The 57,671-nt window shown below is 34.2% G+C and carries 53 protein-coding genes and 2 pseudogenes (1 of these 55 running past the window's edge); 17 read left to right on the top strand and 38 right to left on the bottom strand.

What is annotated here, in order from left to right:
* Window positions 1-216: the start of an undecaprenyl-diphosphatase gene (locus tag ACIQ7T_RS21715; RefSeq protein WP_370083332.1), read on the bottom strand. Its footprint begins 399 nt before the window's first position; only the first 216 of its 615 coding nucleotides appear in the window; its start codon is at window positions 214-216; its stop codon lies off the left edge, out of view.
* 273 nt (window positions 217-489) lie between these two features.
* On the opposite strand from ACIQ7T_RS21715, the gene ACIQ7T_RS21710 reads away from it, so the two are divergent.
* A complete protein-coding gene (locus ACIQ7T_RS21710; protein ID WP_402873437.1) occupies window positions 490-888 on the top strand; it encodes a glucosamine 6-phosphate synthetase in 399 nt (132 codons plus the stop codon).
* A gap of 131 nt (window positions 889-1,019) precedes the next feature.
* Here the strand turns inward: ACIQ7T_RS21710 and ACIQ7T_RS21705 are convergent, their stop codons facing one another.
* From ACIQ7T_RS21705 to ACIQ7T_RS21695, 3 genes are all read right to left on the bottom strand, one after another.
* Complete coding sequence (locus ACIQ7T_RS21705; protein ID WP_402873434.1) at window positions 1,020-1,796, bottom strand: class I SAM-dependent methyltransferase; 777 nt, start codon at window positions 1,794-1,796, stop codon at window positions 1,020-1,022.
* A 265-nt stretch (window positions 1,797-2,061) separates the two neighbouring features.
* The gene (locus ACIQ7T_RS21700) at window positions 2,062-2,685 is read right to left on the bottom strand and encodes a DJ-1/PfpI family protein (protein WP_370083338.1); all 624 of its coding nucleotides are present in this window, start codon (window positions 2,683-2,685) and stop codon (window positions 2,062-2,064) included.
* Between the two features lie 189 nt (window positions 2,686-2,874).
* Window positions 2,875-3,495: a TetR/AcrR family transcriptional regulator gene (locus ACIQ7T_RS21695; RefSeq protein ID WP_402873431.1), complete on the bottom strand. Its 621-nt coding sequence runs from the start codon at window positions 3,493-3,495 to the stop codon at window positions 2,875-2,877.
* 154 nt (window positions 3,496-3,649) lie between these two features.
* Between ACIQ7T_RS21695 and ACIQ7T_RS21690 the strand changes: the two genes are divergently transcribed.
* Window positions 3,650-4,822 carry a YhgE/Pip domain-containing protein gene (locus tag ACIQ7T_RS21690; RefSeq protein ID WP_402873428.1) on the top strand — a complete coding sequence of 391 codons (1,173 nt, stop codon included), beginning with the start codon at window positions 3,650-3,652 and terminating at the stop codon, window positions 4,820-4,822.
* 62 nt (window positions 4,823-4,884) lie between these two features.
* Here the strand turns inward: ACIQ7T_RS21690 and ACIQ7T_RS21685 are convergent, their stop codons facing one another.
* The 3 genes from ACIQ7T_RS21685 to ACIQ7T_RS21675 form a co-directional block, all read right to left on the bottom strand.
* Window positions 4,885-5,100: a hypothetical protein gene (locus ACIQ7T_RS21685; RefSeq protein ID WP_402873425.1), complete on the bottom strand. Its 216-nt coding sequence runs from the start codon at window positions 5,098-5,100 to the stop codon at window positions 4,885-4,887.
* A gap of 170 nt (window positions 5,101-5,270) precedes the next feature.
* Window positions 5,271-5,801, bottom strand: coding sequence for a GNAT family N-acetyltransferase (locus tag ACIQ7T_RS21680; RefSeq protein WP_370083346.1), 531 nt, complete (start codon window positions 5,799-5,801; stop codon window positions 5,271-5,273).
* 106 nt (window positions 5,802-5,907) lie between these two features.
* Window positions 5,908-6,771, bottom strand: coding sequence for a GNAT family N-acetyltransferase (locus tag ACIQ7T_RS21675; RefSeq protein WP_370083348.1), 864 nt, complete (start codon window positions 6,769-6,771; stop codon window positions 5,908-5,910).
* A gap of 554 nt (window positions 6,772-7,325) precedes the next feature.
* Between ACIQ7T_RS21675 and ACIQ7T_RS21670 the strand changes: the two genes are divergently transcribed.
* Window positions 7,326-8,498 carry a multidrug effflux MFS transporter gene (locus ACIQ7T_RS21670; RefSeq protein WP_402873421.1) on the top strand — a complete coding sequence of 391 codons (1,173 nt, stop codon included), beginning with the start codon at window positions 7,326-7,328 and terminating at the stop codon, window positions 8,496-8,498.
* Between the two features lie 80 nt (window positions 8,499-8,578).
* On the opposite strand, the gene ACIQ7T_RS21665 is transcribed toward ACIQ7T_RS21670, so the two are convergent.
* From ACIQ7T_RS21665 to ACIQ7T_RS21640, 6 genes are all read right to left on the bottom strand, one after another.
* Window positions 8,579-9,085, bottom strand: a complete 507-nt coding sequence (locus ACIQ7T_RS21665; RefSeq protein ID WP_370083351.1) for a hypothetical protein — start codon at window positions 9,083-9,085, stop codon at window positions 8,579-8,581.
* Between the two features lie 206 nt (window positions 9,086-9,291).
* Entirely contained in the window at window positions 9,292-9,501 is a 210-nt protein-coding gene (locus tag ACIQ7T_RS21660) for a DUF6440 family protein (RefSeq protein WP_402873417.1), read from the bottom strand.
* Between the two features lie 228 nt (window positions 9,502-9,729).
* Window positions 9,730-10,212, bottom strand: coding sequence for a CcdC family protein (locus tag ACIQ7T_RS21655; RefSeq protein ID WP_402873414.1), 483 nt, complete (start codon window positions 10,210-10,212; stop codon window positions 9,730-9,732).
* Between the two features lie 189 nt (window positions 10,213-10,401).
* Complete coding sequence (locus ACIQ7T_RS21650; RefSeq protein ID WP_370083356.1) at window positions 10,402-10,671, bottom strand: CPCC family cysteine-rich protein; 270 nt, start codon at window positions 10,669-10,671, stop codon at window positions 10,402-10,404.
* 171 nt (window positions 10,672-10,842) lie between these two features.
* Window positions 10,843-11,286 carry a GNAT family N-acetyltransferase gene (locus tag ACIQ7T_RS21645; RefSeq protein ID WP_370083357.1) on the bottom strand — a complete coding sequence of 148 codons (444 nt, stop codon included), beginning with the start codon at window positions 11,284-11,286 and terminating at the stop codon, window positions 10,843-10,845.
* A gap of 25 nt (window positions 11,287-11,311) precedes the next feature.
* Window positions 11,312-11,629: a MazG nucleotide pyrophosphohydrolase domain-containing protein gene (locus ACIQ7T_RS21640; protein WP_370082693.1), complete on the bottom strand. Its 318-nt coding sequence runs from the start codon at window positions 11,627-11,629 to the stop codon at window positions 11,312-11,314.
* 144 nt (window positions 11,630-11,773) lie between these two features.
* Between ACIQ7T_RS21640 and ACIQ7T_RS21635 the strand changes: the two genes are divergently transcribed.
* Window positions 11,774-12,349, top strand: a complete 576-nt coding sequence (locus ACIQ7T_RS21635) for an LOG family protein (RefSeq protein WP_402873408.1) — start codon at window positions 11,774-11,776, stop codon at window positions 12,347-12,349.
* A 455-nt stretch (window positions 12,350-12,804) separates the two neighbouring features.
* Here ACIQ7T_RS21635 and ACIQ7T_RS21630 read toward each other — a convergent pair whose 3' ends face one another.
* From ACIQ7T_RS21630 to ACIQ7T_RS21615, 4 genes are all read right to left on the bottom strand, one after another.
* Complete coding sequence (locus ACIQ7T_RS21630) at window positions 12,805-13,455, bottom strand: DUF4085 family protein (protein WP_402873405.1); 651 nt, start codon at window positions 13,453-13,455, stop codon at window positions 12,805-12,807.
* Between the two features lie 113 nt (window positions 13,456-13,568).
* Entirely contained in the window at window positions 13,569-14,069 is a 501-nt protein-coding gene (locus ACIQ7T_RS21625; protein WP_370082629.1) for a hypothetical protein, read from the bottom strand.
* A gap of 72 nt (window positions 14,070-14,141) precedes the next feature.
* Complete coding sequence (locus ACIQ7T_RS21620) at window positions 14,142-14,807, bottom strand: HAD family hydrolase (protein ID WP_370082631.1); 666 nt, start codon at window positions 14,805-14,807, stop codon at window positions 14,142-14,144.
* Window positions 14,808-14,826: 19 nt separating this feature from the next.
* Window positions 14,827-15,027, bottom strand: a complete 201-nt coding sequence (locus tag ACIQ7T_RS21615) for a transmembrane Fragile-X-F protein (protein ID WP_370082633.1) — start codon at window positions 15,025-15,027, stop codon at window positions 14,827-14,829.
* Between the two features lie 221 nt (window positions 15,028-15,248).
* On the opposite strand from ACIQ7T_RS21615, the gene ACIQ7T_RS21610 reads away from it, so the two are divergent.
* From ACIQ7T_RS21610 to ACIQ7T_RS21585, 6 genes are all read left to right on the top strand, one after another.
* A complete protein-coding gene (locus ACIQ7T_RS21610) occupies window positions 15,249-16,394 on the top strand; it encodes a hypothetical protein (RefSeq protein ID WP_370082635.1) in 1,146 nt (381 codons plus the stop codon).
* Between the two features lie 511 nt (window positions 16,395-16,905).
* A complete protein-coding gene (locus ACIQ7T_RS21605) occupies window positions 16,906-18,060 on the top strand; it encodes a hypothetical protein (RefSeq protein ID WP_402873400.1) in 1,155 nt (384 codons plus the stop codon).
* Between the two features lie 513 nt (window positions 18,061-18,573).
* Complete coding sequence (locus ACIQ7T_RS21600) at window positions 18,574-19,719, top strand: hypothetical protein (RefSeq protein ID WP_402873397.1); 1,146 nt, start codon at window positions 18,574-18,576, stop codon at window positions 19,717-19,719.
* 489 nt (window positions 19,720-20,208) lie between these two features.
* Window positions 20,209-21,363: a hypothetical protein gene (locus ACIQ7T_RS21595; RefSeq protein WP_402873394.1), complete on the top strand. Its 1,155-nt coding sequence runs from the start codon at window positions 20,209-20,211 to the stop codon at window positions 21,361-21,363.
* 211 nt (window positions 21,364-21,574) lie between these two features.
* Complete coding sequence (locus tag ACIQ7T_RS21590; protein WP_402873391.1) at window positions 21,575-21,763, top strand: hypothetical protein; 189 nt, start codon at window positions 21,575-21,577, stop codon at window positions 21,761-21,763.
* Between the two features lie 79 nt (window positions 21,764-21,842).
* The gene (locus ACIQ7T_RS21585; protein WP_370082645.1) at window positions 21,843-22,154 is read left to right on the top strand and encodes an RNHCP domain-containing protein; all 312 of its coding nucleotides are present in this window, start codon (window positions 21,843-21,845) and stop codon (window positions 22,152-22,154) included.
* A 76-nt stretch (window positions 22,155-22,230) separates the two neighbouring features.
* On the opposite strand, the gene ACIQ7T_RS21580 is transcribed toward ACIQ7T_RS21585, so the two are convergent.
* On the bottom strand, window positions 22,231-22,674 hold the full coding sequence (locus ACIQ7T_RS21580; protein ID WP_402873388.1) for a hypothetical protein: 444 nt from the start codon (window positions 22,672-22,674) through the stop codon (window positions 22,231-22,233).
* A gap of 167 nt (window positions 22,675-22,841) precedes the next feature.
* On the opposite strand from ACIQ7T_RS21580, the gene ACIQ7T_RS21575 reads away from it, so the two are divergent.
* Both ACIQ7T_RS21575 and ACIQ7T_RS21570 read left to right on the top strand, forming a co-directional pair.
* Window positions 22,842-23,087: a YkuS family protein gene (locus ACIQ7T_RS21575; protein WP_132358618.1), complete on the top strand. Its 246-nt coding sequence runs from the start codon at window positions 22,842-22,844 to the stop codon at window positions 23,085-23,087.
* 231 nt (window positions 23,088-23,318) lie between these two features.
* Window positions 23,319-23,537 (top strand): annotated as a pseudogene (locus ACIQ7T_RS21570) (IS110 family transposase); the annotation flags it as partial.
* 179 nt (window positions 23,538-23,716) lie between these two features.
* Here ACIQ7T_RS21570 and ACIQ7T_RS21565 read toward each other — a convergent pair.
* Window positions 23,717-24,112 carry an NUDIX hydrolase gene (locus tag ACIQ7T_RS21565; protein WP_402873385.1) on the bottom strand — a complete coding sequence of 132 codons (396 nt, stop codon included), beginning with the start codon at window positions 24,110-24,112 and terminating at the stop codon, window positions 23,717-23,719.
* A gap of 254 nt (window positions 24,113-24,366) precedes the next feature.
* Here ACIQ7T_RS21565 and ACIQ7T_RS21560 point away from each other — a divergent pair, with 254 nt between their 5' ends.
* A complete protein-coding gene (locus ACIQ7T_RS21560) occupies window positions 24,367-24,612 on the top strand; it encodes a YhjD family protein (protein ID WP_402873382.1) in 246 nt (81 codons plus the stop codon).
* A 96-nt stretch (window positions 24,613-24,708) separates the two neighbouring features.
* Here ACIQ7T_RS21560 and ACIQ7T_RS21555 read toward each other — a convergent pair whose 3' ends face one another.
* The 6 genes from ACIQ7T_RS21555 to ACIQ7T_RS21530 are packed head-to-tail and all read right to left on the bottom strand — an operon-like array spanning window position 24,709 to window position 34,787.
* The gene (locus ACIQ7T_RS21555) at window positions 24,709-25,476 is read right to left on the bottom strand and encodes a thioesterase II family protein (protein ID WP_370082655.1); all 768 of its coding nucleotides are present in this window, start codon (window positions 25,474-25,476) and stop codon (window positions 24,709-24,711) included.
* A complete protein-coding gene (locus ACIQ7T_RS21550) occupies window positions 25,470-26,555 on the bottom strand; it encodes a Gfo/Idh/MocA family oxidoreductase (protein ID WP_370082657.1) in 1,086 nt (361 codons plus the stop codon). Before ACIQ7T_RS21550 ends, ACIQ7T_RS21555 begins: the two co-directional genes overlap by 7 nt.
* Entirely contained in the window at window positions 26,552-27,673 is a 1,122-nt protein-coding gene (locus ACIQ7T_RS21545; protein ID WP_402873378.1) for a saccharopine dehydrogenase NADP-binding domain-containing protein, read from the bottom strand. Before ACIQ7T_RS21545 ends, ACIQ7T_RS21550 begins: the two co-directional genes overlap by 4 nt.
* The gene (locus ACIQ7T_RS21540; RefSeq protein WP_402873375.1) at window positions 27,657-33,170 is read right to left on the bottom strand and encodes an amino acid adenylation domain-containing protein; all 5,514 of its coding nucleotides are present in this window, start codon (window positions 33,168-33,170) and stop codon (window positions 27,657-27,659) included. Before ACIQ7T_RS21540 ends, ACIQ7T_RS21545 begins: the two co-directional genes overlap by 17 nt.
* 1 nt (window position 33,171) lies before the next feature.
* Window positions 33,172-34,209, bottom strand: coding sequence for a methyltransferase (locus tag ACIQ7T_RS21535; RefSeq protein ID WP_402873372.1), 1,038 nt, complete (start codon window positions 34,207-34,209; stop codon window positions 33,172-33,174).
* Between the two features lie 14 nt (window positions 34,210-34,223).
* Window positions 34,224-34,787 (bottom strand): ABC transporter permease, encoded by a 564-nt coding sequence (locus ACIQ7T_RS21530; protein ID WP_402873464.1) that lies wholly within the window; start codon window positions 34,785-34,787, stop codon window positions 34,224-34,226.
* A gap of 16 nt (window positions 34,788-34,803) precedes the next feature.
* Between ACIQ7T_RS21530 and ACIQ7T_RS21525 the strand changes: the two genes are divergently transcribed.
* Window positions 34,804-34,968, top strand: a complete 165-nt coding sequence (locus ACIQ7T_RS21525) for a hypothetical protein (RefSeq protein ID WP_402873369.1) — start codon at window positions 34,804-34,806, stop codon at window positions 34,966-34,968.
* On the opposite strand, the gene ACIQ7T_RS21520 is transcribed toward ACIQ7T_RS21525, so the two are convergent.
* The 9 genes from ACIQ7T_RS21520 to ACIQ7T_RS21480 form a co-directional block, all read right to left on the bottom strand.
* Window positions 34,936-35,262, bottom strand: coding sequence for an ATP-binding cassette domain-containing protein (locus ACIQ7T_RS21520; protein WP_402873366.1), 327 nt, complete (start codon window positions 35,260-35,262; stop codon window positions 34,936-34,938). The two genes, ACIQ7T_RS21525 and ACIQ7T_RS21520, sit on opposite strands and share 33 nt — an antisense overlap.
* A 15-nt stretch (window positions 35,263-35,277) precedes the next feature.
* Window positions 35,278-36,246 (bottom strand): ABC transporter substrate-binding protein, encoded by a 969-nt coding sequence (locus ACIQ7T_RS21515; protein ID WP_370082669.1) that lies wholly within the window; start codon window positions 36,244-36,246, stop codon window positions 35,278-35,280.
* Entirely contained in the window at window positions 36,243-44,042 is a 7,800-nt protein-coding gene (locus ACIQ7T_RS21510) for an amino acid adenylation domain-containing protein (protein ID WP_402873362.1), read from the bottom strand. Before ACIQ7T_RS21510 ends, ACIQ7T_RS21515 begins: the two co-directional genes overlap by 4 nt.
* Window positions 44,039-45,682, bottom strand: a complete 1,644-nt coding sequence (locus ACIQ7T_RS21505; RefSeq protein ID WP_370082673.1) for a (2,3-dihydroxybenzoyl)adenylate synthase — start codon at window positions 45,680-45,682, stop codon at window positions 44,039-44,041. The genes ACIQ7T_RS21510 and ACIQ7T_RS21505 overlap by 4 nt, the downstream gene beginning before the upstream one ends.
* Window positions 45,683-45,722: 40 nt before the next feature.
* Window positions 45,723-47,513, bottom strand: coding sequence for an ABC transporter ATP-binding protein (locus ACIQ7T_RS21500; protein ID WP_402873359.1), 1,791 nt, complete (start codon window positions 47,511-47,513; stop codon window positions 45,723-45,725).
* Complete coding sequence (locus ACIQ7T_RS21495) at window positions 47,503-49,254, bottom strand: ABC transporter ATP-binding protein (RefSeq protein ID WP_370082677.1); 1,752 nt, start codon at window positions 49,252-49,254, stop codon at window positions 47,503-47,505. Before ACIQ7T_RS21495 ends, ACIQ7T_RS21500 begins: the two co-directional genes overlap by 11 nt.
* An 87-nt stretch (window positions 49,255-49,341) precedes the next feature.
* Entirely contained in the window at window positions 49,342-50,802 is a 1,461-nt protein-coding gene (locus ACIQ7T_RS21490; RefSeq protein ID WP_402873356.1) for an ABC transporter ATP-binding protein, read from the bottom strand.
* Entirely contained in the window at window positions 50,796-51,530 is a 735-nt protein-coding gene (locus ACIQ7T_RS21485) for an energy-coupling factor transporter transmembrane component T (protein WP_370082681.1), read from the bottom strand. The genes ACIQ7T_RS21490 and ACIQ7T_RS21485 overlap by 7 nt, the downstream gene beginning before the upstream one ends.
* A 16-nt stretch (window positions 51,531-51,546) precedes the next feature.
* The gene (locus tag ACIQ7T_RS21480; protein ID WP_370082683.1) at window positions 51,547-52,155 is read right to left on the bottom strand and encodes an MptD family putative ECF transporter S component; all 609 of its coding nucleotides are present in this window, start codon (window positions 52,153-52,155) and stop codon (window positions 51,547-51,549) included.
* A 171-nt stretch (window positions 52,156-52,326) separates the two neighbouring features.
* On the opposite strand from ACIQ7T_RS21480, the gene ACIQ7T_RS21475 reads away from it, so the two are divergent.
* The gene (locus ACIQ7T_RS21475; protein WP_370082685.1) at window positions 52,327-53,286 is read left to right on the top strand and encodes a helix-turn-helix transcriptional regulator; all 960 of its coding nucleotides are present in this window, start codon (window positions 52,327-52,329) and stop codon (window positions 53,284-53,286) included.
* Between the two features lie 89 nt (window positions 53,287-53,375).
* Window positions 53,376-53,705: pseudogene (locus ACIQ7T_RS21470) on the top strand (ATP-binding cassette domain-containing protein); the annotation flags it as partial.
* A 74-nt stretch (window positions 53,706-53,779) separates the two neighbouring features.
* Here ACIQ7T_RS21470 and ACIQ7T_RS21465 read toward each other — a convergent pair.
* Window positions 53,780-54,079, bottom strand: coding sequence for a YfzA family protein (locus ACIQ7T_RS21465; protein ID WP_132358673.1), 300 nt, complete (start codon window positions 54,077-54,079; stop codon window positions 53,780-53,782).
* 515 nt (window positions 54,080-54,594) lie between these two features.
* Here ACIQ7T_RS21465 and ACIQ7T_RS21460 point away from each other — a divergent pair.
* A complete protein-coding gene (locus ACIQ7T_RS21460) occupies window positions 54,595-55,110 on the top strand; it encodes a tubby C-terminal domain-like protein (RefSeq protein ID WP_370082687.1) in 516 nt (171 codons plus the stop codon).
* Window positions 55,111-55,298: 188 nt separating this feature from the next.
* On the opposite strand, the gene ACIQ7T_RS21455 is transcribed toward ACIQ7T_RS21460, so the two are convergent.
* The 3 genes from ACIQ7T_RS21455 to ACIQ7T_RS21445 all read right to left on the bottom strand — a co-directional run bounded on the left by ACIQ7T_RS21455 (window position 55,299) and on the right by ACIQ7T_RS21445 (window position 57,571).
* Window positions 55,299-55,526, bottom strand: a complete 228-nt coding sequence (locus ACIQ7T_RS21455; RefSeq protein WP_142507768.1) for a hypothetical protein — start codon at window positions 55,524-55,526, stop codon at window positions 55,299-55,301.
* 258 nt (window positions 55,527-55,784) lie between these two features.
* On the bottom strand, window positions 55,785-56,540 hold the full coding sequence (locus ACIQ7T_RS21450) for a hypothetical protein (protein ID WP_370082689.1): 756 nt from the start codon (window positions 56,538-56,540) through the stop codon (window positions 55,785-55,787).
* A 284-nt stretch (window positions 56,541-56,824) separates the two neighbouring features.
* Window positions 56,825-57,571 carry a hypothetical protein gene (locus tag ACIQ7T_RS21445; RefSeq protein ID WP_370082691.1) on the bottom strand — a complete coding sequence of 249 codons (747 nt, stop codon included), beginning with the start codon at window positions 57,569-57,571 and terminating at the stop codon, window positions 56,825-56,827.
* Between the last annotated feature and the right edge of the window lie 100 nt (window positions 57,572-57,671).

Raw genomic sequence — 57,671 nt, 5'->3', positions numbered from 1 at the left:
TGCGTTTAAACCCAATCCAAGTAAACATGTAAAGACAATGTAAAAAGCAGTATATTGTTTTTCTGTCCTTTTTTCTTTGTTTGCTGTAAACCATAAAAATAACATAAATACGATTACGACATAAGGAACGCTATCAGTGATGAAAATCATCCCTTTATCTAGTAAAGGATAGCGACCAGCTAAATCATTAATCCATTGAAATACTTCATAATTCATTTTTAAATCTCCTTGCTTTTAATTTCTCAGTAAATTAAAGTTTTCAAATATGCGCTGTTTCCAGTTGAATACTTGCTTACCCTTTCATACATGACGTCATCATACGCCTCATAGTTTCCATTCATCAACAAAACACAGATGAAACTGAAAAAATCCATATCTCCCCCAAAATCATTATCTACAATATTAAATCCTAAACTAGAAAATATTATAGTAAACTAGCAAAAATCAGTATAAAGATGATAAAATATTTTTATAAAGGGGGCTTCCAATATGGGAAAATTAAGCAAAAGGAATATACTGTGGATTGTGCCAATCGGAATTTTAGGGGTGTTCTGGTATTTTTACGGTCCACAAAAGGACATTACAGATAATGAATATATTACATATGTAAAAAACTATTCATTCGAAAATAGTAGTAAAACAATAGAATCGGGCTTTGCTAACGCTTGTCAAAATCCATACTGGGTTTATTTTGAAACTCAAAAAAGGCAGGACGTTGTAGAATTTAAAGGAGAATGTCCTGTCGATAATAAAGCCGCGAAAGTGAATGTTCAATTTTTAGTTGACCGTGATATGACAAATGTGAGAAACGGTGCAATGCTGGTCGATAATAAAATGCAGGAGGAAGCAGATCGAGATAAATACCTTCTCGCTTTAGTAGGTAAATAAATAGTTAAAAGCTCTCGTTTGAAAAGCGACGAGAGCTTCTTTTTATTGAATCGAGGGATAGAAATGCCTAACTGACGGATTGAACCACTCTACCGACGGATAACTCCCCTCAACACTTTATAAAGAATTGATTATTTCACAGCTTTCCAAATGGTCCATCTGTCCTTTTCAACTATAGAACCTTCAATTGAAATCGACTTATCAATATAATTCACTAATTCATTTAATTCTTCATCGTCTAATTCGTGCAAAATACTTCTGCCTGTTCTTTCCCGTAAATCTTTTAACAATTGCTCTTTCTGTTCATAGACATTTCTTGTTTCCCATAGCTTTACTTCTTTAATCTCGCTAAACCCAATTGCCTTAAGTGTCTCAACTACTAGCTCACTACTATGTCTGCGTTTTATTTCTTGCTCCTTTAATTTTGGAAAACGCTCACAGAAATAGCCTCTAATATGGTGGTCATCACCTTTTAATAAACAATCTTCAGGTGTCCGGTCTTGGATAATGTAAACCCCTTTATCCTCCAAAATTCTGTATGCCTCTTGAAAACAATCCTTTAAATCTCGGATATGATGAATTAAAGCTCTTTCCAGTACTAACTGGAAGCTGTCATTGTCCAAGCCTGTAGCCAATGCATTTCCTTGCTTGAAAGTAATAGTATGATAGTCTTTACAGTTTTCTTTAGCCCCAACGAGCATAGCCTGTGAAAAATCCACACCTATTACAGAAGGTACGCCCATATTTGCTAATGCTTTCGAGTAAATGCCTCCGCCACAGCCAATATCTGCAGCCTTAGAAGTATTCATGATAGGGACAAGTTCTTTCATTGCTTCCATCCACGAATGGTCAGCTTGTCGAGTTGTATAAGTAGTTTGATTGTCTTTATTGTGAAAATCAATGCCCATCTTCATCACTCTTTTCTGTTTTTTATGCCAATCTTTATGGATATTCTTGCTAACATTATTTTACAACCATTTTGTATATAAGTGAAATCAATGTTAATTATTAATTTTCATAAGTTATTCTTATCACAGAAGTATCCGTTATGATTTTGAGAGTGTTTACTTTGCTTTTTAAAAAAATAAACTGTATCCAAATTGTTTGTAGTGCAACAATTGAGATACAGTTAAAAAGTGAATCTTGGCCATTTGTTTAGATGACACAGTTATATTAAAGTGCAAATTCAATAGTTTTAGCTGTTCGCTCCGCTACAGATTTCCCCATAATTTGCTCAACAAGATATAAAGCCATATTAATTCCTGATGAGACACCTCCAGAAGTTATGAGGTTACTATCATGAATAACTTTGCTTTCTGATACTACTTGAATCTCAGGGTATTTTTCTTGTAAATTTTTTAATGCTAAATGATGAGTAGTGGCTTTTTTGCCATTTAATAATCCAGTATGTCCTAAAATATACGCACCCGTGCAAACTGAGCATATGTATTCACTATTTTTATGTTTGATAATCCACTCTTGAATTTTATTGTTTTTAATTATAGATTGCACAGCTCTTAAAGGTCCCCCTGGAATGATTAGAATATCTAATTCAGGACTATTGTCAAAACTAAAGTCAGGTACTACTTTTATTCCTGAATGCGTTTTAATTTGCTCCCCAGTTTCCGAAATGGTAAATACTTCAAATGGTTTCGTAGGTAATAATTCTTTTTTATAAAGAGTAAGAGCTTCCTCGACTTTATTCTTAGTTGTCAGTGCTAGTACTTCTGCTGGGCCAGTAAAATCTAAAACATCTACATAATCATAAAGTAAAATGCCAACTCTTTTTGTTTTCATTTTAAGATCCCCCATCGCCATGATTATTAATAGTTCTTTAAGCGCGATTATAACACGATTATCCATTTAACTTTTCATACAACTAATTTTGTAACTCAATGGAAAATATCATTCGCTTTTAATGTTACTTAGATTCATCATACTACTAGCCTTCTATACTTCTTCAGCACTTCTTCACAAATTTATCCCCTACTCACTATCTTTTTCAATAATTGAACGTAATCCACTAGCTTCAAAAGGTCCATTTATCATTGTTTCAGCCAACATTGTAGCAATTTCCTCTGGTGATTGTTGCATATCGTGTTGCAACCAGTACGTAATAACCCCTAATAGGGCATTTGAGTTATACGCTAATGTTAATTCAATCGGAAACCTCCATTTGCTTTTATCAATACGATTTACTAGATAAGCATTGAAATATCTCACAAAAAACTGTCTCATTTTTTCATGAAAAAAAGGGTCACCATTTGGACCTAAAATTAATTTTAAGAAATCAGCTTCTTCATAAAACACATGTAAAATTCGGATCATTACAGGTAATCGTTCATCTAAAAACTGATTGACATCCATCTCTAAATTTGTAGTTTCATCTAAAATGACGTTGAATTTTTCAAAAATTTCGTTCTCGTACTGTTCTAATAAATTGTATTTATCCACGTAGTGTAGATAAAAAGTTCCTCGATTAATATTGGCACGCTCCGTAATATCTCGAACGGTGATAGCTTCAAAGTTCTTTTCAGAAAGCAAAGAGAAAAATGCTTGTTTAATTTCATTTTTCGTTCGTATAATTCGTCGATCTGTTTTTGACATGGAGTCATTCCTCCCTTTTAATGAACACATTTATTTATATGTTGAGTATTGAACACTTTGGCTGCTTTTGATTATAGGAAGTGATTTTTTTAGAGTATATAATCAAACTTAGAAATAATCAACACGATGTACATTATCTGAAAGGAGAATTTTCATGAAAGAAAATAAGTTTTTCGGTATAGCGTTTGTTGCTGTACTCTTATTATCCTTCATTTTTGTAGCAACACAAATCCCTGGTGCCCATTCATCACCTAAAGATCTTCCAATCGGTATTGTTCTTGAGGATGAAGGTAACATGGGGCAAACTTTTGTCGAGATGATACAAAAAATTTCACAAGCAACAAAGGAATCACCGTTTAAATGGGTAGTAATAAAAAATGAACAAGAAATGAAAGAAAAATTAGCGAATCAAGAATTGTATGGAGCTATTTATATCCCTAAAGATTTCTCTGAAAAGTACGCTTCATTCCAATCACCAACCCCTACATCAGCAATGCTAAAAATTTATATAAACCAAGGGAAAAATGCAAACGTTGCAACTATGGTTCCACAAGCTTTATCTACAATGGTTGAAAAAATGAATGACAATGTCAGCGCCCAATTATTAGCTATTACTGAAAAAAATAATATTCCGTTAAACGCTAATCAAGCACGCACTTATTCAACGCCTATCCAAAGTGAAATAGTCAATGTGCATGAAACCGGTAAATTAAGCAATGCACCACTTTCATTCTTCCAGCCTATTTGGATGAGTAGTTTAATCAGTGCTATTCTTTTATGGTTTACGGGTAGAAATCGCAAGTTTAATTCTGTATTGGAGCAACTTAAATTCCGAGGATTTCAGGCATTGATTGCCATGATCATTGGTTTATTTGGAGGCTATTTATTAACTTGGTACTCCACTTGGATGCTGGATTATGAGTTTGCAGATTTTCACCATGTTGCTCTATTTTTATCACTGACTTGCGCAACATTTATATTATTAATACTAGCTATCACTACATGGATTCAATTTGCGAGTTTACCAATTTTCGTGCTTTTAATGTTCTTTGTTTTACCGCTTCTACAAATTGCACCAGAAATGTTACCTAGTTTTTACGCTGATTGGATTTATCCATGGTTACCATTCCGCTTTATGTTTGAAGGATTAAAGGAGATTCTTTTCTTCAGTGGAAAACTTTGGAGCTCTGCAGCAGTTACATTATGCTGGATGGCTGTTGTAAGTATTTTAGTATTACTTCTATCTGTAGTAAAACGTAGTTCCTATATAGAAGAAGATGTTTCAGCAGAAGGATTAAGTTCTGATATGAAAAAAAGGGAAGTTTAAATTCGAGTGAAGCCATACAAAAAACTCATGCAATTATTTTTTGCATGAGTTTTTTGTTCAATTTATTTTGAATCTACGGACTGGATAATATTTAGTTCAAGAATTCGAATTTCTTTATTTAGCTTAGCAATGGCCGCTTCTATTTGTTCAAAGCGTTCTAAATGATTTTTACTGACATTGTGCGTGGGTAGCGTTTCTTTTAACGCTGCCTTCCCCGCATATAGAATTTCAAGTAAATCCAATTTTTCAAAATAAGCTGTGCTATATTGTATTCCCATTTCACAAAGCCCCTTACTATTACTTTTTCACCACTAATAAAAACCCTAGCCTTTACTAGCACTATAACCGAAAAAAGCAAGCACAAAACCATGTCTTAGTTATCATTTATTATCCAATAAAAGGTATACATTGATGCTAATAAATATATTTCTGTAGGTTAATGTCGAGTTTATCTATTTTTTAAGATGGAATAAACAAATGTATCATGCGCCTGGCCATTTTGATACATATAATCTCGAAGAATTCCTTCATTTTGAAAACCCACTTTAGTTAGTAGCTTATTCGATGCTTCATTTTCTATAAATACAACAGCACCTATACGAGTAAGCCCCATATGTTCAAAGCCATACGACACAATTTCGGTAACCGCTTCTTGAGTATATCCATTTCTCCAATAATCAGGATGAATTTCATAACCGATTTCTGCTCGTCTATGGATAGGCGACCAAGCGTTAAAACCAATTGTGCCGATTATACCCTTTGTTTCCTTTCTTTCTATTCCCCATCTTACCCCTCTTTTGCCAGCAAAGTTCTTTGAAAATAAATTCACTAAATTTTCTGCTTGCTGTATCTCTTTAAACGGCTCAACGCCATAATAGCGAGTGACTTCTTCATTAGAAAAACAATTAAAGACACTTTCCGCATCATCCTGCGTCAGTTCTCTTAAAATAAGTCTTTCTGTCTCTAAATTAGGAAACATTGATTCTCCTCCTTTACTATCACCTATTCTCCACACTTCTAGTAAAATCCTTTAAAAACAAAAAAGCACACCAAATAGAAAGTGTGCTCATTTTGTTTGAGTGATGTTATCCAAAAATTTGCGCTGCTATAGCATATAACGTATTATTTCTTATCGGCATTTTCTCGGCGTGAAGAATCATAACAGGAGGTTTATTTGCCTCTGTAAAGCCACTTTGCTCTATCCATTGTATAAATTCAGCATGACCATATGGTACATCAATTCTTAATTTTCCATTATGATCTTTCGCTAAAATATTTATTATGAGACTGGCTGTTTTAGAATCAGGTGCTATAATCGGACCTAAAATTAGATTGATTGGCCCTAAAATAGACAATCCAAAACCTATAATATTTGCATCATAATCCTTCACAACAATACATTGCTTTGATTGCTTTATCCTATTCCGTAGAAAATTACTTCTTTTATCTCCAAAGGCAGCAGCATCTAAGCTAACAATATCAGCAAAATCACGCTCGTTAAAATTTTCAATCGTATAATCATTAGAAGTTAAGTTATAGGCACCGACATAATTGTCAATCAGATATTTATGTACATAATCTACTGTGGTAAAGCCCATTTTCGCATACATCGGTTCACCATCTTTCGTTGCGACGAGCATAATTTCTGTATGCTCTGAAACACTTTCAATACATTTTTGAGTAGCTAATTTCCCTAAACCAAGCCCTCTGTAATTTTCATGTACAATGACCATACCTATCGAAGCTAAATTTGAATCATATGTGATAATGGCAGCACTTGAAACAATTTTTCCCACAGCATTTTTGTGCCCAAATATTTTACCTGACATCATCACCGTTCTAATTTCAGATTCATCGTAATCCCACCCGACAGAGTCAGAAAGTGCAATTAATCCCGAAATATCATTTGCATCGAATAATACTAACTGTAATTGATTAAATGTAGTCATTCTTCCCTCTCCCCACACAAGAACATTTGTTTCCATTATATATATATACTCTATTGTGCACAAGTGCAATTTAAAACGTAGCAATGTGAATAAGTTGATTGCAGTGGAGGCTGGGCGACTCCTCGGGGATCAGCGATTCAGAGGAACGAAGGCTAAAACCATCACGTCCTGTGATAACGCCTTCGTGACCAACATCGTGTTGGCCTGAGACCCTGCAGCGCAGCGAAGCGGCTCATCGGACGCCCCCAGGAAGCTCTGCTCTGCGCGAAAGCGAAGCGTCAGCAACAACAAAGCGCCCAGCCGGAACGGAAATCAACCCCACGTTCTGATGAAGACCTAACGTATGCAAGTGATAGAAAATATTTCTATATTTCCCTTTAAAAAATTTCAAATATCTCTATAATAGAAGCTAGACTATGCACTCCTACTTTAAGCATATTTAGGTGATTAATAATGACATCTTATGAACGAATACTTATAATGGTCCCGCCGTTTCCCTAGCTACGTCTACTCTTTTCTAAAGAAGTAGATTTTGCTTGTAGGAGGGCAATAAGTTGAAAAAACATGTAGCACCATCTTTATTATTAATGATTGTTCTTGTAGCTTTTCCACAGATTAGCGAGACAATCTATACACCATCTCTACCTGATATTTCAGATGCATTAAATGCTTCAAATCGCTCTGTACAGTTAACCTTAAGTATTTATTTTATAGGGTTTGCTATAGGTGTCTTTTGTTGGGGATGGCTTTCTGATTTTATTGGACGAAGACCGGCCATGCTAGGCGGTTTAATTTTTTATAGTATTGGCAGTTTCATGTGTTTTTACGCAGAAACTATTACTTTTCTATTAGTTAGTAGATTTATACAAGCTTTTGGGGCAGCGACAGGCTCAATAATTACGCAAACCATTTTGCGAGAAAGCGTATCTGGCAGTCAAAGACATGCTATGTTTGCGCAAATTTCTGCGGTGATTGCCTTTACCCCTGCAGTAGGGCCACTAATTGGTGGCTGGGTTGATCAAGGATTTGGCTTTAGAGCTGTTTTCTTTGTACTCGTTGCGATGAGTATTTTGTTGTTCATCTACGCTTATTTTAGACTTCCTGAAACAACAGATAAATCAACGAGAAAAAGAATTGCTATTTTCCCAGTTGTAAAACGTATTATTTCATCTCCACGGGTACTTGCCTTTGGATTGCTGATTGGTGGGATAAATGGTGTGCTATTCAGTTACTATGCCGAAGCTCCCTTTATCTTTATTGACCATTTCAATTTATCACCAGGACTTTATGGATTTCTTGGCATAATTGTGGCGCTTGCCTCTATTATTGGTGCCATGATTTCTAAAAGACTCATCAGCAACTATCAGCCGGAGAAAGTAATTCATCTCGGTTGTTCTGTGATGACTGTCGGCGCTTTATTACTACTAATCGTTAGTTCCTTACCATTGCCTAATATTGTCTTACTAATGGGCATTTTAGTGACCATTTTTATAACGTTATTAGGATCAGGGATTGCTCTACCTAATTGCTTAAGCCTTGCTCTTGTCAACTTACAGGACGTTATCGGGACAGCTGGCGCAATTTTCAGCTTAGGCTATTACTTACTTGTAAGCTTAATAACATCAGGAATGAGTTTCCTGCACAATGGTTCATTGACGATTATGCCACTATATTTCTTCATCCTATCGATGATACTGTTATTATTCGGAAGAAAGTTTATTGTTTAAAATATTGTAGCGGGAATATATATAATCAATAGCGCTTCCAGTAACGGCCACCCTATATATCTATGAGGGTGGCTGCTTCTTTACTGAAAATAATAATTGACTACTTCTTCAGCAGAATGAAAAATAATATTGCTTTGCGTTTTATAAATAAACTTAGGTGAAGTACAAGCTTTTTCGAGACTTTTTGCGTTCTTTAAAGTATCAGTCATTTGCTCGATTATCTCAGAATAGCCATCAAGATTATTCGAGATTTTCGGCATCATTGTATCGGAAACGTCTAAAACAATGGAAACTTGATCCTCCGCAAAATTATTTAAATTAATAAAAAAGCACTCCTCTAAATCTTTCGAATGCTTGTCTACATTAATAACTGCTTCACTATATTTTGCGATTAATCCAGTAGATGTCACTGTAATTGTAAAGCCTTGTTCGGTTAGTTTTTTATTAATGGCATCTAACAAAGTATTGACTTCAGCATCCATTTTAGGCGTTACCGTTGACTGCATTAAATTGTCACAATTTTGATGAATAGTATCAATTTCTGTCTGCTTATCAACAAGTAATTTAAAGTTTGATATCGAGTACACGCTAAATCTCCCCTTTATTATAAGTTTGACATTAGGGCGTTTTTTTAGTCATCTTTTAGCTATAAATTTTTAAAAGATTGTTGCTGATAAAACATAAAAACAGAGTTAATCTACAAGATGTGTAGAATCCACTCTGTTTTTATGTTTTATATTTCGCATATCGAATATTTAACTAAAGCCCCTATAGTTGAACAGGATAAAGTATGTTATTCATTATTTGGTTTTATTATTGGTTTTCCATCCTTATCCAATAACGGGGTAATTCCTCCCGCATATCCACTCCAACTAAATAAATAATGAACTCCTGTTTCTATATCTACTATTATTCTGTTTCCATTAGCCACACCATTTTCTGTAAGGATTTCTTCAAATCTCTTCTTTGATCCTTTATTCTTCTCTGAGTCTTTATTAAACATTTTTTCGCCCCCATATTCATTTATATGTTAACGCTATTACTGAATAACCCTTTTTATACTAAGCTCTTATCAGTTGATTATTACAAAAGCAATAAAAGGTAAGCGTTTTCTCGAAAACTACCCATTGTATTAACATATGATACGAAAGCACCTATTAGTTTAAGTACATTTATTCACAAACTTATACTTCTTGTTTCATTTTGGAGGGTGTTAGAGATATACGAAGTTCTAAAAACTGACTGTATTTTTTAGTTTAAGAACCTTTTTATACTTGATATAGCAAGCTATTCTCCAAGGAATTAAATAACAAATAGCAAGTAAGAAAATTAGCACATTGAGTGTAGCTGGTTCGATAGTAGAAATATGTTGTCGAAAATAATAACGTAAAGCAATTATAAGGGCGAAAGTAATTATAAAAGCAGGACTTTTCTTAGCATAAATTAAACCATCATTTCGTATTTCATAATCTGACCATAAAATTAGAGGAATAGATAAACCCACTCCTAAAAAAATTGCTATAGATAATTGAAGGTATGTGACGTCCCCAGAAGCGTTTAGAAAAAATGAAAATCCTGGTGTTAAAAATAGAAGAGGAAGAATTAATCGCCCTCCTCTGCCTTTGGTTGGTTTGTACATAGAACGGATTCTACGAACTAAAATGAACAATCCAATAATTAGAAACATAGAAGTAGCTGGTATTGCAGTTTGCATAAAAACCTCCCTGAATTATGTTTTAATATATTTATTATTGCATAAATTTCAACAAAGACTATGTTTTTCCTTATACAACTAAACTGCCCCGTTCGCTCAATAAGAAAAGCTACCTTTGAATTCGGTAGCTTGATCTTAAAACTCTTGCACCTCGTCAGTGAAAGAAAGCATAGTATCCCCTAAAAAACTCTAGAGAGATTTAAAATTTTCATCTTTCTCGTATCCTCCAAGGCTTGGTTCTACAACGCTGTCTTTAAACCTTTCCTCACTTGCTCCGTAAATCTTGAAATTCCTTTGCGCTTGCTTCAAAGATACTTCATTGGCTCCACCTTCAAAGTCTGGGTCCTCATTCTGTACGAAATCATCTTCCCAATAGCAAACTTTACATATTTCATAACTGTCTAGTGTTCCTTCTGCAAGAGTCTTATAACCACAACAAGGACAAGTATACTTTCTCATTTGATATTCGCTCCAAACTCATAATCTTACTAATGCTATAATACATTAACAAAAATTAATTTTCTCATCTTTGTTCTACTAGCCTACTGGATTGATTCGTTGTGATTTGAGAATAAATCAGGATATAACAAAAGGCTGTCACAAAGAGCTAATCAGACAGCCTTTCTAAACTTAAAGTTGATGTTTAACCATAGTATAGTAGCTACTTCCAGGCGGATAATCTTTTATTTCACCTACAACCTCATAGCCCCTCGCTTCATAAAACGTACGTGCTTGAAAGTCATATGTAGTTAGCAATGCCTTCGTAGCGCCCATTTGCTTGGCTGTTTCTTCAGCTTTCACCAGTAGTTGTCCACCAATACCTTTTCCACGGTATTCTTCACTAAACCAAAACTTATTGATTTCTACCCATCCCCAATATACCTCAGCAGTGATGCCGCCTATCCATTGCTGTTGATCATCGGTTACGATTAGGTTTAACGGACGAACAGAACCCTTTTGTCTACTCTCTTTATGATACGGTGAATGTTCATCGTTGTACTCTTTAATCTTTGCATTTAAAAACGTAGTAAAGTCATCCTGATTTTCTAATAAAATCTCAACTTGATAATCCATATGAATCCCCCTTCCATATGTATTTCTATGCTTCATAACGCTCCATTAGCTTTTCCTTATGAGCGGAAAAAATTTCTTCCAGTGAAATATCATATTTATTAGCGATAACAATAATATTCCCTAAAACGTCTCCAAGCTCCTCTACTAATTCTTGCTTATTTTCTTCATATGTTTGAATCTTTTCATCTGGTCTATCTCTACCAATTTCTAAAGCTCGTATGGCTCTTGCTACTTCCCCAGTTTCTTCAGCTAGGAAGCCAATACGCGTAAAAATACTTAAATCAGACCAACCACGTGTATCATAGTAATCCTTTAGCCATTTTTGAAACTCATTTAATTCCATTTCTATTTCCTCCATTTCTTTCCTCTCAAAATTAAATTATACTATAAAAGTGAAACGTGAATCAGTGGGGTTTTTTCACCCCCCCGCTTACAGTTCACTGCCCGTTAATGCGGAAAGATACTTATCAGATATGGAGGAACAATGATGGATAGTATTGCAGTATTTTGCGGATCAAGCATCGGTGCTTCTGAGGCATATAAAGAAGGAGCTATTTTTCTAGGAAAAGAATTAGCAAAACGTAATATTACCTTAATTTATGGCGGAGCGAGTGTAGGTGTGATGGGAACAGTTGCAGACACGGTTCTTCGTGAAGGTGGCAAGGTGATTGGGGTTATTCCGACGTTGTTAGAGGAACGTGAAATTTCTCATAAACATTTAACTGAGCTAATTGTCGTCAATTCTATGCATGAGCGCAAAAGCAAAATGATGGAACTAGCTGATGGCTTTATTGCTTTACCTGGAGGCCCTGGTACGTTAGAAGAATTTTTTGAAGTATTCACTTGGAATCAAATCGGCCTTCTACAAAAGCCTTGTGGTATTTTAAATATCAATCATTATTACGATTTACTCATTGAGTTATTTGACCATATGCAAAACGAACAATTTTTACAAGCCCAATCTCGAAACGCCCTTCTTGTAGATGAAGATGTTGTGGGACTATTAGATAAATGTGCAGCCTATGTTCCACCTGCAGTTAAAACATATCAAACGAATAAATGAATGCAGACTTCTTTAACCATGGAACTATAGGGTATTGTACTGGATTTGTTACTATCTTACATACTCAAAAAACAGCTGAAATCTATGAATTCAGCTGTTTTACATTTATCTATGAGATTTAAATAAAATATGACTATTCTGCACAACGAGTGGTTTATTTCCGTTCCGGCTGAGTGCTTTGTTGTTGCTGACGCTTCGCTTTCGCACAGATAAAACATTTGTTGCTGACGCTTCGCTTTCGCACAGAGCAAAGCTTCCTGGGGGCGTCCGATGAGGTCAACACGATGTTGGTCACGAAGGCGTTATCACAGGACGTGATGGTTTTAGCCTTCATTCCTCTATTGTAATCCCCAAGGTGTCACTCAGTCCCCGCTCCAATCAACCAATTCACATAGCGTGTATCTATTGGTAACAGATGCTTCCGTTGCTTATGTATATTTCATCACAAACTATTTTTATACTGTCTCAATCTTTAATTCCCTAGCCTGTATCATTAATTCACAAAGTGGACAGTCAAATAATACGTGTAATTCAAACCCTGTTTCAGTTTTATAGATTTCATCATATAGCCACCAAGAACCTTCTAATTGTTCTGGAATCGAACTTTTCTCTATATCACTAAAAGTTAATCTTACATTTGTATCGTACCAACCTACACTTGTTCCAGCTATAGTAAGCGTAATTGTAGATTCAGTTGAAGAGAAAGATAATACTTCTCCATCGTGCAATGATTTTGTATGTATTTCAAGAACTTGAGATGGGAGCTGCTCTTTTATTTCCTCAAATTGTTCCATATACCGTTTACTTAAATCGTGACTACGACTTTGATAATTTTTATTCCACTCTTCAGCCATTCTTCGTAATTCTTTAGATGGATATTTAGTTTTTAGAGAGCCATCTAAAATATATGGATGAAATGGTGCTGGAAGTAATGTTAATAAGTCATCTTTTCGCCATTCCAACTCTGCTTGTAACATTTCGATATAGCTTGTCCCATCTTCGTTTATCCAATTTAAACTTTCTTCCCAATCTTCTTTAGAGTCAGGGAAAGTCAAAAAACCATTGACTTGCATTTCACGATACCAATTTCGAGTGAAATATTTCAATTAAAAATCCCCCGTTCGTTATTTCTTGTTGAGCTCCAACTAAATAATGTTCCTTGCAGTTAAAAGATATAAAAAGGCCAGTATTCAATATTTTGAATCACTGGCCTTCCCCATTATCTCATAGAATTAATAATTTTCACCATGCCATCAACGGTAATAGCATTTGCACTGACTTCATCAACAATAAAAGTGTATTGAAAATCATTTTTCACGATATTAAAAATGACAAAATCTAAGCTTTTATAATAAACCATCTCATTTCCATCAGGTAATTTCACTGTCTTAGCACCCTTTGGAAATGAACGTTCATATTCATTGTCGGTTATTTCTATTATATAATGTGTACGACCTGCACCCTCTACCAAATATCGGATGGATAGTTGAGGATGTTTATGATTAAATGATCCAAAAACATGAGTGAAAGTAATAGGTGGAAGTCGTGTTGGTAAAGGTATATCACGTTTAAAAACCGCTTCACTTTCTTGAATTGCTTTATTAACTTCTGTATACTCTCCACCTTCTAAATAGATTTTTTCTAAATCAGTAGTAATTGCTTTCGCTTGATTTATTTGAAAATATAGAAGGAGTAAAAGACATACACTCATTTTCCTCAATTGATTTTTAACCTCCTGATTTCATTTTCCTTACTTTCTCCTAAATCAGAAGATATATGAGTTTTAGTCTTTTCAAGTCCTTTGTAAAACCTTTAAAATATCTTGAATTTCTATTAAATTATCAATGATATAATTTGCTTCAACACTTTGCCATGCATCATTTCGTTTCCAAATAGTCGTCATCCCTACTTTTTTAGCAGCTTCCACATCATTAAATGGATGATCCCCAACGTAAATACTTTCATTAGCTGTTACTTCTAGCTTAGATAACGCTCGATCAAATATTTCTGCATCCGGTTTTTTGATGCCCTCCCATTCAGAGATAAGAATCACATCAAAAACATCTTCAATTCCTAACGCTCGTATATTATTTAATTGAAATTGCCCATAACCATTTGTAATCATACCAAGTTTTAAGCCTTGCTTCTTCAAATTGTTCAACATGCTATGTAAGTATAAAAATGGAACACAACAATGCTTAAATTCCTGCAGGTAATCCTCTAACATTGCTTTTGGAGATAACTTAATAGAAAATTCTTCGATTAATTGTTGATAGACCTTATCTTTCCATACATAGCCATGATTATCTAGCTCAATAAAGCGTTGAACATAGTTCTCTTTTAAAATGTGTGATAGATTCGGCTTTAATCGCTCGTATTGTTGTTCAATAAATAAGCGAACTGAACTATCACGATCTAACAATGTTCCATCTAAATCAAAAATCACCGCTTGAATCATTAGTTTGCATCCCCTTTATTTAAAACTTCATTCTACAACTTTTTCGTTTTTTCACTGCCACTACCGCTATCATCACCATTACTAACTTCATCACCAAAATTAATCCGTAAATGCTAAAAGATATGATCGCTGGCAAAAGCACTAACCACCAAGACCATGCAATAACATCCGTGAGCTTTAATACTATAAATACAATTGTTAATACTTCCGCGATTCCCATATTCACACCACCAGATACGAGATTTTCGTCATACCAAATTTAGTTTCTTGTCGTTAATTCTTCTGAAGCCTCAAACTTTATTGTTATACAACTATTTAATCACTTTACATGAAATGTTTAAACTTTTTAAGTTTTTCAAAAAAAGATGAACCTTTTCATTTGGTAATTCGTCTAAATATTGGAAACTAGAGTTCTAGAGTAAATAAAAGGGAGAAATGATCATGAAAAAACCGATTAAAAGAACTTGGATGATTGCTTCAGCACTAACAATAGGTATGGCAGTTCTAACACCACTTCAAGCAGGAGCTACAGCAGTAGAACCAACAAATGGTGTTACTGTTCAAATCGAACAACAAATATCAGGAACGATAAAAGACATCAACGGAGACGGGATTAATCTAAAAGGTAAAGACGGTAAAAACTACTATATCAGTTTCATTAAATTTTCTGAAGAACAATTAGCAAACATGAACTTAGTTGAAGGACATGAAATTACTGTAGAAGGAAATCTAGTAGAGGATTATTCAGACTTCTATACATTTGAAGTTTATAAAAGAGTGTTGCCTAAAGAAGTAACGGAAGAAGAGCTAACAAAATTAGAAAAATTGTTTAATGAAAAAATCAAATTACACAAAGAATTGTCAAATGAAATGACAGAAGAAGAGTTTGAAAAGAAATTTGAAGAAATCAAGAAAATAAGTGAAGACATGTATAAAATTTTAAAACCATATCTATTAGCTAATTGGCAGCCTGTAACGTTTGAAGAATATATAGAAAATTACGGATTTAATGAAAAAAATATAGTTATAGAAGAAAATGATAAAAAACAGCTCAAAGTTATTTATGAAGAATGGGTCAAGCTTGAAAAAGATGGTCAAGAGGTAAAGGCTAACGAAAAATATGATGAACTTCATAAAATCCTAGAACCATATATTGATGACCTTTATCCACCTCAAACATTTGAAGAGTACATGGAAGGTAAAGAGTTTGATATCCCTACAGAAACTTTAGCAAAACTAAAAACTATTTATGAAGATGCTCAAAAAGCTGAAAAAGCTAAAAATGATGAATTAGCTGAAAAAACATGGAATGAATTCTATGAAATCATTGATCCGTTCATCAAGCCTCTAACATTTGAAAAATACATGGCTGACTTTGATTTCGAAGTCAGTGAAGCGGATAACAAGCAATTAAAACAACTTTATGATGAAATCTTAAAGCTAGATGAAAAAGAAGAACAAGTAAAAATTGAAGAGAAATGGGAAACATTTAATAAAATTTTAGACCCTTATTTTAAAGCAAATAAAGAAATTCTAATTTCAGCTTCTAAAGTAACAATTAACGGTCAAGACTATCTTCCACAATAAGTAAAAGAATCGAGGTGTCCCAACAATCATTTAAGATGATTATTGAGATTCCTCTTTTTGTTAATTCCACAATAATATTCAGAGATTTTTTATACAAGAAGAACTTCCTTTAACTTTTGCCCATCGTCCGATATAAGTCCCCTTCTCTTTTGAAACAGAGAAAACATTACTTTGTACTTTTACATCCCCTCCATAGGTAGTTTCTTAAATCTATTTTTAATTCCACTTGAGGTAAAACGAAAACAGAACAATTCTTTTATTAGCCATAATTTCTGGTGGTAGAATTTTATCAACGCATTCATTACTTATAAGATTTTCCCAACCATATGTACCTTGTACTGTTGGTGCTTTATATAATCAGACTGCTCAAACTTGGATGTTATACAACTATTTATGTACTTAACATGAAATGTTTTAAAATTTTTTGAAAAATAACGAAACTTTCTAACTGGAAATCCGTATAAATATTGGAAACTGAGAGTTCCAGAGTAAATAAAAGGGAGAAATGATCATGAAAAAACCGATTAAAAGAACTTGGATGATTGCTTCAGCACTAACAATAGGAATGGCTGTTCTGACGCCACTTCAAGCAGGGGCTACTGAAGTAGAACCAACAAATGGTGTTACTGTTCAAATCGAACAACAAGTTACAGGAACGATTAAAGGAATCAGTGATGACGGGATTTATCTAAAAGGTAGAGACAGTAAAAACTACTATATCAACTTCTATAAATTTTCTGATGAACAAATCGCAAAAATGAACCTAGTAGAAGGACAGGAAATCACAGTTGAAGGCAGCGCAGTAGAGGGTTTTTCAGACTTCTATACATTCGAAGTTTATAAAAAAGAATTGCCTAAAGAGGTAACAAATGAAGAGTTAACAAAATTAGAAGAAATGTTTAACGAAGCGAGGAAGCTGCAAAAAGAAGCTGAAAAAGCCGATGAAAATAAAGCGTTTGAAGAGGCAGAAAAGATATATGAAGAAATGCATAAAATTTATTTAGACATGGGTAAAATTATTAAGCCATATTATTTAGCTACTTGGCAACCTGAACCATTTGAAGAGTATATAGAAAATTTCGGCTTTAGTGAAAAAAATATAGTTATAGAAGAAAATGATAATAAACAGCTTAAAGTTCTTTATGAAGAATGGGTAAAGCTTGAAAAAGATAGTCAAGAGGAAAAGGCTAACGAAAAAATGAATGAGTTTCACAAAATCCTTCAATCGTATTTTGATAAACTTTATCCAACTCCAACATTTGAAGCGTTTATCGAAAGATTTGAGTTAGATATCCCTGCTGAAGATTTTGCAAAACTAAAAAATATTTATGATAATGCTCAAAAAGCAGAAAAAGATGGCAATGCTGATGAGTCTGTAAATTTGTGGGAGGAATTCTATTACATCATTGATCAATTCATAACGCCTCAAACATTTGAAGAGTACATGGCCGACTATGAATTCAAAGTTAGTGAAGCGGATAGCAACCAATTAAAACAGCTTTATGAAGAAATCTTAAAGCTAAATATAAAAGAAGACAAAGCAAAAATTGAAGAGAAATGGGAAGCATTTCACATTATTTTAGAACCATATTTCAAAGCAAATAAAGAAATTCTAATTTCACCTTCTAAACTAACAGTTAACGGTCAAGAATATCTTCCACAATAAGTAAAAGAATCGAGTAATCCCAATAATCATTTAAGATGATTGTTGGGATTACTCTTTTTGTTAATTCTACAATAATATTAGAGATTTTTTCCTAAGTCTATACCATACTGCAATCAGTTTATTGCTACAGAAAAAATATAAGAAGAACTTCCTTTTGCACATCTTCCAATATAAGTCCCCTGCTCTTTTGAAACAGAGAAAACATTACCTTGTACTTTTACATCCCCTCAATAGGTAGTTTCTTAAATTTCACTAGAAACAAAAACGGAACAAATTTTTTATTTGCCATAATTTCTGGTGGTAGAATTTTATCAACACATTCTTTGTTTATAAAATTTCTCCAATAATATGTACTTTGTACTGTTGGTGCTTTATTAAATCAGACTCCTCAAACTCTAATGCTATACAACTATGTTTTAAATTTTTTTAAAAAAGAATGAACCTTTCTAACTGGAAATCCGTCTAAATATTGGAAACTATAATTTCCAGAGTAAATAAAAGGGAGAAATGATCATGAAAAAACCGATTAAAAAAACTTGGATGATTGCTTCAGCATTAACAATAGGAATGGCTGTTCTGACACCACTTCAGGCAGGAGCTACTGCAGTAGATCCAACAAATGGTGTTACTGTTCAAATCGAACAACAAGTTACAGGAACGATTAAATACATCTACGGAGATGGGATTGATCTAAAAGGTAGGGATGGTAAAAACTACTATATCAGCTTCTATAAATTTTCTGATGAACAACTAGAAAAAATGAACTTCGTAGAAGGACAGGAAATCACAGTTGAAGGTAACATAGCAGAGGATTATTCAGATTTCTACACATTCGAAGCTTATAAAAAAGAATTACCTAAAGAGGTAACGAAAGATGAGCTAACAAAATTAGAAAAATTGTTTAATGAAAAGAAAAAGCTTCAAAAAGAATTGTCAAATGAAATGACAGAAGAAGAAGTCGAAAAGAAATTTGAAGAAATTGATAAAATTTATAAAGAAATGGATAAAATCACAAAACCATATATATTAGCTAAGTGGCAACCTCAAACATTTGAAGAGTATATAGCAGATTTCGGATTTAGTGAAAAAAATATAGTCATTGAAGAAAATGATAATAAACAGCTTAAAGGTATTTACGAAGAATGGGTAAAACTTGAAAAAGATGGTCAAGAGGAAAAGGCTAACGAAAAAATGGATGAATTTTACAAAACCCTTCAACCATATTTAGAGAAACTTTACCCAACTCCAACATTTGAAGAATTCATGGAAAGATATGAATTAGATATCCCTGCTGAAGATTTAGTAAAACTAAAAAATATTTATGATAACGCTCAAAAAGCAGAAAAAGATGACAATGCTGATTTGTCTGAAAAACTATGGGAAGATTTTTATTACATCATTGATCAATTCACAACGCCTCAAACATTTGAAGAATTCATGGCTGACTATGAATTCAAAGTTAGTGAAGAGGATAACAAGCAATTAAAACAGCTTTATGAAGAAATCTTAAAGCTAGATAAAAAAGAAGACAAAGCAAAAATTGAAGAGAAATCGGAAGCATTTTATAATGTTTTAGAACCATATTTCAAAGCAAATAAAGAAATTCTACTCTCTGCTTCTAAAGTAATAATTAACGGACAAGAATATACCCCACAATAAGAAAAAGAATTGAGGTTTCTCAACAATCATTTAGGATGATTGTTGGGATTCCTCTTTTTGTTAATTCCACAATAATTTTTCGAGATTTTTTCCAAAGTCTGCAATCTTCTATAGAAAAAATATAAGAAGAACTTCCTTTTGCCTACCCTCCGATATAAGTCCCCTTCTCTTTTGGAACAGAGAAAACATTATCTTATTCTTGTTCAATTTCATCGCTGCTTAACCATTTTTCTACTTCTATCCCCTCGGTAGGTAGTTTCTTAAATCTAATTTTAATTTGAGGTGAAACAGAAAACAGAATAATTTCTGGTGATAGAATTTTATCAACGCACTCATTATTTATAAGATTTTCCCAATAATATGTGGTGTTTTATTTAAATAACATGGACTGTTTTAAAATTTTAAAAAAACAACGAACCTTTCCCACTGGAAATCCGTCTAAATATTGGAAATGTTAAGTTCCATAGTAAATAAAAGGGAGAAATGATCATGAAAGAACCGATTAAAAAAACATGGATGATTGCCTCAGCATTAACAATAGGAATGGCTGTTTTGACGCCACTTCAAGCAGGAGCTACTGCAGTAGAACCAACAAATGGTGTTACTGTTCAAATCGAACAACAAGTTACAGGAACGATTAAAAGCATCAGTGATGATGGGATGTATCTAAAAGATAGAGACGGTAAAAACTACTATATCAGTTTCTATAAATTTTCTGAAGAACAACTAGACAAAATGAACTTAGTAGAAGGACAGGAAATCACAGTCGAAGGTAGCGTAGTAGAGTATTATTCAGACTTCTACACATTCGAAGCTTATAAAAAAGACTTGCCTAAAGAGGTAACAAATGAAGAGCTAACAAAACTAGAAAAAATGTTTAATGAAGTGAAGAAGCTGGAAAAAGTAGCTTTTAAAGCAATGGAAAATAAAGCATTTGAAGAAGCAGACAAGATATATGAGGAAATAAGCGAGATTTCTAGAGACATGCGTAAAATTACTAACCCATATTATATAGCAAATTGGCAACCTATACCTTTTGAAGAGTATATAGAAAATTTAGGTTTTAGTGAAAAAAATATAGTTATAGAAGAAAATGATAAAAAACAGCTTAAAGTTATTTATGAAGAATGGGTAAAGCTTGAAAAAGATGGTCAGGAGGAAAATGCATACGGAAAATATGATGAACTTCATAAAATCCTTGAACCGTATATTGCTGAACTTTATCCACCTCAAACATTTGAAGAGTACATGGAAGGCAAAGAGTTTGATATCCCTGCTGAAACTTTAGTAAAACTAAAAACTATTTATGAAGATGCTCAAAAAGCGGAAAAAGCTAAAAATGATGAGTTAGCTGAAAAAACATGGAATGAATTCTATGAAATCATTGATCAGTTCTTTAAGCCTCAACCATTTGAAGAATACATGGCTGACTTTGACTTCAAAGTTAGCGAAGCGGATAGCAAGCAATTAAAACAGCTTTATGAAGAAGCTATTAAGCTTGATAAAAAAGAAGAAGCTGAAAAAATCAGAGAAAATTGGGAAGCATTTCACATTATTTTAGAACCATATTTCAAAGCAAATAAAGAAATTCTAATTTCACCTTCTAAACTAACAGTTAATGGCCAAGACTATCTTCCTCAATAAGTAAAGGAAACGGGGTGTCTCACCAATCATTTGAAATGATTGGTCGGATTCCCCTTTTTTTAGATCCAAAGTAAACTTTGTCGCAAAAATAAACTATTTAAACAATTCAATAAATTTGATAACCTATAAATGGTGAATACGAATGCTTATATGATAAGGGGTGATGAATTGACATTTTATCTATTTAAAACAATTGCTCGTTAGGGGACGAATGCCGAAGTCAGTGATTATAGGAGAACACCTACTAGTGGAAGATGGAGCGGTCCGTCTTACAGTGGTTGGCACAAATATACAAAATCAATCGTGGTCCGGATCAAAGGATGAAATAAGTCTTTGTGAAGCAGGAACTAGAAGTAATCGTTTTGAAGAACAAGACGGTGAATTGGTTCATTCCCTATAAAAGCCTGATACTACTATAGTAGAAAAATAAAACGGAACCCTTTCTCCAATGTTGAAATAATATATTGGAGGAAGAGCAATTGAGTAGAAAAAATGAGAATACAGCATTTCAATGTGAAAATTGCAGTACGATGGTTGAACCATTAACGAACGGAAGTTTCAGAAATCATTGTCCAATCTGTTTATTTTCAAAACATATGGATCATGTTCCTGGAGACAGAGCGAGTACTTGTAAAGGTTTGATGAGACCAATTGGAGTCGATTATACAGGAAAAAAAGGCTTTCAACTTATCCATCAATGTACAAAATGTCAAAAGATTAGTCGAAATAAAATAGCTGTTGATTCCATTCAAGAGGATCAAGTTATCCAATTTATGCAATCAATCGTATAATTAAGTAATTTATTATTCAAAGACACATTGGAAATTAACCTTCAATGTGTCTTTTATTAATTTAAAATCACCCTATTCATTTTACCTCTATAGCAAAAATATAAGAAGAACCTCCTTTGTCCCATCTTCCCGAAATACTATATATATAAGTCCCCTTCTCTTTCGGTACAGAGAAAACATTATCTTTTACCTTTACTAGCTCAATCTCATCGTTGCTCAACCATTTGTCTACTTCTATCCCATCAATCGGTGGTTTCTTAAAACTAATTTTAATTTCACTTTGTGGTGAAACAGAAAACGGAACAATTTTATTATTAGCAATAATTTCAGGCGGTGAAATTTTATCAACACATTCATTATTTATAATATTTTTCCAACAATATGTGCCTTGTACTGTTGGTACTTCTTTTCCCTCTGTCAAAACAACAGGCTTGGATGGTCCAGCATTATGTAGCATAATCATCCAGATAAATGCGATAATAAATAACATACTAATTATTTTTATCTTTAGACTTCTCATTTAAAATCTCTCCTATTCAGCATATATAATTGCTAATATCATTTCGTTGCAATGGAAAATGAATTTCTCTATTTTCCCGCCATTTTAAATGTGTATAACAAAAAAATGAATTACGTGAATAATTAGCAAGCCTATATGACACATTACATATAGGAGGTGGAAGAGTAATGTCTAAAATAATTGGTGTGGAACAATCATTAACGAACGTTGAAGACGCTTTAAAGGCAAAAGGTTATGAAGTTATTCAACTTCGTACTGAAGAAGATGCAAAAAAATGTGATGCCTGTGTAATCACTGGGCAAGACAGAGATATTATGGGAATTAGCGATCCTATCATGGCAGGACCTGTTATTGACGCTGACGGTCTTTCTGCTGACGAAGTACTTCAACGTGTCGATAAATATTTCCACTAATAAATGACTTGGTGCTGTCGCTGTAGTTTTTTGACTATGGAGCAGCACCTTTTACTATTTATGTGATTATAGAGTGCTCATTATTAAATTCGCCAATTCAGGTCTTTTATAATTTCTATGCTTGGATTCTTACAAATTTTATCTATTCTTTTTCATAAGCTCTTACCTATAAACAAAATCTTGTTGTGCTTTTTTAGAATACTTTATTTGCATCATTTTAATTCTCTTTTAGCCCCATTCATGGCTGTTCGTTGTGCAATACGAGATTGCAGGAAAACTAAAACAGACGATAAAATCATTCCTCGAAACAAGAAATTGCGTGAGTTTTATGATAAAAAACGTGACGAAGGAAAACCTTTTAAAGTAGCGATAGTAGCTTGTATTAATAAACTATTACATTGGATTTTTGCCTTATTAAAAAATAGAACTACGTACCAAGATTTAGCTTGATAAGTAAGTACAACTAAATCAAACAAAACCTTCCAAAAACAAACTTTAGGAAGGTTTTTAGTATAGCACATGCCTATTAAACTTTTAACAGAAAATTATTGACAAACTATTAGCTGGTTTAGTTGAATAAGAAAAAAGATGAAATCTCTGTGGAATCCCATCTTGAAGCAAAGCACCCGTTAATTGAATAACGATTGTATTTTTATAGCTAATTCTTTTGGTTTAACGTCAATAGAAGATAGCTGGTTTATATCTACCCACATCGGTAGATATGTTCCACGTTGTCTTTTCTTATCTGTGTACTCTTCACCTTTCCCTGTGCCGAAATTGCCATGCATTATCTCAGCAAGAAAAAAATATTGAGTTCCATTAAATTCGATTGTTGCAATGCACTTACCAACTTTAACCGTAACACCTAATTCCTCTAACGCTTCTCTTTTAGCTCCTTCTTCAGGTGTCTCTCCATCTTCTATTCCTCCACCAGGAAACACATAATAAACTGAACCTTCTCGAACCCTCTTAATCAGTCCTACCTTTTTATCTTTAATCAAAACTATTGAACCTCGATCTCGCAAATGTATTCCCCCATTCTATATAAACCTTTATTCCATAATCCTGCACTTTTGCTGAATAAGCTACTGTAAATATAATACCTTAAAAAGTAAATTAACTAGTTACACTTACACTGTGGCATAATCAGCATTTGCATGACAAAACTGATTAGTAACAGGGATGTATCCGCACAAAAGGGAGCTATTACTGGATACAGATATATCAGTAAAACGTATTGCATTTAATGATATACAAGATGCAAAGCTGGTGGACACTGATGATTAATCACGAAGATCGACCAATCTTATACGACTATATAAAATTAGACATGGCCATTCGGTCATTACAACAAGACTATTCATCGCTTGAAAATTTAAAACTGTCGAAGGTCTATTTAAATGTTGTAGATGGTTTATTTAAAGACTTAAGAAACGATTTTTATAACAAAAAACGTGTGCTTACTAAGAAAAATATTGAGGTAGTCAAATGGGTAAATGTAGACAAACCCTGGGCAAATTGGTAAGGATATATTACAGCTTTTACAGGTTCAATAAATACTTTATATGAATACAAAACGGGGGTATCTCTAATTTTAAGATACCCTCATTTTAAATTTTTTTTACTTAATACAAATCTTAGAAGAACTCTGTATACAGTTCTGCTCCAAACTCTTATAATAATCCTGTTTATTTTCATATGGGAAAAAGTGACTTCCCGAAAACTCTTTCAAATTAAAAGAATTTGTCGTGACATTTCCCCAATTTTTCATACTACTTGCAGGCGCATCTGGATCATTAGTTCCGCAATGAGCAACAATCGGACCATGAAATAATTCATTACGATAATCAAAAGACTCATTCAAACGATAATCATTTTTCACTATTGGTAAAATATGTTGTAAAACTTCTTTATTTTCCAATAACTCTTTCGGAGTACCTCCTACTCGTATTAATTCTTTAACTAATTCACTATCATCCATATATGTTTGATAGTCATCAGGGAAATGATCTTGAGGTGCATGGCGACCTGCTACTATTAATAAATTCACTTTTTTCTTATATTTTTCTTCTAGTAAACAGGCTGTTTTAAAAGCAAGAATAGCTCCCATGCTATGACCATAAAAATATATTCGCGTTTGGTTTGTTACTCTGTTAATTGCTTCTGCAATTTGTGGCATCACATGAAGATAATCTGTAATATACTGTTCTTTTATTCTTGTTGATTTACCAGGTAGCTCTATCGGAAATACAGCTAAGTTCTGCTCCCATGTTTTCCAATTTCTAAAAGCGGCGGCACTGCCTCCAGCATGATGGAAACAGAACAGCTTATTACTATTTTCGTAATCTAACTCGTCCACAAAAGGAAACCACTTTTTAACGTCTACCACAACCATTCTTCATCCTCCTTGATATCCTTCATTCTTAATGGTTCTCGTTCCCGTATGTAAACTTTTTGAGAGGGTCCTATTTTTCTGCCAATATCATTCCATAATTTACAAGCTGTTAAATAATATTGTGTTGTTTGATTAAAGTAAGAACGATTCCAAATATCTTCATAAAATGTTAGAAGAGAACGTTCAACGCTTTTAGGCCATATTTTTTTATAGTGATCTTCGAAGCTATTGTTTTGTGCAGTAAAGACAATCTCCTCTACTGGATAGCTTAGAAATTTATTGTCTATTCTCTTATTTAATATAGGCGATTCGTTTAATGACGAACTCATACATGGCATCCAATGCACTGAACCGTGCGTGTCCGGTAAATACAATGTTCCTCTATTCGTTCCTAAAGTCACTCTGTGCAATAAATAAATGTTACTTTCTGGATTAGCTAAATCCATTTGATTGAAAACACGTAATGTCACAGGGGTGTCCCGTATTTGTCCAGATAGCATATAAAAAGGGTTATGCTCTGTAGGGTCATTAACTGGTTCAAATATACAGGATTGTAAACTACCAAGGGCTTGCCCTATAATATCTAGCATTGGAAATAATACTTGGATACTACAAGCCGCCTCTAAATAAATAATATCACTAACTTCTCTTAATGTTTTCGCCGTTTGTATAAAGGAATGTACAGCATCGACATTTGGATAAAAACTATTTAAGTGATATTTACAATTACCTACTTTCGCACTTTTAATTAGCTTTACATAGTCATCCTCATGAACAGGATGCTCCTGTATAACATGTATACCTTTCTCTAAAAATGCTTGTGCTATATTTGTCCCTTCTCCACCCACGATCGTTGATTTAACAACAACACACGCAACATCCACCTGCTCATTTGTTATATCTTCTACAGTTGTGTAAAGTGGAACATTCAATGTATTGGCGAGTTCTTGCGACTGGTTACTACCCTTAGATAAAATACCTACAAGCTTATAAAGAGATGGTAAATTTAAGATTGCCTGCAAATAATAAGCACCGAACTTCGTACCACAAACGACTACTCTTAATGGCCTCATAATATCCCTTCCTCCAAGTCTAGGTGATTTTCTGTCTGTGAAGTAATGATAAAATCTTCTATCACACACTGTTCATGCAATTCTCGCATAACATTACTTGGATTCAATATGTCGCAAGCCCAATAAACTCCATTTTCCTGAATTATCCCTTCTATAATGGCTTCTACAGATAACGCACAAATAATTCCACTAATCGTAAAGCTATTTTGACAAAGTAATTGAGCTTGTCGTCGTATCGATTGTCCCTTAAATTTTCCAATCATCTCTATGACGAGTGTGTACCATGTTTGTCGAACAGGGAAAATGATAAGTTTTTCCATCAGGTCATCTACAATTTGATGTAAATGTTCAGGCGTATTTTTCATTGCTAATTGTATACACGCTTGTTGTAATAATGAAAAAACAGCTTTATTTGAATAAATATTATGCCAATGTGCTTCAGTTATATGTAGCTTTTTTGCAAGGCGAATTGTTTCATTTGTTATATACCTTTGAGCATAGACAGTATTTTCCTCACCATTAATTTCCACTTTTATTTTTTCTGTATGTGCTATATCACGTACTATTTTTCCATCCTTATAAAAGGCATTCGCTGTACCAAAACCATAGATGGAGCTAAGCATTATATCAGCTGCTGCGCCTTTACTATATGCTTCTTCTCCTCCTGCATAGCCGCTTATTTTATCTATTTGGTCAAATCCTTCTTGAGCTAATAGGCGAGGAAGAATCCCCGATAAACCGGGAAAACTTCCTGCTGAAAGAATCATTATATTTGTTAGCTCCTGTTGTATAAATTTCTTCTCCAACAAATCTGCCCCAAATGCATCGACATAATGGGCCCCAGCTTTTATGGCAGCTTGAGCCACTCTATCAATAATGCTATACGAGGGGCCTGCACAATTTAACACGATTGTACAACCTGCACAAAATGTCTCTAGCGCTATTTGGTCATATATATCTACCTGCATATATTCCATAAATTTGTCTAATTGAGAATGTTCTTTATGCTCACTTCTACTCCCACAGCGTAATGGGTATTTATCTTTTAAATATCTTACAGCCGCTTGTCCAACAACCCCATTGTAGCCAATAATTCCTATTTTAAATTGATGGTTCATGGCTTACTCCTTTAAGCAGTAATTGAGCAGTCTCTTTCACATTAGGCTCCTGCAAACACGTAATATGATTACCATTTATAGGAATGATATTTAAATGACCAAATGTAATATCTCTCCAAAATTCTTCGTTTCTTGTACCAATTACCGGTAAAAAGGATGATATTTTATCAATACAACTAAATGCAACTACGTCTCCCATGAAAGGCTCGGTTCCATACGATACAACACCTTTAAAGCTTTGACAGAAGATTTGATATAGCGTTACCATTCGTTGCTTTTGAAAAGCTGAAATATCACCTTGCAAAGCTGGAACGGTAGTATATAAATCTACTAATCTCTGTTTAGGAGACTTGCTAGAAAGCTTTTGATAACATTGTGCAATTGGTGCAAACTCTCCGGTTAGATTACATAAATCTTCAATTGTAATGGTATTCGCTTCTTTTTTGATTAAATCATGTAGTGCTTTTTTAAGTAATTCATCCTCGACATCGTGACCACTTTTTACAAGATCAGCGCCTATTAATAAACCAAATGTTCTTTCCATTAATAGATCATTTCGAAGCTTTGCATCACAAGGCGTAGTATCTATTGTAATGACTGGTTCAACTTGAACACCTTCTGCAAGTAACACCTTTGCCGTTTCAACAGCAATAAGCCCTCCCATACAGTACCCTATTAATTCAAAGTTTGAAGCGTTTAGCTTTAACAATTGTTGCGCATATTTTTGCCCTAAATTTTGAATAAGTGTTTCAGGTGTATAGGCTAAATAATCTGCTTCATCACCAAAAATAAATCCTGCTATCGTGTCTTTGCGGTTAGGTTCATCTATCAAATAAGGGAGCAATTGATTGTAAGGTGTAAGTGTTCCCGTTCCATCGTGGAATAGTACTTTAATTTTTCCGCCAACCTCTCCTTCAGCTAATATAACGAAAGATGTTTTCGTATCTGAGGCAGTTTCATCCTGCATTGTTTGATGATTTTCAAGCGAGTGACTTATCTTTTCTGCAATTTCTGCAATCGTCGGTGTTTGTAAAATCTCTACCATTAATTGATCCCACTCCCAATGCTCCACTTCTGAAAGTGTATCTCTCATTGCTGCCACAACTTGTGCAACTAGTAATGAATCGCCACCTGCTTGATAGAAGTTTTCATTGCGCCAAATACTTTCTCTATTTAGTGCTTTCGCCCAAATTTCTGCAATTCTTTTCTCTAAGTCACCTTGCGGAGATTCACCGGATTGTGCAATAAATGGATTGGATGCTTCTAGTCGACTTTGTAATGTACTTCGATCCACTTTGCCGTTTTCAGATAACGGTAGTTCACGAAGCACTTCAATATGCACTGGTATCATATATTTTGGTAGTTGTCTTTCTAAATGTTGCTGAACCTCACTCGCATAAAGTCTCTTACGTTCACCTATAAATTGACCGACAAATACTGCCTGATTTGCAGCGGATAATGGATCATTTTTTGTAGGATATACACCGGCTATCTCCACCTCTGTTGCTGCAAATAACTCATGCCACTGTTCACAATTGAAAAATACTTGATCATTGTTTTTTCTAAAGTCTTCAAAATCATTTAGACCAGCATGAAATTCCATTGATGTAAGAAGTGAATAGTTTTCCCCGGTCGTATCTGCTACTATTAACGCTCCTCCTTCAACTGTCATTTCCTTAAAGGTTTGTAACACTTGTGGAGCTTTCTTAGCGTTGTGTAAAACATTATTACATAAAATCAAATCAAAGGAAGATGCTTGAATTCCTTGAGACCAATAGGATTGATTGATATCATACAAACCATATGTAACCCACTTATAAGGTTCAAACGATTTTCGCGCTTCATTTAAAAAGAATTGTGATAAATCTGTAAAAACATATTCTACATTTTTATGATTTAATGTTGGTATTAACTCTAAACTTACACCGCCTACGCCAGCTCCTACCTCTAAAATTCGGAACGTTTTCTCTGGATAAGCCTTTCTAAATTCATCTACAATTGTATGGACAGCTTGAATTGTAACTTGATTTAATGAACGACTAATTAGGTTGTCTTTATATGCCGCTAAAGCAATATCAAAGCTTCCTTTAGGGAAAAATAAATCTAATGAATCAATATCCCCGCGAAGTAAACCTAAAAGATGCTTACTTGAATCTTCAAAGTAATCCACAAGTTTTTTTCCATACTGCATTTTTTCTTCAATGTCTCTCCATTTTAGCCAAGAGATTTCTGATGCATTGTGTGGTAAATCTTTATTGACTAGATAATAGTTTGACGTTGCTGGATTTTGCTTTATAAGATTTTCTTTACATAAAACATTCAGCCATCTTCTTAGTAGCTGATGGTAGTATGGATGTACTTTGACTATTTGCTGAATTTCACTTATAGAAAATTCTCGATCATCTATAAAAATATCTAAGTCTTGGAATGTTTTCATAATATCTAGTACGGCTGTCCAATTTGAAATTGTAGACCATTGTGCAAATAACTCTCGATCTACATTATGGGTCGCTTGATCTCCAGCGTTTTTAACTACAGTTGTTAATCTTTCTGAAGAAACCAATGTTTTTATTTGATTTGTATTTTTCCTTGCTTGCACGAATGCTGAAATGTTAAATTCTTTACTTGCCAAATCTTTACTTGCAATAACCGCTGCATGCTCTACCTGCTGCATACGTTGCATAGAACTTTCAATTTCACTTAACTCAATGCGATGCCCATTAATTTTTACTTGAGTATCCTCTCTCCCTAAAAACTCAATCACACCATCTGGTAGGAATCTCCCTATATCTCCAGTTGCATATAAACGCTCTCCAGTGTAAGGATGGACAATAAATTTCGCTGTAGTATTTTTTTCATCCTGTAGGTAGCCGGTGGCAAGCCCCTCTCCCCCAATATATAAATCACCAATTGTCCAATCAGGGCATGACTCTAGCTCCTTATTCAACAAATAAAAATATTGATTTGCTAATGGCTTACCATAAGGAATACTGTTCTTATAGGTAGTATTTACATCTATTGGATAATAAATAGACCAGATTGCTGCTTCTGTTGCTCCACCAAGGCTGATAAATTTCGCTTGTTCAAAATAATGTGCCATTTGTTTTGGTAATGTAACAGGTATCCAATCTCCAGATAAAAATACTAAACGTAATTTTTTATGAAGAGTTGTTGTCGTATCCTGCATGTATGCATGAAGAAGTTGCAATTGGGCTGGTACTGAATTCCAAATAGTGGCTTGATGAGATGTTAAAAGCTCCAACCAATGTTTTGGATCTTTAAGACGTTTATGCTCTGGTAATATAACGCTACCACCAACACTTAATAATCCAAAGATATCGTATACCGATAAATCAAAAGCTAAATTGGCAATTGCTAAAACTCGATCATGCTCTGTTACTTGGAAACGATGATTCATATCCATTATTGTATTCAGTACTGCCCTATGACTAACAATAACGCCTTTCGCTTTTCCTGTACTGCCAGACGTATGAATAATATAAGCTGGCTGTTCTACATCTACACGTACAGGAATTAACTGTGCTTCTAAAGCAGTGTTTAATTGCTCGACTTCAATAAAGGAAAGAGATTCTTGTTCGTATAAATCACTATGGCTAGCATGACCTAAAATAAAAGTGGTTTGTGATTCACTTATAATATTTTTTTTACGAGCAATCGGTTGCTCAATATCTAAAGGTAAATACACGCCACCTGCTGTTAATGTTCCTATTACAGCAGCAATTTGCCAAATACCCTTCTGTAAGTCAATTGCTACAAAATCTCCTTGCCGCACACCTTTATTAATCAATACCTGTTGAATGGCATAAACATAACGACCGAGCTCCTCATATGTAAAATATTTACCATCTGCATAAATAGCTATATTTTTAGCATATTGTGCAATAGCATCTAGCACATTGTCATAGAGTAACCCCTTAGGTAAATCAATCGTTGTTTTATTTATTTCATTTCTAATCTTTTGCATTGCTTCAGGTAAACCTAATAATTGACGTTCTGTCCATGTTGTTTCGTTAGTTGCAAGTTTTGTTAAGTGATCTACAAAAAATTGAAAGGCTGAATCGATTAGCCCACTTGGAAAAATACCTTCACGTACATCCCAATTTATTAATATTCCATCCGGTTGTTCAGATACTTGACAATCAATCCATACTTGAGGTGTTTGACTAATTTTATATGCTAATTTCAACTTAGGCTCATTTTCAGACATATGACTATTCGCGTCTGCACCTAATGTACTTGTATATACTACCGGTATAATAACATCACGATTACGATGTCGCTTTAATTCACGCAATACTTCAATTCCTGAAAAGTCGCGATACTCTAAGTCTGTCCATAGCTGCTGTTGTATTTCAGCCGCATGCTCATAAAATGCTCTATCTCTTTTTGCATGTATTTCTAACAGATTGATGGTCGTAAAATCTCCAATTACATCATGAATTTGAGCATGAATATTAGGTCGATTAAGCATCGTTATATTCATACAAAAGTGAGATTGTTTTGACCATAAGCCAATAATTTCAGCAAACGCTGTTAAAATAATACTGGAAGGAGTTAGCCGATGATCTTTTGCCTTCTGACTTAAAAATTGCCATTTATGATTAGGTAACAGGAAATTAAATTGTTCAAAACGAATTTTATTGCTATCAATTTTGTCGCTTTGAACGGGTAACTCTGGCGCCTCTGGGAAAGTTTCTAAACGACTAGTCCAATAATTTTTAGCTTTTTCATTGGCAATCGAGCGATCATGTTGTTCATATTGTTGTATCATGACATCTCTAAATTGAATATCTAAAGCTGGTAATGGAGTATTTCCTGTATAGTAATAGTGTTCTAATTCTGCTATTAATACATTGATACTGACAAAGTCAGCAATTAACATATCAATAGATAGATGAATAACACTTTGATTTTTTTGCTGTGTAAGGACTAGGTCATACAACGGCCATTTATCAGGAGCATATTGCTTAACAGATAACTCATTTCTTACATGTAATAATCGTTGATTGGCTACTTCAGGTACTTCATCTGATAAATCAATAACTTGTATAGTTGGGAGCTCTACGTTTTTTAATACTTGCTGATAACCCTCCTGATGCACTATCGCATGGAGCATATCATGTCGCTTTATGACTTGGTGCCATGCCTTTTCAAGCCGTGTAGGATCAAAAGTAGTGCCAACTAGTTCTGCATATACTTTACAACCTACTCCTCCATAACGATAATTGTTGCTTCTACCTACTAAATAGGCTGATTGAATATCAGTAAGCGGAAAGGAATCATAGCGTTTTTCAGTATCATGAATAATTGATTGTTGTTCCTTCTGTAAATAATCAAGGAGTTGCTCTTTATATTCTTTCAATCTCTCTTTACGTTCATTTGTAAGTACACCAGTTGGAGCCTTAAAATGTAATTTTCCATCTTCTACCCAAAGGTTCACTCCCAGCTCACGATACTCCTCTAATAATTTTTTCATGTTATAATATTCCCTCCTGATATTCGAAGTCCTTTTTCACAACTTCTATTAGATAGTCATCTTCTTTTAATGAATAAAGTGCTTTGATCGTTAATCCACTTTGATGAAATAGCGCCTCAAATTGGGATTGTGTTCTTTCCTTACCTCCACACATCGTCCAAATATTTAAATCCGTCATATATAAATGCGAGGCATTTCCTTCAATAACCTCTGGTAATAATTTTTCAATTATAGTTAGTGTAGAATTTTCGCCCATACTTTGAGCGATATTACGTAAAATTGTGATTGCTGCTTCATCCTCCCAATCATGGAGGATTCGCGATAAAATATAGAGATCACCCAATTTAGGTACCTCTTGAAAAAAGTCTCCTGCCTGAAATGTACATCGACTGTTGATGCCGTAAAGCTCCAATTTTCCTTCTGCCTTTTGTTGTACATGTTGCAGATCTATTACAATCCCTTGAGCATTGCGGTAAAATTCCAAAAATTTCGCGATTATCTCTCCAGATCCTCCACCAACATCGATAATTTTTTTGATGCAGTACCAATCTTTTTTTTCTGCAAAATATGCTTCTAGTTGAAGCCGTTCACTTGTTTTACTCATCATCTTATTAAACACTTCAAATTTTTCATTTTGCTGTACTTGCGCTTGAAAATAAGACTGTTGTTCTACTAATTGATAAGGGATTTTCTTCGTTTTCATCGCTTCATAAAGCTTCGACCAATAAGGCATTGCCTGTCTGCCTGTGAATAATAAAAAATCCTTTAATGAATCACTTGCTTGTCCTGATAATTTCTCCCCTAAAGGAAGTAATTTAAAATAATTATTTTCTTCCTCCATATATTTCAAAGCTACTAATGGTCGCATAAAACGAAAGAACATTTCTTCGTCAAGCGCTAATTCCTGTGCCAATAACGTTACATGCTTTCGTTCATCGAATAAGGCATCAAATATCCCTAATTCACAAGCTGTATATAGCAAATAAGAAGTAGAAAAGCCTTGAATCGTTGAGCGTATCATACTTTCTTGTATATCCATAGTTAATCTCCTTATTAATTACTGCTGCTATCTGCCATCAATTTATACCATCTACAAATAGTATTTTCTACGATATTAATAAGGGCATATAGCCCTCCTCCTAATAAAGCTAGCCCTATTACACCTGCATACATAGCTAAGTAATCTCTACTATCCATTCGATTTAAAATGTAATAACCTAATCCACTAAATGATGCAAAGGTTTCAGCTATAAATAGGATTGCTAATGCTGTTCCTAATGAAGCTCGCAAGGAAGTCATTACGCTCGGTAAGCAATAGGGTAGTGTCAAATGGCACAGTGTTTGTAGTTTTGTAGCGTTCAATGATTGAATAACTTGTTTCTGAGCATAAGGAATTCCTTTTGCGGCATCACGAATAACTACTACCAATTGAAAATAAAGAACAAAGGCAATTAACATGATTTTTGGGACATCCCCTAATCCAAATAGCACGAGAATAATTGGTAAAAAAACAACCTTTGGGATAGGATAAAGCACATATAATAAAGGACTTAATAAAAGATCTATCTTTTTATTCCACCCCATAAGTAAACCTGTAGGAATCGCGAAAAAGAACATTGATGAAGCGTTGATGATGAGCGATCGCATCGTCGTCTTTCACGCTAATGGAAAAACAATTGCAGGCACCATTGAGAATGATTATCAGATAGAGGAGCGACGTAATCCTGCTTTCATGTATCGTCAACAACAACGAATTAAACAATTACTAAAGGGAGAGCCGTGTGAAGAAGACATATAGTATAGTCATCGCTACCATTATTATTATTTTATTATGGCATCTATCTAGCATCTCATTGAATAAAGCTTTTTTACCTTGTGGTCCTTTCAATTCTTTTCCATCAAAATAAACGGTTCCATTACTCGGTTTTTCCAAACCAGCTACAATTTTTAATAAAGAGGATTTCCCACTACCAGAAACACCAACAATAGCTACACATTCACCAGAAGATATTTGAAGGTTAATGTTTTGCAGGACATTAACCGTACCTGAGGCTGTCTTGTACGCTAAGTCAACATGCTGAATTCTATACACGACATATCCCCCTTTTTATTGTTCTTCCAATGACGTTTCTACTAGATCTTCATATGGAAAAGCTTTGTCCAATAGTCCTCTAGAAACTAACCAATCAGATATACGCTCGACATTTTCTTGTGCTGGCACACAATTAGGAGTAAAAACTGGAACTGCATAATGCCCTTTTAATATTTCCGGTACGTTTGCCACTTTTAGAGCAAGTTCAAAGTATTTTTCTGGGTGCTGATTTAACTGTTTAATCGCTTCGTTGTAAGCTCTTAGGAAGTTTTCAATCACAGCTCTATTTTCTGTTATGTTTTTTTGTGTCATAACGATGACTGATTGGGAAAAGTTCTCTCCAAGTGTTGTATCATCAATGACAATATTTGCACCTTGTGCAACAGCATAGCTTGCCAATGGCTCAGGTAATATAGCTGCTTGCGCTTCTTTTCCAGCTAATACTGTATCTACACGTAATGAAAGATTCGGAAGATGAATTTTCGTTATTTCAGAAGAATCTAGTTTCAAATGCCGTTCATATTGCTCCATTAAATAATCCATCATTGTATTCTCAGAGATCATGACAGATTGCCCTACTAGCTGCTTCGGTTCAACAATAGAGCTATGTGGAGAAGAAACGACTAAAAATCTTCCTTCCTTCTCCGTCGCACCTAATGCTAATGCAATCGTTTTAACATCAATGCCCCCCTTTTTTATTAAATTTTGAACGATCATATCAGTCATCATGCCATCTAGCTCACCAGCCTCCATCGCCTTCGATTGATCAGAGGCACTGCCAAACTCTATAAGCTCAACATCGGCACCATATTTTTGGAAAAGCTGATCCTTCTCTGCAACATAAAGAGGCAGACTATCATCGATACGCAACACACCTATTTTTAGTGAAGAATGCTTGGTCATTTTTGTATCTTCACTACACCCACTTATGAAGGCCAAAATGACAATCATAAAAATTATTCGAGAAAGGTGATATTGTCTCATAGAGCACCTTCCTCCATAGTGACACTGTTTTCCTCAACGAATGCTGCTAGTTGTTCAAGACGTGAATGAGTGAATAATGTTTGAATAGAAAGCGCTATATTAAATTTCTCCTTTATTTTTCCGATGATTTGAATGGCCATTAAAGAATTACCTCCACATGCGAAGAAATCATCATCAATTCCAGGATATGAATAAGACAATATTTCTTCCCAAATTTTCGCTATTTCTTTTTGCATCTCTGTAAAAGGCTCTCTATATTCAGATGACTCCTCTTGCTCTAGAGGTAACTGTTGTAAAAATTTACGGTTAACTTTTCCGTTCTCTGACAGTGGCATTTTATCAATATATTTGTACACAGTAGGTAACAAATAATTAGGTAATTTTTGTGCCAATAAATTTTTGGTTTGTTCAATAGTTAGACCATTTTGTTCATCTTCTAATACTACATATGCCACTAATATTGTTGCTCCATTACGTTTATGAACAATTGTTGCCGCTTCCTTCACAGTAGGCAATTTAGCTAGGTGATAATCTATTTCACCTATTTCAACCCTATAGCCATTTAGTTTAATTTGTGAATCTGCTCTCCCTAAAAATTCAATATTGCCATCAGGTAAATATCGCCCTAGATCTCCTGTATCATATAGACGTTCTTTTGTAATTGGGTGAAGTAAAAATTGGTCATTTGTCCGCTCTTCATTTTTCCAATACCCCATGGCAAGTCCTAATCCTCCGATATACAATTTCCCTGGTACATTCACAGGACAAGCTGCCATTTGATCATTTAGTATATAGTAATATTGATTGGCTAAAGGTTTGCCATAAGGTATGCTCTTCCAATCCCTATTTACTGTTTGTATATCGAAACTATTTGACCATATAGACGCCTCCGTCGCACCACCTAATCCCAATATTCGAGTCTTTGGCGCAATTTCCCAAACATCTGTAGGCAAGCTTAATGAAATCCAGTCACCACTCAATAACACAGCCCTTAGTGTTGGATACTGAGCAGACTCTATATTCCTACTATATTCTGTTAACATTTGCATAAAGGCCGGCACTGTATTCCAAATGGAGATGTGATGATTTTGTATTAATTTTTTCCAATATGCAGGTTCTTTTACATGCTCAGCTTTTGGTATAACAATTCCACCACCAGCAGCAAGTATGCCAAAAATATCGTATACGGATAAATCAAACGTTAGGTTAGATAACGCAAGAATACGATCCTCCGTACAAACAGCAAGTCGATGATTAATATCTAATACTGTATTTACTGCACCTCTATGATCAATCATGACACCCTTCGGCTTACCAGTAGAACCCGAAGTATAAATGACATACGCTAAATCTGAAGGCAACAAGTCAGGACTATCGACTAGACATTCTTGATGTGCCCATTTAGCATCAACGACCGTCACATGATAATCATTTAGGAAGGGTAGCTGTGTGAGTATATGTGCTTGTGTTACTATGGATTGAACTTCTCCTTCTTTTAAAAGAAATTCCATCCGTTCAATAGGCGTTGTACAATCAATCGGTAAATATGCCTTCCCTGCTTTAATAATCCCCAATGCAGCAACTATTTGTTCCCATCCTTTTTCCATAACAATAGCAACTAATTTCCCTTTAGTACTATCCCGTTCAAGTAATGATTGAGCAGTATGATTTTTTAAATGGCATAGCTGTTGATACGTAATAGTTTTTTCTTCTGAGAACACTGCGATATTAGTAGGATTTTCAGCTATTTGTTTTTCAACAAGACTTAACAACGTCTCATTTGATATTTCTGTGTCCTGCCCTTTAATTTTTCCTACTTGCTCTTGAGATGGTAAACGCACAAGACTTCCAATTCTTTTTTTCCATAAATCTTCCTTCGTAGAAAGCTCTTTTAAAATACTGATGTATGCCTCAAACATGCCAATGACTAAATGCCGTGGGAAAATCTCCTCTATTGCATCCCAGCTTAGCCATAGTTCACCTTTTTGCTCTGAAACTTGATGATCAAGCCAAACTTGAGGAGTTTGAGATAATCCATATACAATATCTCCTAAATAGCCACCCATTGTTGATGCCCCATTATTTTTTTCAAGCCCTAATCCACTCGTAAAGACAAATGGCATCATTATGCCCATTTGACGATTCCACTTTTTAGCTATTGCACGCTCTACATATACACCACCCACATAAGGATGCTCTAAATCCTGCAATAGTTGCTTTTGAACATTTCTAGCACGTTCTAAAAAAGATTCTCCTTTTGACATATCAATAGATAAAAGATTAAGCGATGTAAAGTCACCTATAAGCTGTTCTACATCCGGTTCAAATAGCACACGATGGAAACGAGTAAGATTTATTGTAAATTTTGGTTGACTACTCCATCTTGCTAAAGTTTCAGCATAAGCAGCGATTAACAAGGATGCTGGAGACAAGTTCATTTTGGTAGCTAATTGCTTTAAGGCTAGCCATTGCTGTGAAGATAGTTTCTCTTCATATCTCGTAAACTTACAGTTAGATAAATCTCCTTTATAATCAAGTAGAGGTAAATCTGGTGCAGGGTACATATTATCAATGCGTTGATTCCAATATTGCATATCCTGCTCATACATTTCTGTTTCCCGAATTTTTTCATAAGCCAATATATAATCTCTGAATGTAGTTTGAAGCACTTGTAGTTTTGCAGAAGAATCATCATATAGGCGCTTCCACTCTTTAAATAAATAGAACATACTAAAACCATCAAAAATAATATTGTCAAAACTAATATGTAGTCTTGTTTTATGTTCATTTATAGTCGACATTCGAATATCAAACAAGGGCCACTCACTTGGATTAAATGTTTGATGCTCCATCTCACTTCGCACTATTGTAAGCTGTTCTTTTTGCTGTTCTGTTGAAAGATTTGTAAGATTGTACGATGCAATAGAATAGTACTCTACAAACTCTTGAACCTGTTGGTGTTGTCCATCATTTAAAATGACGGCCCTCATCATATCATGATGTTGTATGAGACGATTCCATATTTGTTCCACTCTTACATGATTTAGAGCTGGGCAATCCATTTCAAAATAGCAGTGAGTGGATACATCACCGTATGCATAAATACCACTACGACCTAGCCAATATGCTTGTTGAACTTCTGTTAATGGAAATGGCTCGAAACGATCCCGCTCATTAGGCACTATAGTTGGTAGCTTTTTCTCCGTTTCTTCGTTTGTCTTTTGTAGCACTAATTCCTCTAATAACAGTGCCATCTGTTGAAAAACAGGCTGATTGAAGATTGCTTCTAAGCTAATTTTGACAGCAAATTGCTCTTTTATTTTTGCACTAAGCTGAGTAGCTAATAATGAATCCCCGCCTAGCTCAAAGTAATGATCACGTATGCCAATTGCATCTACCCCTAATACTTCGGTCCATATTTCTGCTAACCTTATTTCGATTGGGGTTGCTGGTGCAATAAATTCTTTTGTAGCTAAATTGACTTGCTCAATTTCAGGGATTGGTAATGCTGCTCGATTCACTTTGCCATTGGCCGTAATAGGTAACTCCTCTAATGGAATAATTACATGAGGAATCATATAACTTGGTAATCGTTTTTCTAAATAATGTTTAAGTGGCTCTAGCTGGAATTCTGAAAATGATTGTCTTTCAACTTGAGCTACAAATAAATACTGAGTAAAGGCTGTATCAATAGACTGAAGCGTAATATTTGTGAAGCCCTCTTCTTTAAAAATAGAGAGCCAACGATCTTCCGATAGTAATGGAAGACATGTCTTTTCCCGTTCATCCTTATAATGTGTAAAACCATCTTCTAAAAATGCTGTACTGACTAATTGCAGAGGATTATTCTCCGTCATTTCTAAATTAACAAATAGCCCACCATGCTTTAATAACTTCTTTAAATCTTTAAGTGAATTTCTAATATGGACTGCTCTATGCAAAGAGTGCGACGCCACAATCAAATCATATTCACCATCTATAAAACCTTGAGAAATTGGACATTTATTTATATCAAGTACTTTTAAATGGATATTGGGCTGTAAACCTACTATTTTTTGAACACGATTTATAAAGTAGTTGGACTCATCTGTAGCAGTATAATGAATCTCATCTTTTGAAAAAGTCTCTGCTAGAATACGAAGTGTGTTCGTATGACGCACCCCAACCTCTAATATTTTGAGTGGTGCTTGGCGTTCTGTTCGATTACTTAAAACTGTTTGAATCAGAGTCGCTATTAAATCCTGCTGTTTTTTTCCATCAGACATGTTTTCAGTCAATTGTTCTAAAGGATGTATGTTATGATGAAGCAATAATTCTAAAGGCTCTAGTTCACCCGTTAAAAGTGCATAGCTTTTTTCAAAAAAGTCAGAAACAAACGCCCTTATATATGTTGTTTGCATTTTCTCTAAACTACTAAACTGTTCTTCACTATTAACGATTAAGCATTGTTTATTATGAATAGTAGATCCTTCACAAGAAACTAAATTGTTTTTTTCCAAAAAACTAAACCATTGATATATTAAACTTTGATATCTGCTGTTAATTTTTTCTCGCTCTATTATTTTTAAAATATTGTAACGAACATCTTTTTCTAGCGGAAATCCTAATTTGGAAATTATTTTACTAATCATCTCCATAGTAAGATATTCACAATAATCCTTTAACGACCGATAACGATTTTCATTCTCATTGTAAGTTTTAGTAAAATCCCCATTCTCTTTTAATTGAACAATATAAGACCAATCAATCATTGGTTTATTATATTTAATAGTTTGTACTTGCTCTTTTTCAGAACTACTTACAATATAAGCGGCTAAATATTGGTTTTCCTCTCCTCTGACCGTGACAGCAGCATCCTCAACTATTTCATAACTTCTAATGGCACTTTCGATTTCACCTAATTCAATACGGTGACCCCGTACCTTTACCTGTGAATCATTTCTTCCTAAAAACTCGATAAGGCCGTTGTTCCAAAATCGACCGATATCCCCTGTCTTATACCAACGAATACCTTTCTCTTCAATAAAGCGTTCAGTAGTTAATTGTGGCTCTCCTACGTATCCTTTGGCTACACCGGCACCTCCTATCCACAACTCTCCTGCTTTCCAACTCGGACAGTCTTCCCCATTTGTATCAATAATTCTATAAAACTGATTTTTCAGGGATCTTCCATAAGGGATTGAACGCCAACTTGCTGGTATTGGATGATTGACATGATAATAATTGGACCAAATTGCCGCTTCTGTCGCACCGCCCATTGCTACTAATAGCCCTTTCGGTGCTACTTTTAACAGTCTCTCAGGAATATCTAAACTAATCCAATCTCCTGACAACATCACAATACGTAAATTTTGACAAATCATTTTTACGCTTTCGGCTTCTATTAATAACATCTTCAATAAAGCAGGTACTGAATTCCATAATGTAATACGGTAATTACATATTAACTTTAACCAAATATCTGCGTTTCGAGCCGTATCGTCTGATATAAGGACAAGGCTACCACCAACACTTAAAAGACCAAATATATCATATATAGATAAATCAAAATCTAATGATGATAATGCTAGAATACGATCTTCTTTGCTAATATCATATTTTTTATTAATATCTGCAATTGTATTCCAAGCAGCCTTATGACTAATTTCTACACCTTTTGGTTCTCCCGTTGAACCTGATGTGAAAATAATATAAGCAGAACGGTTTACATCTACTTTAGGAAACTTCACATGACCAAATTGATGTATCTGTTCCATCATAATAACTTGTACTTGTTCAATATCTTGGTACTTTTCTTCGTAGGAGGCCGTTGTTAGAATAAAAGAAACATTTGCCTTCTCAATAATTTTTTTATAACGTTCAATAGGCTGTGTCACATGTACAGGAACATAACAGCCTCCAATAGCTAGTACTCCTAAAATCGCTTGTATTTGCTCTAATCCTCTTGGCAATGAAATAGCTACTCGATCACCTTGTTTAAAACCATTATGTAACAGGGCCGCAGCAACCTTTTCCGCTTGTAATGACAGCGTCTCATAACTAACTTCTTTATGACTTATACCATCTATAAGCGCTATAACTTGTGGTTGTTGCTTTGCTTTTTCGAAGAAAGACGTGTGCAAGCCTTGAGCATGATCTTCTATTGTGGCATTATCAATTAATTGACGTCTTACTTCTTGTGCTTTTGTTTCGATAGCTGGCTGTTGAAGCCAATGCTGTTCATCTTCAATTAACCAATCAATAGTTTTGATAAACAGTTCAAACATGTCATCCAACAAACCCGAAGGGAATAATTCATCTAAACCATCCCAAATACATAACAAACCATCATCCATATCAAACATTTGGAAATCCAACCAAACTTGTGGCGTTTGTGAAATCATATAATGAATAGTACCAAATGCATCTTTAAACTCCTCATTTATTAGTGGTACGCCTAAATTACATGAAAAAACTATCGGAGCAAACACTTTTTCATCTGGGAAATACTTAGCCATATCCCGTTGAATTTTCACACCTGAATAAGCGGTATAGTTTAAATCTTGATGAAGTTGCTGTTGTAAACTTTTCGTAAATGCTAAAAAATGTTGTCGATTTTCACTATCGACTTCCAATAATAGTAGCGTAGTAAAATCAGCTACAACTTGCTCTATCTCTTCAGACAAAGTATCTCGGTTAAACAATGGAATATTAATAATAAAACGAGATTCACTGCTCCATTTACTTAATGTATAGGCATAAGCTGCTAACAATACCATTGCAGGTGTGACGTTATGGTGTGAGGCAGTCAATTTAAGCTTACTCCAAGATTGTTCTTCTAAAAAATGCTCCCTTCTTGTAAATTTAGGGGTGTGTTGTATCAACTCAGCATTGTTTGATAACGGTAGTTTTGGACCTAATGGCAAAGTAGTTAACCTGTTTTTCCAATAAGCCTCTGCGTAGCTTTCTTCATTGGCAATTGCTAGTGCTTTATCATGTAGATATTTTGCAAAGTTCCAATTTTCAGGTGCCTTCGGTTTTTGCTGTCTAGAATAAGCTGCCGCTAAATCTCTTAAAATAATTTGGAAACTTTGAACATCAGCTACAAGTAAGTCTATATCGAAATGGAGACGAGTTTTACCATTTGGTAATAGAGATAGCTGTAAGCAAGCTACTTCCCCTTGATCAATTGCCAATAGCCGGTGTGAGGTATTAGCGCGAATAGTTTCTAGCTTTTTGCTAATCTCGACTTGCGAGCAAGTTGTAAAATCGTGGACATCAATAGTTGTAAAAGGTGATTCTTTTAAAATTTGCTGTTGACCATCTTCTGTATATTTGACACGGAGCATAGGATGATGCTGAATTATTAATGCCCATGCTGCTTTAAGCCGCTCTATATCAATATTCCGCCCATCAATTTCCATATAACCATGACAGCCATTTCCACCTAAATATTGACCGCTTTGTCGTCCAACCCAATAAGCATACTGTACATCTGTTAATGGAAAAGGTTCATACATATTAGCTACTGTCTTATCTTGATTTTCTAATAGTTCGTTATCATTATTAATTGTATATACATAATCTCTATTTATTATTTTATTCCAAGCACTTAAATACGGCTCGGATATTAATTCTTTAAAGGTAATTGTTACCCCAACTTTTTTTAGTTTGCCAACTAATTTCATCACTTGTAAGGAGTTTAAGCCTAATTCTAATAAATTTTGATCCTCATGTATTTCTTTCTGTATACCGAGTAGATGATTGACTTCCAACACTAGACTTTGGATATTATCTAGATCATTCTTTAATCTCAATACTTTGACGCCTCTCTTTCTATAGTAATCTGTTTTAATTTGTTCTTATCAACCTTCCCTACATTTATAAATGGTAACCGCTCTACATATATGATTTGATCTGGAAGTTTATATTGAGCAACGCCTAGTTGGATTAGAAAACTACATATCTCATCTCGTTCAATTCTTTGTCCATCCGTAACTAAAAATGCACAAATGTTCTCTCCTAACACTTTATCTGGCAAACCGATAACAGCTACATCTTTAATAATTGGATGTGCTCGTAGAAAGCTTTCGATTTCAGAGGGTATAATATTTTCACCTGCACGATTAATTTGTTCCCTTACTCTACCAACAATTTGTATATTCCCCTCTGGTGTTATACGTGCTTTATCACCAGTACGTAAAAAATAATTTATTGTGAAAATATCAGCATTTAAAGCAGGTGCTTGATAGTAACCCCCAAATGTATACGGTCCTTTTGCCACCAATTCCCCAAGCTCACCTTGAGGAACTTCTCTTCCTAGCTCATCTATAATCTTTATTTCATCACCTAAAGAAATTGCTCGCCCTTGACAGCTCGTAACAGTTTCTATAGGATCATTTAATGCTGTGAAGCAAGTTATTCCTTCCCCTAATCCATATCCTTGTTGTATTTTACATTGAAATTTATCCATAAAATGAACAGCTGTTTTTTGCTCTATGTGAGCAGCACCAATTAAAACAACCTCTAAACTCGACATATCCAATTCTTCATACCATTCAAAAGCTTCTAACCATAAGCTAGCTATTGTTGGTACAATTGAGGTATGTGTCACACGTTCCTTTTCTATTTCTTGAAATGCTTCATCAAAGCTAGAAGTTTGACATAATACCACTTTGCCTCCTGTAAAAAGAGTACCTAATATGCCTGGAGAGCATAACGGATAATCATGTGAAATAGATAGTACTGCCATGTATACAGTTTCAGGAGTAATCCCACATTTTTCAGCAGAGGCTAGTGCATTGTAAGCATACGCCTCATGGATTTTCGGAATAATTTTCGGAATACCTGTAGTGCCACCAGACAATAAATATAACGCAGTATCTCTATAATGTGGTAAATCACTAACCACTAATGAATAGCTACTTTCTTTAAGCTGATCTAATGTTACATGTGTAAAAGTTGCTGGCCACTGTACGGTAGATTTACCAACCGTCACAATATATCGAATACTTTTATGCAGAGGGATGATTTGTGCAGCCATGCACTCATACTGAATACCAAGATGAGCGTTGCAACATATATAAGCTATTGGCTGTACCATCTTTGCGATTGTATCAATTTCTATTTCTCTATGAGAAGGTAACATCAGAACAGGCTGCACACCTATTTTTAGTAGACTAAATAATACAGTAATAAACTCAATTGTATTTGGTAATTGTAATAAAACCCGATCACCCTGCCGCCAACCTAATGACAAAAAGCCTGTCGATAATTGCTCAATTTCTTGAAGCAATTCTTGATAAGTTAGGCGTCGATTTCCTTCCACAACTGCTATGTTATGAGGAAATTGTTCAGCGATAATTTCTAGCTCCTCCATTAATGTTTTCTTTCTTAAGAAACCCAATTGCTCATATCGTTCAACCTCATGTAAATACCAATCCATTTGTGAAGACATGCTTTTCGCTCCCATCCTCTCATCTACAAAATACATTTTGTTATACGCTACTTAATTGATGTTCCTTTCTCCACATTGCTGCATATTTGCCTTCTTTAGCAATGAGCTTTTCATGTGAACCTTCTTCTACGATTTGTCCTTCATTAACAACTAGGATTTTGTCTGCATTTTTTATAATGGAAAGCGTATGGGCAATCATAACAACCGTTTTTTTCTTTTTCAAAAGATTTTTAATCGCTTCTTTTACAGCCAGCTCATTCTCGATATCTAACGACGCTGTTGCTTCATCTAATAAAAGTATTGGGCTGTCCTTTAAAATAGCACGTGCAATGGATATACGTTGTCTTTCACCGCCCGATAGCTTATTACCATTTTCTCCAACAATTGTGTCATAGCCACACTCTAATTTCTCAATAAAATCATGGCAGTTTGCTTCTTTCGCAACATTAATAATTTCTTGTTCTGTCGCTTCTGGCTTTGCATAGCGAATATTATTTAAAATCGTATCATTAAACAAAAATATATCTTGGTCGACTAGTGAAATTTTCTGCAATACTTTTTCAGAAGCAATCGATTGAATAACTTGCTGACCGATTAATATATCACCGCGTTCAGGCTCATAGTATTTTGTTATTAAATTTAAAATAGTTGATTTTCCCGAACCCGATGGTCCAACAATCGCCACAAACTGTGAAGAATCAATTTCAAAATTGACATTTCGTAGTATAGGTTCCCCTCGGTTATAAGCGAAATTCACATTTTGAAAAGCTATACTATACTGTTCAGGTTCAAAAGAAGTCTCATTTGATAACTCCTCCACCTCTTCTATGACGCACTCAATTTGTCTTTTTGCAATCATTAAGTTTTTATAAGAGGTTAAATCAATAAAAAGTGTGCCAAATAGTTTGCATGTAAATAAAGGGGAAATGCTAATTAGAAAGAAAGAAGACGCATCTAAATTCCCCTCCAGCCATTGATGTCCTGCTAAATAAAGAACAATCGGTAAACTTAGCCAACACAAAATACTAAACGTTGTACCAATTGGAATTACTTTAATCTCATATAAATAACTAACATCACTATAGTCCTTCATTGATGAGGTTGTTGCTTTATTTTTAACACCACCCAAACCAAATGATCGCAACGTTTGAATACCATTTATATACTCAACTACAGCACTTGTGTTACTTGTCATAATATTTTTCTTTTGATTTCCGTATTTTTTTACCATTAAAAAGGATAAATAAAGAGTTGGTATTAACAATAAACCTGAACATAACAGAACTACTCCAGCAGGTATATAAATAGTCGAAATAAAGCCAATTAGCAGTAAAGTAAATGAAGAATTTTTTATAATATCTCCTATTTTATGAGTCAAAATATTTTCATAATTATTGACACTTGTTGTCGTTGCATTAATGTACTCTCCTGTTTGTGCCTTCGTAAAGGAGGAAAGCGGTATTTTTTTCATTTTATCGCCCAGTGTCAAGCGAAGAATTCTACTAATCTGGGCACCTCCGATTTGCCCTCTCGTATAACCAAACGCGTAGATGATTAAACGAATAACAAAAACAGCGCCTAACAATGACAGAATTCGAGTTAACAAGTTCATCGTTAATTGCTCTGTTATTAAAGCATTAATCGTGTAATATAGTACGATAAAATTAAAACCAGCTAGCATACCCTCGATGACATTGAAAACAATCGAAAGATAAAAAGAAGCATTTTTTGTAAATGCATTTTTTTTGTCCATACTTAAGTCTCCTTCATAAATAGGCTTTCCCTTGGAAGACCCTTCTTTTTCTACAAGTACAACATCGTTAAAATTCATACGTAATTTCTCTAGCTTTACTATAATCCTGCCAAGTCTTTTTATATGAAGGGTTTTCTTCTAGCATTTCTTGATGCGTTCCACATGCTTGTAGTGTTTGATTTTCTACAATTGCCACTCGATCACAATGCTTAATAATACCAAGACGGTGTGCAATGATAATTACTGTTTTACCAACACAAAGTTCAGCAATGGCTTGATCAATCTCGGCCTGATTTTCTGGGTCTGCTGCGGATGTTGCTTCATCTAATATTAAAATCGGTGCATCTTTTAAAATGGCACGTGCAATAGCAATTCGCTGCTTTTCTCCACCAGAAAATCTAGTTCCAAAACTCCCTACCCTCGTATCGTAACCATCAGGTAATGAAATAATAAAATCATCTATTTGTGCTTTTTTCGCCGCAGTTCTTACCTCATCGAGTGTAGCATTAGAACCCATGACAATGTTTTCAAACACTGTACCACTTGTTAAAAAGGTCTTTTGGAAAACTGTTGTTATATTTTTTAATAATTCCTCATAATCAATATCCTTCACATTTTGATTACCAATCAAAACTTCTCCTTGCTGAACATCATTAAAGCGTGAAATTAACTGTACAATGGTGCTTTTCCCAGAACCTGAGTCACCTACAATAGCTATTTTTTCATTTTCAACAATAGACAGATTCACATTCTTTAAATGTTCTTTTTGCCCATCATAAGAGTAATTGACATTTCTTAGTTCGATATTGTAATTCTTCGGAAATGCTTGCCCTTGCCCAAAAACAGGTGTTTCTAAAAAGGCTACGCATTTCTTTACAGAATTTAAAACCTGTGCAAAGTTTGAACCTAATTCCTGTAAAGGTCGTAATTCTGTTAAATACAATGAGCCTACAAATGCAAAAAGAATAAAGACACTTCCTGTTAAACTACCATTTAAAAACCACATTCCACCAATAGGTACCATAAGGAGTAAGCCACATTCTATAATAATGACAAAGCTCGCATATGGTGGACCCATTTTTAAAGACATTTCTTTCCAGACATTAAATTCATCATCTACTGTGTTTGTAAACTTTTTAAATGATGAACTACTCATGTTATATGCCTTAATTAAACGCATTCCTTGAATATATTCGATAATGATTGCATTTAGATTGGCTATGGAACGTGCTCCTCGATCCATTAATTGATTCGTCCCCCGAAACATTATTACCATTACTGCCACTGCAACAATTAATGGAATAAACGAAATAAGCGCTAACGGTACGTTAACTGTACATAAATAGATGAAGACAGCAATTGGACCACTCAAGTAAAACACTAACTCTGGTAAATGATGTGCTAAAAATAACTCTAGCTTTTCAATTTCTTCATTTAATAGTGTTTTAATTTCTCCTGTATTTCGTTCATTTAAAGAACCTAGTGAAACTTGCGCCATATGCTCTGTTACTTGACAACGCACTTTAAATAACGTTCGATAGGCACCCTTATGCGATAGGGTACCAGAAATAGCAAAGAGCCCAAATCGAACAATTATCGAAATAGCCAAAATCAATAAATTTTGAATTAACAAAGCTTCTGTTAAATTATTGTGATAGACTTGCTCAATTATTTGATAAATAATGAAATAAGGTACAATTGTCGAAAGACCACTAATTAAAGAACATAAAACAGACAAATATAAATATTTTTTATCCTCTCCAGCCCAAGAAAGAAGCATAAAGATCGGATTTTCATTTTGTTTTACAACTTTCCCCATTATCGTTCAGCCCTTCCCTTACATCGTAATTTTGTATCGTACATTTCTCTGCACATTGCAGGTCAGTTACGTTAGATCCATTCCCTGCTATCTAGTGAAAGTTTCAATTGTATACTGATGATTTTCTTTATTTAACTTATAATCATCTTGCTTCTTTCCATCTCCGAAGCGAAGTATACGATGACAGCAAGATGCTATAAATTCTAAGTCATGTGTAATGACAAAAATAATTTTATTAGCCTCCGCTAAATTCTGTAAAATACTAGAAACCTTTTGCATACTGTCAAAATCTAATCCACTTGTCGGTTCATCAAACACTATAATTTCCTTTTCACTTATTAAACTTGCAGCTACAGCAAGTCTCTGTTTTTGTCCTCCTGATAATGTATTCGGGTGTCGATTGACCAGTTCTAATAAATCCATTTCCTCCAATGCTTTTCGTACTAAATTCGGATTGGGATTTTTCACCCCAAATACACATTCTTTTTCAACCGTTTCTGCGAATAACTGATAATTGACATCTTGCATTACCATATAGGAAAGCTGAGCCTGTTTTTTCAATGTTAGTTTTTGTTTATTAAAATAAATATTTCCTGATGATAGTTTATGTAGACCACATATCGCTCTAGCAAAGGTCGTTTTTCCTGCACCATTATGTCCTGTGATTGCAATTATTTCTCCGCTTTTTGCTGTGAATTGAATATTTTCTAATACCTTTCTTTTTTTGTGCGATATAGTGACATCCTTCACAACAAGCTCATGAACTTTTTGTTCAGCAGGTAGCGATTTATGTTGAAACTGTACATTGTCTAAATAAAGTGTGCGGAGTCCTAATTGCCTCAGTTGAAGATCTGAAAGCTGTAAAAAATCCTTTTGTGAGTAAACTGATACAATTTGTCCCTTATTTAATACAATGGCTCTATCAATTAATTCTTTTAAATAGTAAAGTCTATGCTCCGATACAATAATTGTTTTACCTTGCATTTTTAGTAATGCAATCATGTCTTTTAAATCCTCAATAGCAGCCGCATCTAAATTAGAGGAAGGCTCATCTAATACAAAAATATCGGGTGCTACAGCATACACACTTGCAAAAGCAATCTTTTGCTTTTCTCCCCCCAATAAATGAAAAATATTGCGTCGACGAAGCCTTTCTAAACGAAGCTCAGACGTAATTTGCCGCATTCGTTCTTCCATCATTTCTTTTGGATATGCCATATTTTCCATTCCAAATACAATCTCACTATCAGTATCCACATTAAAGAATTGTGACCTCGGATTTTGGAACACCATCCCAACCTGTTCGCTTAATTCATACATTTTCCTATTTTCTACAGGTTGATTATTTAACAACACTTGCCCTTTTAGCTTTCCAGAATAGAAATAAGGAATTAAACCGTTAATTGCTCGGATAATAGTTGTTTTACCACAGCCGCTTTTACCACACAGTAAAATGCACTGTCCCTTTTTTACATGAATATTTATATTTTCTATACCTTCACTTTTCTCATCTGTATAATGAAATGAATATTGCTCGACTTTCAACATATGAACACTCCTCCGAACACAAAAAATGTAAATATAAATATTACAATACTATCACTGAATTGGAATGATACATGTTGAAAGCAAGAACGCTCTTTCGGATTTTCAATCCCTCTCGCTATGCTAGCAGCAGATAATTCATCAGCAATTTTTGAGGCTGCCATCATTAAAGGGACGTAAATACATTCAACCGTTTGCACAGGATTTTTTAGAAAACCTATTATGGAGGGTGAGATGCCTCTCAACTTCATAGCATCCTTTATATATCGCCAATCCTCACCAATCATTGGAAAATAGCGTAACATTACAGCTAATGGAATAATTACCTTTTTGGAAATTCTTATTTTTCCTAAAGCCGTCATAAATTCATTTATCTTTGTGGTTCCAACTAATAAACCACCCATTACAACACACGGGAATATTTTTCTGATAAACATTGCAAATGATACAAACATTAGCTCCCACGCACCTGTCAAAAATATTTCACTTACTAAGTGAACTACTAGAATAAACCCGTATCCAAGCATCATTTTCAATGAAAAAGAAAACATCCCCATCAGAAAGCAAAGACAAAATATTATGGCCATTAATATTAGTTCAAATTGAAAAGAAGGTGACAAAAAAACCGTTGCATTTACTAACATTAGTAGAAATACTTTCGTTCTTGGATCAAGTTTGACGGTGAAAACATGCATATGCATATTGCCCTGCAATTCTTCTTCCTTATTCATAAGTTCACCGCCCTGCCTATGCCAGCACTCCAGATTTTTCAAACTGTTTTCTCAATAATTTTTTTCCCAATAAACCGCTAATCAAAGCGCATAGCATTGTGCCAACAATCATTGTTGGTAACATCCAATTTTGGGCAGTTGTTAACATCGTATCCATATAAGCTTGTTCTGTTCCTTGACCTACCAAATACTCTTTATACGCTTGTTGGTTAAACCACAGCATTACGTAAGAACCCATTGGATGAAGTGAAAAAACAATATAGCTTATAATATTAATTGATATATTTTTATGCTTACCAATCGATGCTATTAATTCACCAATTATAGCTAATCCTATACAGGCTAATGACCATAACCAGTACATCCCTGTAACGAATGTAATAATCGCTAACAATATTCCTAAAATAAGAATAGGACCAAATTTCGGTACTTTAGCAATCATTAATAAATAAATAGGTCCCGTTAATAGAGCAGCGCCAGCTGGCATTAAAAACGTTAATACAGGATTGGGAGCAAAAAAGGCTGATCCAATCATCATGAATATAAAGAACAGTGCTGAGAAAATACCGATTGTAATTAAATCTTTAGTAGTTAGAGATTTTTGCTGCATTGTTTGAGAATACATATCTACATCCACCTTCCTTTTTGTAGTAATTATTACTATATTTTCTTATATTTTATTGATAATGATTATCATTATCTATTATAATAAATAGTAGTACATAAAAAAATAACTACACTATGTTTACGTCCAATCAAGGAAGAGGAAAGTCTAATTGAGGAAAGGAGAAATCAGATGACATCTCATCATTTTAAACCTCTGTTATTAGAAAATGGTTTTTCAAAATTTGACCAAATGAGCAAATATAACTCAGTAGGTACTACATATACAATCGATCCAACTTTAGGTAAAGGTTATTATTGGATATACCATTTTGAGGACATGTTTTCTATTCTCATTCATGATTTTTATTTTTTTGAGGATTATCAGTTAGAATTAACAATGCCTGAACTTTTAACCGTCACATACTATGAATCTATTTCAGGTGAGGAGCTTAACCCTTACCATCCATTAAAGCCAGGTTATATTAAAAGTTATTGGGGAAAAGGAGAAAAATATAGCGCTATTATTCATAAAAATATTCCAGTACAATCAATCGGTATTGAGTTTACCCCTATTTTTTGTGATCAATTCCTAGCACATAAATATGGTGAAAAATATGTGAATCCACGTCAAGCATTAACAACACTAAAAGCCACAGCTACTTTTCCAGAAATGGTAATCCTACTTCGACAAATAGCGGCTTATCGTGGTGCTGATCTGACCTCTGCACTTTTTTATGAAGGGAAAGTATATGAAGCATTAGCCCTTATAATGGAACGTGTACTTTTCAATGAAACTTGTCATTGCTCACAAATTTCTAAAGAAGATATTCACCAAATTGAACATGTAGCCACTCATATAGAAAAGTACTACGCCCTACAACTAACTTTAGATCATTTAACTAAAATTTCTTGCATGGGTGCTACAAAATTAAAAAAATTATTTAAAGAAGTGTATCATTGCACAATTACCGAGTATATTCAAAAACAACGTGTTCATCAGGCTGAGAAATTACTAGCTCATACAGAGCTCCCTATTAACGAAATTGCTCGAACAGTAGGCTATCAAAGTGCAGGTAGATTTTCAGAGTTATTTAAACGCTATTCCGATTTAACACCAAAGGAATATAGGCAGCAAATATTTAGAGGTTAAACATAAAAGGGGGTTACTGATCATCATAAAACTTGCTCTACTTTCCATTACAGATTCGTATTTCGATAAATACCATTCAAAACTTACAGCTTTCAGGGGGTGAGAAACAACGAATCTCAATTGCACGTGCTATTTTGAAAAATGCACCTATTATTATATTAGATGAAGCGACTGCAAGTCTTGATCCTGAAAACGAAACGCTCCTTCAAGCTGCACTAGATGAATTAATTCAAGGAAAAACAACAATCATCATCGCTCACCGTCTATCCACGATACAAAATGCAAATCAAATTATTGTCATTGAAGACGGTAAAGTTATCCAAAAAGGGACGCATCATTCACTTATTAAAGAAGAAGGTGTGTATCGTCATTTTATTAATATTCGACAAGCTGCTGAGAATTGGAGGCTTTCAACATAGTTTATAGAAGGGGCTGTCTACCGACAGCCCCTTTAATGGGTGAATGCTCTATTTATATTGTCACTAGACTTTACTTATGTAGACCTTAGTGAAAAAACGTTTTTTATCGCACCTATTATTCCAGGCACGAGAAATACGACACCAAAAAAGATAGTAAGTAAATTAAAATGTTGTGTTTCATAAAAAGTAAACCACTCTCTGAAAATTGAGGCTTCAGTAATTCTTCCAAATAACGTTCCACCAAAATCTCGATAATTAGGTATCCACCCTGTTACTTCAAATGTAATAAAGATGATTTGTGACAATACGAATACACCAATAGAAGATACCCAAGGTCTTTTCAAAAATGGAATATGATGTTGTTTTTTAGTCATGTAATCCCCTCCCTCCATTTCTTCAACGTCAAAATGAAATATATCTAGTATTTCTCTGAAAACCCATCTCTAAGGTATTCTATTATTTCTTGACCAAAAAACGAAACAGTCAACAGAATCAATATAAGGAAAATAGCTAAACCACCGAAAATAAACGAGAACACTATCCCCCATTTTTTATCATTCAATAAAACCTCTCCTATTCCAGCATTTTGTTCCTAGATAATAATGACATCTTTCATTTAATAATACCTCAAATCAGATGTATTCGCATAAATATTTCCATTTATACACAACATTTGAAGAGACTTCTGTTAATTGTTGACCCAAGATGAATTACATTTTCTGCATCGGCTATTGAAAAACCCTGACGTTGTATATTTATTAAAAAGGCAGTATTCTAAAAAAATGTTGTTATTCAGCTAACGGTACAATTTATTTGGACAAAGATATCAATTTCATATTAAAATTGACATTGATTGAATTATTTAAGAGATAATTGAGGAGAGACATCATTGCAGATTTATTCATATAGCATCCCAGAATTAGATTTATATCACACAAGCATTCCCATTTATAACAAGGACAACAAAGTGATAAGTATCCTCAAAAAAAATCGCCACCGTATCCTAACACAACTGTTTCATACGCTTCTCCGATACGGAATGCCATATTGCTATAATGCTATTTCAATTGATAATAATTCAATATACAAAATCGATTGCATATTTACAGGTATTCGTTATACACTATATAGCCGCAATGCAATGGATAAGGTTTCAATTACACAAAAGCGTGTGCAATTAATTGAAAAGGTGCAAACTTTTCTGATTAACGGGGACGTGTACCAATTTGAGAAAGATTACACTAATTCAGGAACTTTAACGTTAAATGGTGAAAAGATTGCTGTAATTAAAAATTTAGATAATACAAATACAAATTTAACGAATCGTATCCACATTGAAGCAATCAATGATGAAATCGCATCTCTAACTGCTATAATGTATCAAACATTTGTACGTAAATTTTGATAGCAAAAGTTTAATATTTCAATGAGCCGTGTGCTTCAATTTATGAAAAATCAAAAAAAGACAGAATTGATTCTACATCAATTTGTAGATTTATCCTGTCTTTATTTTTTAACAGCTACATACTTTTAGAAAACAGCCTTATTAAAGCCAAAAAGCCACACCAAGTTAGATGTGACTTCAACATTTGATTAATCAAATTCTAAAATATTTTTTTCTACTACTACTTGATAAACCTCTTTAGTACTGATTAAAATCGTTTTATAATGTTCTGTTTCAGTAAATGAATACCAAGACTTCTCATTGAGCCCATTTGAAAGTTCTTCTGTAAAAGTTTCTTGTTCAATATTATTCTTGATTTTATATTCTTCTTCACGACCTTCGTCAAAGTAAAACTTCACTTTATATTCATACTCCATAAATCAACACCTCCCATCTACTTATATAATGGGTTGTAAGTACAAAAATTATGAAACATAATAAAAAGCCACACCTAGTTAGGTATGACATTCATTCTTCTTCATTTTCTGCTCATTCTACATACATTGCTCAAAAACCTCAAAGTTCCAGCTAAGTCCAAGACATCATCAAACATCCTGTTCGCATATCAACCAACCATAAAAAATAGCCCTCTTAACAAATACTTATTAAGAGAGCTTTATATAATTCCTAATCTATCACTTATCTCCAACTGGCTTTAATAAATTCATCGGAAGCCAAACAGCACTATCGTGTCTTCCCTCTAACTTATCGACTACATATATATAACCATTAATTTCATTATACCATGAATAAACAATACTTCCCTTTTTCATAAATCTTTCAGTTTTAGATTCTTTTAATGGAACGCCTTTCCCTTCTGCATCTCCTGTTAGTTCATAACGTACACCTCTATCTCTCGATATTGTCTCAGCGATTTTAAGATCTGTACCAGGATATTCATAGCAAAATTCGTAAGTACCATCACCACTGTCGCAATACTTCAGAAGTTGTCCATTATTTGTATCCTTGAAATAAATACCCCATAATTCTTCTTTTCTGAAGTAACTTCCATAACTACTAGCAATACCATCACGATTAATATAAATATAAGTTGGATTGTTATAGAAAGATGAACGAATTTTTATTGGTACTTCTTTGAAAACTACCAAATCTGTTGCTTGTACCCGATATTGCCCCATCTGGTAAAATGTTTTGCCATCATATTTTTCAATATCATACGTTTTAAAGAAGTTATTTCGCTTTACCACTAACGAATCAAACGTACCATTTGGATTTTTCTTGTACACCTTGATATCTTTTTTAAAGGTCATTTTTCCTGTTTGGCCTTTTACAACTTCTGCTCCATCATACATCACTTTTGCTTCTGATTTTGTTGGATTTACTACAGCTAATACAAATGCTGCTAGTAGCACCATAAAAAATTTTTTCATTATTCTCCTCCTACTTAATTAAGTTTAGAAAACATATAATTTCTTAGTATTACACACTAACATTCCAATATTTTACTAAAAACATTATAAAGAAGGATAAATTTAACAAAAACAATGTGTTGTGTTTTACCTCAACATAATTTTACCCTTCTACCATTCCACCAATTTTCTATATTTGGTGTACTACTTATAAATTATGTACAATTATCCGCAAGTCAACCTACCATATAAAAAAACCCCCTTAACAAATATTAATAAGAGGGCTTTATATAATTCCTAATCTATCACTTATCTCCAACTGGCTTTAATAAATCTACCGGAAGCCAAGTGTAACCTTTTGAGTCCGATACTTCTAGATAACCATTAACTTCAGTACCATACGATGAAAAAGTGGTTCCCTTTGCATACATTGTTTCAGTTTTAACTTCGTTTAATGGCGTGCTTTTCCCACCTGCATCTTTTGTTAACTCATAACGTACATTGCTATCTCTCGATTTTGTCTCAGCGATCTTAAGATCTGTACCGAGATAATAAAGACACGGATCGTAAGAACCATCACTATCGCCAGAGCAAAAATTAAGTTTTTGTCCATTATTTGTATCCGAGAAAGAAATATACGAGTAGCCTTCTTGTTCTCTGAAGTAACTTCCGTAACTATTAGTAATACCATCACGATTAATATAAATATAAGTTGGATTGTTATAGAAAGATGAACGAATTTTTATTGGCACTTCTTTGAAAACTACCAAATCTGTTGCTTGTACTCGATATTGCCCCATTTGGTAGAACGTTTTGCCATCATATTTTTCAATATCATACGTTTTAAAGAAGTTATTTCGCTTTACCACTAACGAATCAAACGTACCATTTGGATTTTTCTTGTACACCTTGATGTCTTTTTTAAAGGTCATTTTTCCTGTTTGGCCTTTTACAACTTCTGCTCCATCATACATCACTTTTGCTTCTGATTTAGTTGGATTTACTACTGCAAATACAAATGCTGCTAGTAATACAATAAATAATTTTTTCATTATTCTCCCCCTCGTATATTAGTAGTAAGAGCTCTTTCCGATAGAATTTCCAGTTGATCCGGACAACTGGGGAATCTGTTGGATTTCCTATAGGAGATAG

Source organism: Lysinibacillus sp. NPDC096212 (genome assembly GCF_044763105.1).
Classification (GTDB): Bacteria; Bacillota; Bacilli; order Bacillales_A; family Planococcaceae; genus Lysinibacillus.
This window is presented reverse-complemented; position numbering and strand designations above follow the sequence as displayed.

What these genes read in the sequence shown, in the direction of transcription:
- ACIQ7T_RS21595 (WP_402873394.1), top strand. Translation starts at nt 20,209, where the DNA reads ATGAAAGAACCGATTAAAAAAACATGGATGATTGCCTCAGCATTAACA.
- ACIQ7T_RS21540 (WP_402873375.1), bottom strand. Translation starts at nt 33,170, where the DNA reads ATGAAAAAATTATTAGAGGAGTATCGTGAGCTGGGAGTGAACCTTTGG.
- ACIQ7T_RS21650 (WP_370083356.1), bottom strand. Translation starts at nt 10,671, where the DNA reads ATGAGAAAGTATACTTGTCCTTGTTGTGGTTATAAGACTCTTGCAGAA.
- ACIQ7T_RS21700 (WP_370083338.1), bottom strand. Translation starts at nt 2,685, where the DNA reads ATGAAAACAAAAAGAGTTGGCATTTTACTTTATGATTATGTAGATGTT.
- ACIQ7T_RS21535 (WP_402873372.1), bottom strand. Translation starts at nt 34,209, where the DNA reads ATGGATATACAAGAAAGTATGATACGCTCAACGATTCAAGGCTTTTCT.
- ACIQ7T_RS21545 (WP_402873378.1), bottom strand. Translation starts at nt 27,673, where the DNA reads ATGAACCATCAATTTAAAATAGGAATTATTGGCTACAATGGGGTTGTT.
- ACIQ7T_RS21550 (WP_370082657.1), bottom strand. Translation starts at nt 26,555, where the DNA reads ATGAGGCCATTAAGAGTAGTCGTTTGTGGTACGAAGTTCGGTGCTTAT.
- ACIQ7T_RS21635 (WP_402873408.1), top strand. Translation starts at nt 11,774, where the DNA reads ATGGATAGTATTGCAGTATTTTGCGGATCAAGCATCGGTGCTTCTGAG.
- ACIQ7T_RS21495 (WP_370082677.1), bottom strand. Translation starts at nt 49,254, where the DNA reads ATGGGGAAAGTTGTAAAACAAAATGAAAATCCGATCTTTATGCTTCTT.
- ACIQ7T_RS21525 (WP_402873369.1), top strand. Translation starts at nt 34,804, where the DNA reads ATGAGCGATCGCATCGTCGTCTTTCACGCTAATGGAAAAACAATTGCA.
- ACIQ7T_RS21645 (WP_370083357.1), bottom strand. Translation starts at nt 11,286, where the DNA reads ATGGATTATCAAGTTGAGATTTTATTAGAAAATCAGGATGACTTTACT.
- ACIQ7T_RS21675 (WP_370083348.1), bottom strand. Translation starts at nt 6,771, where the DNA reads ATGACTACATTTAATCAATTACAGTTAGTATTATTCGATGCAAATGAT.
- ACIQ7T_RS21480 (WP_370082683.1), bottom strand. Translation starts at nt 52,155, where the DNA reads ATGTATTCTCAAACAATGCAGCAAAAATCTCTAACTACTAAAGATTTA.
- ACIQ7T_RS21485 (WP_370082681.1), bottom strand. Translation starts at nt 51,530, where the DNA reads ATGAATAAGGAAGAAGAATTGCAGGGCAATATGCATATGCATGTTTTC.
- ACIQ7T_RS21680 (WP_370083346.1), bottom strand. Translation starts at nt 5,801, where the DNA reads ATGTTTCCTAATTTAGAGACAGAAAGACTTATTTTAAGAGAACTGACG.
- ACIQ7T_RS21705 (WP_402873434.1), bottom strand. Translation starts at nt 1,796, where the DNA reads ATGGGCATTGATTTTCACAATAAAGACAATCAAACTACTTATACAACT.
- ACIQ7T_RS21560 (WP_402873382.1), top strand. Translation starts at nt 24,367, where the DNA reads ATGATTAATCACGAAGATCGACCAATCTTATACGACTATATAAAATTA.
- ACIQ7T_RS21500 (WP_402873359.1), bottom strand. Translation starts at nt 47,513, where the DNA reads ATGAATTTTAACGATGTTGTACTTGTAGAAAAAGAAGGGTCTTCCAAG.
- ACIQ7T_RS21620 (WP_370082631.1), bottom strand. Translation starts at nt 14,807, where the DNA reads ATGATTCAAGCGGTGATTTTTGATTTAGATGGAACATTGTTAGATCGT.
- ACIQ7T_RS21600 (WP_402873397.1), top strand. Translation starts at nt 18,574, where the DNA reads ATGAAAAAACCGATTAAAAAAACTTGGATGATTGCTTCAGCATTAACA.
- ACIQ7T_RS21505 (WP_370082673.1), bottom strand. Translation starts at nt 45,682, where the DNA reads ATGTCTTCACAAATGGATTGGTATTTACATGAGGTTGAACGATATGAG.
- ACIQ7T_RS21530 (WP_402873464.1), bottom strand. Translation starts at nt 34,787, where the DNA reads ATGTTCTTTTTCGCGATTCCTACAGGTTTACTTATGGGGTGGAATAAA.
- ACIQ7T_RS21655 (WP_402873414.1), bottom strand. Translation starts at nt 10,212, where the DNA reads ATGCAAACTGCAATACCAGCTACTTCTATGTTTCTAATTATTGGATTG.
- ACIQ7T_RS21605 (WP_402873400.1), top strand. Translation starts at nt 16,906, where the DNA reads ATGAAAAAACCGATTAAAAGAACTTGGATGATTGCTTCAGCACTAACA.
- ACIQ7T_RS21610 (WP_370082635.1), top strand. Translation starts at nt 15,249, where the DNA reads ATGAAAAAACCGATTAAAAGAACTTGGATGATTGCTTCAGCACTAACA.
- ACIQ7T_RS21590 (WP_402873391.1), top strand. Translation starts at nt 21,575, where the DNA reads ATGCCGAAGTCAGTGATTATAGGAGAACACCTACTAGTGGAAGATGGA.
- ACIQ7T_RS21465 (WP_132358673.1), bottom strand. Translation starts at nt 54,079, where the DNA reads ATGACTAAAAAACAACATCATATTCCATTTTTGAAAAGACCTTGGGTA.
- ACIQ7T_RS21575 (WP_132358618.1), top strand. Translation starts at nt 22,842, where the DNA reads ATGTCTAAAATAATTGGTGTGGAACAATCATTAACGAACGTTGAAGAC.
- ACIQ7T_RS21445 (WP_370082691.1), bottom strand. Translation starts at nt 57,571, where the DNA reads ATGAAAAAATTATTTATTGTATTACTAGCAGCATTTGTATTTGCAGTA.
- ACIQ7T_RS21455 (WP_142507768.1), bottom strand. Translation starts at nt 55,526, where the DNA reads ATGGAGTATGAATATAAAGTGAAGTTTTACTTTGACGAAGGTCGTGAA.
- ACIQ7T_RS21695 (WP_402873431.1), bottom strand. Translation starts at nt 3,495, where the DNA reads ATGTCAAAAACAGATCGACGAATTATACGAACGAAAAATGAAATTAAA.
- ACIQ7T_RS21660 (WP_402873417.1), bottom strand. Translation starts at nt 9,501, where the DNA reads ATGTTTAATAAAGACTCAGAGAAGAATAAAGGATCAAAGAAGAGATTT.
- ACIQ7T_RS21515 (WP_370082669.1), bottom strand. Translation starts at nt 36,246, where the DNA reads ATGAGACAATATCACCTTTCTCGAATAATTTTTATGATTGTCATTTTG.
- ACIQ7T_RS21710 (WP_402873437.1), top strand. Translation starts at nt 490, where the DNA reads ATGGGAAAATTAAGCAAAAGGAATATACTGTGGATTGTGCCAATCGGA.
- ACIQ7T_RS21690 (WP_402873428.1), top strand. Translation starts at nt 3,650, where the DNA reads ATGAAAGAAAATAAGTTTTTCGGTATAGCGTTTGTTGCTGTACTCTTA.
- ACIQ7T_RS21640 (WP_370082693.1), bottom strand. Translation starts at nt 11,629, where the DNA reads ATGGAATTAAATGAGTTTCAAAAATGGCTAAAGGATTACTATGATACA.
- ACIQ7T_RS21580 (WP_402873388.1), bottom strand. Translation starts at nt 22,674, where the DNA reads ATGAGAAGTCTAAAGATAAAAATAATTAGTATGTTATTTATTATCGCA.
- ACIQ7T_RS21615 (WP_370082633.1), bottom strand. Translation starts at nt 15,027, where the DNA reads ATGGGAATCGCGGAAGTATTAACAATTGTATTTATAGTATTAAAGCTC.
- ACIQ7T_RS21685 (WP_402873425.1), bottom strand. Translation starts at nt 5,100, where the DNA reads ATGGGAATACAATATAGCACAGCTTATTTTGAAAAATTGGATTTACTT.
- ACIQ7T_RS21475 (WP_370082685.1), top strand. Translation starts at nt 52,327, where the DNA reads ATGACATCTCATCATTTTAAACCTCTGTTATTAGAAAATGGTTTTTCA.
- ACIQ7T_RS21450 (WP_370082689.1), bottom strand. Translation starts at nt 56,540, where the DNA reads ATGAAAAAATTTTTTATGGTGCTACTAGCAGCATTTGTATTAGCTGTA.
- ACIQ7T_RS21490 (WP_402873356.1), bottom strand. Translation starts at nt 50,802, where the DNA reads ATGTTGAAAGTCGAGCAATATTCATTTCATTATACAGATGAGAAAAGT.